Below are 57671 nucleotides of genomic sequence, written 5' to 3' on the forward strand. Positions count from 1 at the left end.
TTTGTGGGGTGGGTATGGCTGAAATCGCCATCGCTGGCCAGCCAGCGCCTGCAGTGGGATCGGGGTGTATTCGCAGCCGGCGCTTTGCCGCAAGAACAATTTCTTGCGGCGAACAAGATCCTACTAACGAAGTTGTTATCCGTTAGAGCAACCGTTGCCCATGACATGGTAATTAAGAATATGGCGCTGGCCGTGCGAATCTTCATATTCCATCTTGACCGGTACAACTTCGCATACTTCTGGGATGTTACTCATGGACACGACTTTGGCGACGTCCAGGTGGGTGCTGTAAGTGTAGTCCTCAACGATCGGTGTGTTCCGGCTAGCTACGTCAGTCGGGGCTTCGTCGGCCAGGGCGGCGGTTGCGCACAAGCTGCTGAGGGCCATAACTACTAAAGCTTTCATTTCTCTATTTACCTTATTTAGGTCGAATGGGGTCACGGGGCCCTTGTGAGGCCGCGTGTGTAACTTAAGAGTTGGGAAGTTCAGATTAACGTTGCCTTCGTGGGGGCGGTTGCGTTGTTAATCACAGTGCCGTGTTGGCGGAGTTGATTTTAGGCCCCCAGGTTATATTCATATACCCGTACTTTTGATAAACACTATTGGCGGTTTTTGTAACAATCCCGTGGTAAAGCTTTTTTCACACAGGCGCAATCCGCCACGGTCCGCGGGCTAGAGCTGCACAGGGGCATATCAGGGTAATTTGTAGGGGCTTGTTACTACCATCGTCGAATGGTTCTATAGGCCCGCCCCGGCTACAACAGGGCATACAAAAACAACTATGTCACCGAGGTAAGAAAGATGAGTGCGGCTTCCCTGTACCCCGTTCGCCCCGAAGTAGCAGCCAACACGCTGACCGACGAGGCGACCTACAAGGCCATGTACCAGCAGTCGGTGGTCAACCCCGATGGCTTCTGGCGCGAGCAAGCCAAGCGCCTCGACTGGATCAAGCCTTTCACCACGGTGAAGCAGACCTCGTTCGACGATCACCATGTCGACATCAAGTGGTTCGCCGATGGCACCCTGAACGTTTCCTACAACTGCCTGGACCGTCATCTCGCCGAGCGCGGCGACCAGGCGGCAATCATCTGGGAGGGCGACGACCCTTCCGAGAGCCGCACCATCACCTACCGCGAGCTGCATGAAGAAGTCTGCAAGTTCGCCAACGCCCTGCGTGGCCAGGATGTGCACCGCGGCGACGTGGTGACTATCTATATGCCGATGATCCCCGAAGCCGTGGTTGCCATGCTGGCCTGTACCCGCATCGGTGCGATCCACTCCGTGGTGTTTGGCGGGTTCTCGCCGGAGGCCCTGGCCGGTCGTATCATCGACTGTAAGTCGAAGGTGGTGATCACTGCCGACGAAGGTATCCGTGCCGGTAAGAAAATTTCACTCAAGGCCAACGTCGACGACGCCCTGACCAACCCGGAAACCAGCAGCATCCAGAAGGTCATCGTGTGCAAGCGCACCAATGGCCAGATCAAGTGGAACCAGCATCGCGACATCTGGTACGAAGACCTGATGAAAGTGGCGGGCACCGTGTGTGCGCCCAAGGAGATGGGCGCCGAAGAAGCGCTGTTCATCCTCTACACCTCCGGTTCCACCGGCAAGCCCAAGGGCGTGCAGCACACCACCGGCGGCTACCTGCTGTACGCAGCCCTGACCCACGAGCGCGTGTTCGACTACCGCCCTGGCGAAATCTACTGGTGCACCGCCGACGTCGGCTGGGTCACTGGCCACACCTATATCGTCTACGGCCCGCTGGCCAATGGCGCGACCACGCTGCTGTTCGAAGGCGTGCCTAACTACCCGGACATCACCCGGGTGGCGAAGATCGTCGACAAGCACAAGGTCAATATCCTCTACACCGCGCCGACCGCGATCCGCGCGATGATGGCTTCCGGCACCGCTGCCGTGGAAGGCGCCGATGGCAGCAGCCTGCGCTTGCTGGGTTCGGTGGGCGAGCCGATCAACCCGGAAGCCTGGGACTGGTACTACAAGAATGTCGGCCAATCCCGTTGCCCGATTGTCGACACCTGGTGGCAGACCGAAACCGGCGGCAACATGATGAGCCCGCTGCCGGGCGCCCATGCGCTCAAGCCGGGCTCGGCGGCACGGCCGTTCTTTGGTGTGGTGCCGGCGCTGGTGGATAACCTCGGCAACCTGATCGAAGGCGCCGCCGAAGGTAACCTGGTGATCCTCGATTCGTGGCCAGGCCAGGCACGTACGTTGTACGGCGATCATGACCGTTTCGTCGATACCTACTTCAAGACCTTCCGCGGCATGTACTTCACCGGTGACGGTGCGCGTCGCGACGAGGACGGTTACTACTGGATCACGGGTCGCGTGGACGACGTGTTGAACGTGTCCGGCCACCGCATGGGCACTGCCGAGATCGAGAGCGCCATGGTCGCCCACCCGAAAGTCGCCGAGGCGGCGGTGGTGGGTGTGCCGCACGACATCAAGGGGCAGGGCATCTATGTGTATGTCACCCTCAAAAATGGCGAAGAGCCGAACGAAGCATTGCGCCTGGAGTTGAAAAACTGGGTGCGCAAGGAGATCGGGCCGATTGCTTCGCCGGACGTGATCCAGTGGGCGCCGGGCTTGCCGAAGACGCGCTCGGGGAAAATCATGCGGCGTATCCTGCGCAAGATTGCCACGGCCGAGTACGACGGGTTGGGCGATATTTCCACCCTGGCGGACCCAGGCGTGGTCGCGCATTTGATTGAGACGCACAAGACCATGAACGTCGCTTAAGCGCCGTTGTGGCAGCAGGAAGCCCCACCCGGTGAATACCGGGTGGGGCTTTTTTGTGGGCGCCAGTCGGGTGTCTCTGACAACACCGGATCAAGGTGGGAGCTGGCTTGCCTGCAATGAGGGTGTGTCAGGCGAAGGTGGGTTGGCTGACAGGCCGCTGTCGCAGGCAAGCCAGTTCCCACAGGTTGAACGCACTTCAAGCTAAGCTTGGTGCTCCTACAGATCTGCATAAACGCCAGGCCAATAAATATCGGCTTCTCTTGTAGGAGGTTTCTGAATGTTACCGGCTGGCACAAATGTGTAACCCGGTGCTCGAACATGAGGCAAAGCGCTACGCCCGCGCCCCGAAAAGCCGCGTTTTAGACACCCCAGGAAATAAGATTAAACGCCAGACTTGCCGTGCTAGAAGGGTTTGCGAATAATAGGCCCGCAATTTGCAGCGTCTACAGGTTTAATGTCTTTTGTCTCTGCATAAAATCCAGAGGCTGTCAATGAGCTGGAACCGCTTTCTCGGTGCTTCTGTAAATTGTTGTCGCATTGAGGAAATATCGGCTTCCGGCCTGTCGTTAGAATGCCGATCACTCGCTCGTCGTCTCCAGTGTGTAACTGGTGTGGGACGCAGCACCGCAATTCGGTTTCCCTTACGCCGCATCGTGGGCCATGGCTCATACTGCTGTTTTGCCCTATACCGATGGAGTCCCAAGATGAAGAAACTCGTGCTGTTGGGCGCCCTGGCGCTGTCCGTGCTGTCCATGCAGGCTTTCGCTGAAGGCAAGCCTCTGAAAATTGGTATCGAAGCGGCTTACCCTCCGTTTGCCTCTAAAGCACCCGATGGCAGCATCGTCGGTTTTGACTATGACATCGGCAACGCCCTGTGCAAGCAGATGGACGTGAAGTGCACCTGGGTCGAGCAGGAGTTCGATGGCCTGATCCCGGCGCTGAAAGTGCGCAAGATCGATGCGATCCTGTCGTCCATGTCGATCACGGAAGACCGCAAGAAGTCCGTGGACTTCACCAACCGCTACTACCTGAGCCCAGCGCGCCTGGTGTTGAAGGAAGGCACCACCGTCAGCGACAGCCTGGATGAATTGAAAGGCAAGAAGATCGGTGTACAGCGCGGTTCGATCCACGACCGTTTTGCCAAGGAAGTATTGGCTCCAAAAGGCGCCACCATCGTTCCTTACGGCACCCAGAACGAAATCTACCTGGATGTTGAAGCCGGTCGCCTGGACGGTACCGTGGCAGACGCCACCCTGCTGCAGGACGGTTTCCTGAAGACCGACGCTGGCAAAGGCTACGCGTTCGTCGGCCCGTCCTTCACCGAGGCCAAATACTTCGGCGACGGCATAGGCATCGCGGTACGCAAGGGCGACAAGGAAAACCTGGACCGCATCAATGCCGCCATTGCCGCGATCCGCGCCAACGGCGAGTACAAGAAGATCCAGGACAAGTACTTCGACTTCGATATTTACGGCGCTGACGCCAAGTAAATCGTCGCAGCTGTCTGTCCTAAATGGCGCAAGCAACAGAATTCCTGAGGTTTGCGCCATTTTTTCATCCCCCTTTTCGAGGACCTGAATCATGTTGAAAGGCTACGGGGCCGTCATCCTCGATGGCGCATGGTTGACGCTTCAGCTCGCCTTGTCGTCCATGGCCTTGGCCATTGTTCTGGGTCTGATCGGGGTCGCGTTACGCCTGTCGCCGGTGCGCTGGCTGGCCTGGCTGGGTGACTTGTACTCCACGGTGATCCGCGGGATCCCCGACCTGGTGCTGATACTGCTGATTTTCTACGGTGGCCAGGACCTGCTCAACCGCGTCGCGCCGATGCTCGGCTATGACGACTATATCGACTTGAACCCCTTGGCCGCCGGTATCGGCACCCTGGGTTTCATCTTTGGCGCCTACCTGTCGGAAACCTTCCGTGGCGCCTTCATGGCCATTCCCAAGGGCCAGGCCGAGGCCGGCCTTGCGTATGGCATGAGCAGTTTCCAGGTGTTTTTCCGGGTGATGGTGCCGCAGATGATTCGGCTGGCGATCCCCGGGTTTACCAACAACTGGCTGGTCCTCACCAAGGCCACGGCACTGATCTCGGTGGTGGGCCTGCAAGACATGATGTTCAAGGCCAAGCAGGCGGCAGACGCCACTCGCGAGCCTTTTACCTTCTTCCTCGCAGTGGCGGCGATGTACCTGGTGATTACCAGCGTGTCGTTGCTGGCCCTGCGTCATCTTGAGAAGCGCTACTCGGTAGGCGTAAGGGCGGCTGATCTATGATCTTCGACTACAACGTCATCTGGGAGGCCATGCCGCTGTACCTTGGCGGCCTGCTGACCACCCTGAAACTGCTCGCCATCTCGCTGTTCTTCGGCTTGCTCGCCGCCTTGCCCCTGGGCCTGATGCGTGTGTCCAAGCAGCCGATCGTCAACGGTGTGGCCTGGCTCTACACCTACGTGATCCGTGGCACGCCGATGCTGGTGCAGCTGTTCTTGATCTACTACGGCCTGGCCCAGTTCGAGGCGGTGCGCGAGAGTTTCCTCTGGCCAATGCTGTCCAGTGCCACCTTCTGTGCGTGCCTGGCGTTTGCGATCAACACCAGTGCCTACACCGCAGAGATCATTGCCGGCAGCCTCAAGGCCACGCCCAATGGCGAGATCGAAGCCGCCAAGGCCATGGGCATGTCGCGCTACAAGCTGTATCGCCGCATCCTGCTGCCCTCGGCCCTGCGCCGTGCGCTGCCGCAGTACAGCAACGAAGTGATCATGATGCTGCAGACCACCAGCTTGGCGTCCATCGTTACCCTGATCGACATCACCGGTGCCGCCCGCACGGTGAACGCGCAGTTCTACCTGCCGTTCGAAGCCTATATCACCGCCGGCGCGTTCTACTTGTGCCTGACCTTCATCCTGGTGCGCCTGTTCAAGTTGGCCGAGCGCCGCTGGCTGAGCTACCTGGCTCCACGGAAGCACTGATATGGAACGTATCGATCACCGGTTGCCCTGGGGTCACCTGGGCTGCGAGCGCCAGCTGAGCGTGTTCCGTTTCGGCAAGGGCGAGCGCAAGGCCTATATCCAGGCCAGCCTGCACGCCGACGAATTGCCGGGCATGCGCGCCGCCTGGGAGCTGAAAAAGCGCCTCACCGAACTGGAACAACAAGGCGCCCTCAACGGCGTGATCGAGCTGGTGCCGGTGGCCAACCCGATGGGCCTGGGCCAGCTGTTGCAAGGCAGCCACCAGGGACGTTTCGAGGTGGGCAGCGGCAAGAACTTCAACCGTGACTTCGTTGAGTTGAGCGAGCCGGTGGCCGAGTTGCTTAAAGGCAAGCTGGGCGATGATCCTCATGCCAACGTGCGCATGATCCGCCAGGCGATGAGCGATGCGCTCAACGCGTTACCCGAGCCGAGCAGCCAGTTGCAAGGCATGCAGCGCATCTTGCTGAGCCACGCCTGCACCGCCGATGTGGTGCTGGACCTGCATTGCGATGCCGAAGCCGCGCTGCACATGTACGCCCTGCCGCAGCACTGGCCGCAGTGGCGCTCGCTGTCGGCGCACCTGAATGTGAAGGTCGGCCTGCTGGCGGAAGACTCCGGCGGCAGTTCGTTCGATGAAGCCTGTTCGTTGCCGTGGTTGCGCTTGTCCCAGGCGTTCCCTGAGGCGCAGATCCCGCTGGCCTGCCTGGCGACGACGCTTGAGCTGGGTGGCCAGGCCGATACCGGCCGCGACGAGGCGGTCTTCCACGCCGAAGGCATCCTCGCGTTCCTCGCCGAGCAGGGCTTGATCAAGGGTGAATGGCCCGCGCCGCAATACGAGCCTTGTGAAGGCGTGCCGTTTGAAGGCACCGAACTGTTGTTCGCGCCCCATGCAGGGGTGATCAGTTACCTGCGTAAAGCCGGTGAATGGGTCGAGAAAGGCGAGCCGATTTTTGAAGTGATTGACCCCCTGGAAGACCGCGTGAGTACGATTTGCGCGGGCACCTCGGGGGTGTTGTTTGCCGTTGAACGGCTACGTTATGCCCAAGCGGGTTTCTGGCTGGCCAAGGTGGCGGGGCGCGAAGCGCTGCGTCACGGGCGCTTGCTCAACGACTGACCACCTGTTTTTGTGAGAACCGACCGCATGTACAAACTTGAAGTCCAAGACCTGCATAAACGCTATGGCAGTCATGAAGTGCTCAAAGGTGTGTCCCTGGCCGCCGCGGCCGGTGATGTGATCAGCATCATCGGTTCCAGTGGCTCGGGCAAAAGTACCTTTTTGCGCTGCATCAACCTGCTGGAGCAACCCCACGCCGGCAAGATCCTGCTCAACAACGAAGAGCTGAAGCTGGTGACCAACAAGGACGGCGCCATGAAGGCCGCCGACCCCAAGCAGCTGCAGCGCATGCGTTCGCGCCTGTCCATGGTGTTCCAGCATTTCAACCTGTGGTCGCACATGACCGCGCTTGAAAACGTGATGGAAGCGCCGGTGCATGTGCTGGGCGTATCGAAGAAAGAAGCCCGCGAAAAGGCTGAGCACTACCTGGCCAAGGTCGGCGTGGGGCATCGCAAGGATGCGTTCCCTGGCCACATGTCTGGCGGCGAGCAGCAACGCGTGGCCATTGCCCGCGCCCTGGCGATGGAACCGGAGGTGATGCTGTTCGACGAACCCACCTCGGCCCTCGACCCGGAACTGGTCGGTGAAGTGCTCAAGGTGATGCAGGACCTGGCCCAGGAAGGCCGCACCATGGTGGTGGTGACCCACGAAATGGGCTTCGCCCGTGAAGTGTCGAACCAGTTGGTGTTTCTGCACAAAGGTATCGTCGAAGAGCGCGGCAACCCGCGTGAAGTGCTGGTGAACCCACAATCGGAGCGCTTGCAGCAGTTCCTGTCGGGCAGCCTGAAATAACCAAGACTGCTTTTGCGCACCGAGTTAGTGCATGCTTGGCAGTCTTGAGGTGGGTCACGTTCCCCCGTGGGCGCTGGCTTGCCTGCGATGGCGGCGTGTCTGCACCACAGATGCAAGCTGGCCCACCTATCGCAGGCAAGCCAGCTCCGACATTGGATCTCCACATGTTTTGAGATTTGTGTTGGTTTCCGGGCTAGCATTGGCCCTTGTCTTCATTACTGTTACAGGCTTCGGATAGCACTCCATGACCGCCCATAAAATTGGTTTCCTGATTTGGCCCAGCACAAAAGCACTGACGCTTGCGCTGGCTGAGGAGGCCTTGCGCGTTGCTCAGCGGGTGCATCCGGACGTGGTCTACGAACTGTCGTTCCTGCAGGCCGAGCCGCACACCGAAGGTGCCTGGCAACTGCCGGGCGAGCCGTGGGCCGGCAAGCTCGAAGGTTTCCAGAAACTGTTCCTGCTGGCGGACGAGCCCCCGACCGTCATCGCCTCGCAACTGAGCTCAGCGCTCAAGCAGCTCGTGCGTGCCGGGTGCGTGATCGGCGGCCTGTCGGCGGGCGTGTACCCGCTGGCGCAGCTTGGTTTGCTCGACGGCTACCGCGCCGCCGTGCACTGGCGCTGGCAGGATGATTTCGCCGAGCGCTTCCCCAAGGTCATCGCCACCAGCCATCTGTTCGACTGGGACCGCGACCGCCTGACCGCCTGCGGTGGCATGTCGGTACTCGACCTGCTGCTGGCCGTACTGGCCCGTGACCACGGTGCCGAACTGGCCGGTGCGGTCTCCGAGGAGCTGGTGGTGGAACGCATCCGCGAAGGCGGCGAGCGCCAGCGCATCCCGCTGCAGAATCGCCTGGGTTCCAGTCATCCCAAGCTGACCCAGGCCGTGCTGTTGATGGAAGCCAACATCGAAGAGCCGCTGACCACCGACGAGATCGCCCAACACGTGTGCGTGTCGCGACGACAACTGGAACGTATCTTCAAGCAATACCTCAACCGCGTCCCCAGCCAGTACTACCTGGAACTGCGCCTGAACAAGGCGCGCCAGATGCTCATGCAAACCAGCAAGTCGATCATCCAGATCGGCCTGTCGTGTGGCTTCTCCTCGGGGCCGCACTTCTCCAGCGCCTACCGCAACTTCTTCGGCGCGACCCCGCGTGAAGACCGCAACCAGCGGCGCAGCAGCAGCCCCTTCGAGTTGTCGTCGGTGCCGTCCGAGCGCGGCTGACTTTTGCGCCGATGGGTTACTCCTCCATGGGCTCCGGCGTGACCGGCCTTATCAGCGGAGTCCCCGTCACATCTCGACGAGCAGCCTCGACCGCCAAGTCGTTACCCGTGTGCAGGTAATACTGCCTGAGGTGGTCGAGGCTTTGCGCCGACCATGGGTTGCCGCTGAAGTCCGATTCGTGGTCGAGCTCCGTGGCCAGCTCCGTCAGGGCGGCGGGCAGCGCCTCGATCCGGTTGTCGCTCAGGTCGAGGGTGCGCAGCTCACGCAGGGTGAACAGTCCCTGCGGCGTTTCGGTGATGGCGGTGTCTTGCAGGTACAGTGATTCCAGTGCGTTCAAGTGGCTGACGTCTGGCGTGAGGCCCAACGGGTTTTCGCTCAAATCCAGGTAGGCCAGGTTATTCATCCCGGTCAAGGCGTTGACGCTAGCGGGCGTCAACCGGACGGCGGACTCGGTCAGGCTCAGGGTGCTCAGCCGTGGGAGGGTGAACACCGTGGGGGGAATCTCGCCCAGATTGAATTTTGAGATGACCAGGCTCCTGAGTCCGGGCAGGCTTTTGAGCAGTCCATCGAGCCCGCCGGTGCCACCGTCACCGTCCAGTTCGAGTGACGACACGTGGTCAAGGCGTGCGCTCAAGTGCGGCAGGTCGCCCAGGATGCCGGTGCCAAAGGTCAGCTTGTGCGTGGGTTCGGGGCTGTCGTGTTCCTCATCCAGATCGGTTTCGCGGCGCCAGGCGTCTTCCAGCAGCGTCTTGAAGCTGTGGCGATTGAGTTGTTCCTGCGCCCGGGTTTGTTCATCCAATGGCACATCGCGGAGTGGGTGCCGTTGCGGAACATTCAGCGCCCATTCCTGAAGGTCGCTGCGCAGTGTTGCGTATTCGGCGTCAAGGCGATCGAGGGCCGGGCCTGTTGCGTCCAGGTCTCCCGGCAACGTGAAGAAAAACTGGTTGGCCTCAGCGGTGACGAACGTCGGGTATAGCGCCTTGATCCGGTTCTGCAGGTCGGTGGGGGCGTCGGCCTGGAAGAATTCGCCGGTGCGCAGGCAATAGTGTTTGATCTGCAGCAACGCTGATCGGGACAGCGGGTTGCGGGAGAGATCATAGGCACCGGCGACGCTCGCCGAGAGCGTGAACGCCGCGTCGGGAATCTCGGTGATCGCGTTACCGCTCAGGTTTACGCTGTCGCGCTGGACGGCGGTCAATAGGCTGTCGGGTATGTCCGCCAGGCCGGTTGCTTCAAGGTTTATGTGGGCAAGCTTGGGCAGTTTGCCAAAGTCCGGCATCCGGCCCAGCGGGTTATGGCTGAGGTCCAGTCGCACCAGGTTGCCCAGGGTGGCCAGCGACGCCGCACGCTCGGCGGACAGCGTGAGGCTGCAATGGGTCACGCGCAATGCCGAGAGTTGTGGCAGATCGAATACCGAGGCGGGAATATCGCCCAGCTTATAACCCTCGATAGACAGGCGGTTGAGCGCCGGAAACCCTTTGAAAAAAGGCGCCGATTGCAGCGGGAATGGGTCTCCCGCGCCCAGCAGCTGCAGTGAAGACACATGGCTGAACTCGGCGTTGAGCGGTGGGAACTCACCGCTGAAGGGCTGTGCATTCTCAAGGGTGTAAGTGGCGGTGGTCCGCGCAGCGTCGTCATCCAGTGGGCTTTCCCGGCGCCAGCACGCCTGGAGTGCGTGCTTGAATGTGTGCCTTCGGGTTTGCTCCTCGGGCGTCGGGGCTTGGCGGGCCCAGGTGTCCAGCCCGTCGGACAGCGCCTCGTATTCAGCTTCCAGTCGTGCCAGTTCGACCTGGCCCATTTCCAGCGTACCGGGCAGGCCAAAAATGAATCGGTTGACTTCATTCTCGCTGAAGTCCGGGAACAGCGCGTTGACGTGGCGGATGTCTACGGCAGCGGCATTGATTTCCCAATACTGGCCCGTTCGCTGGTAATAGGCTTTTACCTGCTCCAGGGTCGGTCGTGACATCGGATTGCCGGAAAGGTCGATGTTTTTCGCGGTGTCGGCGGGCAGCTCGAAGAACGCCGACGGCAATTGCGTGATTTGGTTGTTGGACAGCATTGCCAGTTCCAGTGCCGGTCGGCTGAGCAGGCCGGCGGGGACCTCGCAAATACCGGTGCTGGATAAGTCCAGGAACTGCATGTCGGGCATGCGTTCCAGGTTGGGCGTGAGGCCCAGCGGGTTATTGTCCAGGTCCAGGGTGCGCAGCCTGTTCATGCTCGACAGGGCGCGCAGGCTGTCAGGCGTCAGGCTGATGCCGCAGTCGCTGAGCGCCAGTGTGTTGAGGGTCGGCATGCTGCTGATGAAGGGCGGGAACTGGCCCAGCCGGGCATTGCTGATACTGAGGCAGCGCAGGCGTGGGAAGCTGCGCAAAAACGTATCGACGTTCAGTGCTGTTTGTTGACCCCTGAGCTCCAGGTAAGAGATGTGTTCGAAATTCGCCCGCAGCGTCGGGAGCTCTCCAAGGATGGGGTAGGGCAGGGTGAGCTTCTGGCCGTTGCGGGTGGGCGGTTCGAAGAACCGGTCCGCCTCGCTTTCGCGGCGCCAGCCACGCAATAGCTCAAGCCTGAACAGACGGCGGTTTTGCCGGGCGTCCCGAAAATCCTGGCGGCTCAGGGTCACCTCGGTGCCTGGGTAGGTCCGTGGGGTATTGGCTTCCCAGGTCGCCAGGTCGCGCTCCAGTTGCAGGTACTCCTGGTGCAGGGCGGTCAATATCGGTAAAGCCCCGTCGGGACGGGTTGCCAGGTCTTGGATCAGTTCGTCGATCTGCGCGTCGGTGTGTGCGGGAAACAGCGAGCGCGCCAGTGCGCGTGGGCTGGGGGGCTGTGCTTGCACCGGCGCTGGCGGGTAATTGTCCATGCCCAGCAGGCGCAGGTGGGTACGGGTGTCGGAGGGTGGGCGGGCAGGTTGGGCGGTGATCAGTTTGCGCAGGCTGTTGCGCGCCAGGGCATGGCTGCGCAGGGCCTGCCTGAGTGCCGGGCCTTGGCCAATATGCAGGCCCAGGGCATCGCGTTCGGCATCGGGAAGCGCCTGCAGGATCGCGGTGTACAAGTCGGTTTCGCCAGACAGCGATCCGTTGCGGTCCTGCGGTGTGTATTGCCCCTCGGGTGAGCGGATCAGGGTTCTCTTGATGCGCGCCCTGGGTTTGCCAATGGCATCGATGAGCGTGTCGTCGGGCGCAGGAGTCCTGATTTCCAGGCGCAGCCTGTTGGACCAGCCGGGTAAGCCTTGCAGGGAGTGCAGCGCCAGTCGATGAGTCTCCAGCGTATCAGTGGCCTCCAGGTACAGGCCTTCGTAGGCGTGGTTGAGGCGAGCTTCGTCTCGCAGCGAGTGAGCCAGCTGGCTCAGGCGCGTCGGGACAGAACCCTGGTCGATCTCATTGAGTTCGAGGCTGCTGGCCGTGTCCAGTAAGGCATCGGCGGCGCTGAGTGGCAGGCCAGGCGTGTGGTCGACCAAAGCCTGTTGGCGCGGGGCCGTGGGGCGGTCCACCTGGCGGTAGCGTGAGTCAAAGAGACTGCGTCGATGCGCGAGCGCGAGGCGGGCGAGTTTTCTCCTGAACTGGCGTGCTCGGGTGTGCAGGGAGGTCACCGGGTCGCCGAACGCTTCCCCCAGCAAGGCTTTGCGTTGCGGTTCGTCCAGCGCCTCCAGAAGGGTTTTCAGCAGGTCGCCATTGTTCAACTGGGTTTCGTGCAGTTGCACCACGCTGGCGTTGGGTTCGCCGGTCAGTTCCCATCGCACGTTGCCTCGGGCATCCAGGAACCGCAGGGTCTTGGCCTTTGGCCAAAGGCCCAGGTTGGTCAGCAGGTGCAGTTGAGTCTGTACGTCGGCACGCCCGTAGAGTGCCGGGTCATCGCTGTTCATTTGATCGATGAAGTCCTGCAAGGCCTGGTCGACCCGGAAGCGCTCCAAGGTGTCGGCCAGCAAGGGCGGCGGTGTGTGCTGGTTGAGGTGCATCTTGCGCAACGCGCCGTCATCGGTGGCGCTGATGCGGCGGATATGCGCCAGTTGTTCGTCGCTGAGCCCAAGGGTGCGAGGGCCCAGGCGCCGCATGAGGGTAGTGCTGTCCCAGCTTGAAGGCGTGTCGAGTTCACTCAGCCAGGCACCCTGGCCGTTGGTCGTCAGGCGCGGCCGATAGGCGTGGGGCCGGGTGGGATGTTGCAGGTAGAGCTGTTCAGTCAGTGGGTCGGCTTGAACCACGAACGGTTTTTCCCCGAGCAGCAGCGAGGGTATTCCATCGTGCGGATACAGGCCTTGGACGGGGTACTGGCCGTGTGTGGGCAACTGGATCTCGTGGGCATAAGGCGCCAGGTCCGGTTTCCATAGCCGTGCCTTGCCATCGGGCAGGGTGACGGGTTTGAGTCGATCGAAAAACTGCACGCTCTCGACGGGTAGCAACTGGCGCAGCGCAGCGCTGGCCAGGGGCGCGCCAGCGACGAACATACCCAATTGCAAGCCTTGCTCCACGAACGACAATAGGTGGCCGAAGGCCTCGGTCACCTCGCCCTCTGCCCAATCGATGATCCCTTCAAAGGCCTCGTCGAGCATCTGGTAGGCGCTGTAGCCAAGCATCAGCAAGCCAACGGGAGGAACAAACGGCGCGGCAATGAACGCGGCGATCTGCAGCACCGTGGAGGCGATTCTCTGCACGACGTTCCAGCGTTCCCAGCGCGCTTTCTGGTCGGCGCTGGCGGTGGACACGGCGCGGGCTCGGGCGTCGTTGAACACCTTGTTGTACGTCCTTTGGAACAGATGAGTGAACAGGTCGCCGCTGATCCTGCTCGCGCTGAAGGCCAGGTGCGGCGGGTCGATCGGCGTCTCACGCCAGGACGGCAGTGGATCGCCGCGGGTATGCAGGTGCCAGGTGACTTTGGACAGCCGGCGATTGAGGTCGGCAAAGAACGGGCCGCGCTCTTCATGATTGACGAAGCGGCTGAAAAATTGCTGGTACTCGACACTGCGCAGGTTGTTCGCCAGCGCATTCATGAAGGCGACGGGGTTGGCGTACTGTTTAAGCGGCGCATAGGGATCGCCCGGGAGGTAGGCGGTGACCTCCACCGGGTGAGGGCTGCCAAGGTTTTCGGCAAACAGGACGATGCCGGTCAGCGTGCTCGACATGATCGTCAGGTCATAACACAGCAGCGGATAGCAGGTGTTGCGGCTGTCCGGTTTGTCCAGCATGCGTTGCAACAGCCCATAGGACGCGTGATCGAGCAGGTCGTGCTTCATGTGCGCCATTTGCAGCGCGACGCGCAGGTCCGCCGCCTGGCTGTGTCGCAACCTTGACTGCAGGGTTGCCATGGCGACCGGGTTGTTGGAGTCAAAGAACTGTTCGAGGTAGCGCCGGTAGTGCGCGCCGATGTCCAACTCCCGACACAGGGCGCTGAATTGCGCGACCGTGAGGCGTGCGTCGAGGGTGGGCAAGGTGTCGAATTGACCGCTGGGGCTGGGCTGGGAGATGAAGCCGGAGGCCGCTGCGTAGGCCTCGTCCGCTTCAAAGTTGTGCAGCGCAGCTTCGAGCAGCGAGACGGTCCAGGTGCGTGCGCCGCCGCTGCCGCTGGGCAGCCAGGCGACGGTCTGGGGGATGTACAGACGCAGATACGTGGTCCTGACATCGGGCTCGACGCCGAAACGCTGCTTGAGCAGGGCTTGTAGCAGGGGCGCGCCGAAGTCATCGGCCGATTGCAGGTTGGACAGGGCCTGGTCGACCTGGCTTTGCGCGGTCCAGGCCAGGCCCACCAGGTTTTTCAGGGTGTCATGCTCCTGGGGCGTCGCGGTTTTGTACCAATCGGCGATAGCCGGCTGCGTGTTGCCCAGCGCTGCGCGCCTGGCCGGGGAGGCGCCCGTCAGCCAGCTGGGCACTGCCTGCTTGAGGATGTCCGCGTGCATGTCGCGGTAGGTGGACAGGTCCGGGAGGTGGATCGACGTAGTGGGATGGGTCACAGGAAAGCGCCTTTGCATGATGATCAGGCGTCAGAGCAGAACAATTCCGGGCCGCCGGATGGGGCTAGATAGATAAGCCGGCGCCCGATACGTTGCTGCTATCTGCGCGACCACCTGCCACTGGGGCGCCGCAGCGTTTAAACTGCGCCATTGCGATGCTATTTGTCGCATTGGCGTAAACCCGCGAAAATCGCGGGTTGGCGCTATAAGAAGTTGTCGCTTGGCGGCAAGGCCGCGCTGAAAACTGTCCTTACAATCCCTGCATCGCCCGCCAGTTCCAGGCAGGCGTTCCTCTTCAGGAGACTCCGATGTCCGTTGAGCAAGCCCCGGTGCAACGTGCCGATTTCGACCAGGTCATGGTTCCCAACTATGCACCTGCTGCCTTCATTCCCGTGCGTGGCGCAGGTTCGCGCGTATGGGACCAGGCGGGTCGAGAGCTGATCGACTTTGCCGGCGGCATCGCGGTCAACGTATTGGGTCACGCCCACCCGGCGTTGGTCGGTGCGCTGACCGAACAGGCCAACAAGCTGTGGCACGTGTCGAACGTCTTCACCAATGAGCCGGCCCTGCGCCTGGCCCACAAGCTGATCGACGCCACGTTTGCCGAGCGCGTGTTCTTCTGCAACTCCGGCGCCGAGGCCAACGAGGCCGCGTTCAAGCTGGCCCGTCGCGTCGCGTTCGACCGTTTCGGTACTGAGAAATACGAGATCATCGCCGCGCTGAACAGCTTCCACGGCCGTACCCTGTTCACCGTCAACGTCGGTGGCCAGTCCAAGTACTCCGATGGTTTCGGCCCGAAAATCACTGGCATTACCCACGTCCCTTACAACGACCTGGAGGCACTGAAAGCCGCCGTGTCGGAAAAGACCTGCGCCGTGGTGCTGGAGCCGGTTCAGGGCGAAGGCGGCGTACTGCCGGCCGAACTGGCCTACCTGCAAGGCGCCCGTGAACTGTGCGACGCCAACAACGCACTGCTGGTGTTCGACGAAGTGCAGACCGGCATGGGTCGCAGCGGCCACCTGTTCGCCTACCAGCACTATGGCGTGGTGCCGGACATCCTCACCAGCGCCAAGAGCCTGGGCGGCGGCTTCCCGATTGCCGCGATGCTTACCCGTGAAGACCTGGCCAAGCACTTGGTGGTCGGCACCCACGGCACCACCTACGGCGGCAATCCACTGGCCTGCGCGGTAGCCGAAGCCGTGATCGACGTGATCAACACGCCAGAGGTGCTGGCCGGCGTCAACGCCAAGCACGACCTGTTCAAGGCGCGCCTGGAGCAGATCGGCAAGCAATACGGCATCTTCACCCAGGTGCGTGGTATGGGCCTGCTGCTCGGTTGCGTGCTGAGCGACGCGTTCAAGGGCAAGGCCAAGGACGTGTTCAACGCGGCCGAGAAAGAAAACCTGATGATCCTGCAAGCCGGCCCGGACGTGGTGCGTTTTGCCCCGAGCCTGGTGGTGGAAGAGGCGGATATCAACGAAGGCCTGGACCGTTTTGAACGTGCTGTGAAGACGTTGACGCAAGCGTGATGGACCGTTCGGTGCCTGAGCGATTCCGGCACCGAACACAAATTCTTAAGGCCGGACCGGGTCAAATGTGAGAGTTGGCTTGCCTGCGAAGGCGGTGCCGTAGGCAACATCTGTGTTGACTGATACACCGTCATCGCGGGCAAGCCCGGCTCCCACATGGATGTGCTTACACAGTGAGAGCCGTGTGAGCAGGTCTCGTGTCCGGCATTTTTTCCTGTGAGTTTTCGAGTTAAGGAGTGACACCATGCTGGTGATGCGCCCCGCGCAAATGGCTGATCTGGGCGAGGTACAGCGTCTGGCTGCGGACAGCCCGATTGGTGTCACCTCCTTGCCGGACGATGTGGAACGCCTCAGCGACAAGATCGCCGCCAGTGAAGCGTCTTTCGCGGCCGAGGTCAGTTTCAATGGTGAAGAGAGCTATTTCTTCGTGCTCGAAGACACCGAGACCGGCAAGCTCGCCGGCTGTTCGGCCATCGTCGCGTCGGCGGGTTACTCGGAGCCGTTCTACAGCTTCCGTAACGAAACCTTCGTGCACGCTTCCCGCGAGCTGAAGATCCACAACAAGATCCACGTGCTCTCCCAGTGCCACGACCTCACCGGCAACAGCCTGCTTACCAGTTTCTACGTGGTGCCGGAACTGGTCGGTTCGCCGTGGTCGGAACTCAATTCCCGTGGCCGCCTGCTGTTCGTCGCCAGCCACCCCGAGCGCTTTGCCGACTCTGTGGTAACCGAGATCGTCGGCTACAGCGACGAGAACGGTGATTCGCCGTTCTGGGACGCCATCGGCCGCAACTTCTTCGACCTCAACTACGCCGCCGCCGAGCGCCTGTGCGGGCTGAAAAGCCGTACATTCCTCGCCGAACTGATGCCGCACTACCCGATCTATGTGCCGCTGCTGCCGGACGAAGCCCAGGAAGCCATGGGCCAGGTGCACCCGCGTGCGCAGATCACCTTCGACATCCTCATGCGCGAAGGCTTCGAGACCGACCATTACATCGACATCTTCGACGGTGGCCCGACGCTGCACGCGCGGGTATCGGGCATTCGCTCGATCGCCCAGAGCCGCGTAGTGCCGGTGAAGATCGGTGAGATGGTCAAGGGTGTTGGTCGCCAGTACCTGGTGAGCAATGCACAGTTGCAGGACTACCGCGCGGTGATGCTGGAACTGGACTACGCGCCGGGCAAGCCGGTGACGTTGGACCTCGCAGCGGCCGAAGCCCTGGGTGTTGGCGAAGGCGCCAGCGTGCGCCTGGTAGCGGTTTAAAAAGAGAGTTTCGCGGGTGGCTGACAACAGCGGCCCGTCCGAGGAGATAGCATGATCGTTCGTCCCGTACGCAGCAGCGATTTACCGGCCCTGATTGATCTGGCGCGCAGCACCGGCACCGGCCTTACCACCTTGCCGGCCAACGAAGAGCGCCTGACCCACCGCGTGGGCTGGGCGGAAAAAACCTTTCGCGGCGACGCCGGGCGCGGCGATGCCGACTACCTGTTCGTGCTGGAAAACGACGAAGGCCGCGTGGTGGGCATTTCCGCCATCGCCGGTGCGGTGGGGCTGCGTGAGCCCTGGTACAACTTCCGGGTCGGCCTCACCGTCAGCGCCTCCCAGGAGCTGAATATCTACCGCGAGATTCCGACGCTGTTCCTGGCCAACGACCTGACTGGCAATTCCGAGCTGTGCTCGTTGTTCCTGCATGCCGATTACCGCACCGGCCTCAACGGCCGCATGCTGGCCAAGGCGCGCCTGCTGTTTATCGCCGAGTTCCCGCAGTTGTTCGGCAACAAAATCATCGCCGAGATGCGCGGTGTGTCCAATGACGCAGGGCGTTCGCCGTTCTGGGAGAGCCTGGGCCGGCACTTCTTCAAGATGGAGTTCAGCCAGGCCGACTACCTCACCGGCGTGGGCAACAAGGCGTTCATTGCTGAATTGATGCCGAAGTTTCCGCTGTACAGCTGCTTCCTGTCCGAGGATGCGCGCAATGTGATCGGCAAGGTCCACCCGGACACCGAGCCGGCGCTGAGCATGCTCAAGAGCGAAGGTTTCAGCTACCAGGGCTACGTCGACATCTTCGACGCCGGCCCGGCAGTTGAGTGTGAAACCACCAAGATACGCGCGGTGCGCGACAGCCAGTCACTGGTACTGGCGATCGGCACACCGGGGGACGACGCTACGCCGTTCCTGATCCATAACCGCAAGCGCGAGGATTGCCGCATGACCGCCGCACCGGCCCGACTGGCGGCAGGCACGCTGGTGGTCGATCCACAGACCGCCAAGCGCCTGCAGTTGGTGGTGGGTGATCAAGTGCGCGCTGTACCGTTGTCCGCTGCTCGGGAGTCGAAATAATGAATTCGCTGTATATCGCAGGTAGCTGGCTGGCTGGCCAGGGTGAACTGTTTGAGTCGCGCAACCCCGTGACCCAGCAGGTGCTGTGGGCCGGCAATGGCGCCACTGCCGAGCAGGTCGAATCCGCCGTGCAGGCCGCACGCCAGGCATTCCCGGCCTGGGCCCGGCGCCCACTGGAAGAGCGCATCAGTGTGCTCGAGGCCTTCGCGGCCACGCTCAAACGCCGTGCCGATGACATCGCCCGTTGCATCGGCGAGGAAACCGGCAAGCCGCTATGGGAGTCGGCCACCGAAGTCACCAGCATGGCCAACAAGATCGCGATCTCGGTGCAGAGCTACCGCGAGCGTACCGGCGAGAAGAGCGGCCCGCTGGGCGACGCCACCGCCGTGCTGCGTCACAAGCCACACGGTGTGGTGGCGGTGTTCGGGCCTTACAACTTCCCGGGTCACCTGCCCAATGGGCACATCGTCCCGGCCTTGCTGGCGGGTAACACCGTGCTGTTCAAGCCGAGCGAACTGACCCCACGAGTTGCCGAGCTGACCGTGCAGTGCTGGATCGAAGCCGGCCTGCCGGCGGGTGTCCTGAACCTGCTGCAAGGGGCGCGGGAAACCGGCATCGCCCTGGCGGCCAACCCCGGCATCGACGGGCTGTTCTTCACGGGTTCTAGCCGTACTGGCAACCACCTGCACCAGCAGTTCTCTGGGCGCCCGGACAAGATCCTGGCCCTGGAAATGGGCGGCAACAACCCACTGGTGGTCGACGAAGTGGCGGACATCGATGCGGCGGTGTACACCATTATTCAGTCGGCATTTATCTCTGCCGGCCAGCGTTGCACCTGCGCCCGTCGCCTGTTGGTGCCGGAAGGCGCCTGGGGTGATGCGTTGCTGGCGCGCCTGGTGGCGGTCAGCGCAACGATTGAAGTCGGCGCGTTTGACCAGCAGCCAGCACCGTTCATGGGCTCGGTGATTTCCCTCGCCGCCGCCAAAGCCCTGATGGACGCCCAGGAACTGATGCTGGCCAACGGCGCCGTGGCGCTTTTGGAAATGACCCAGCCTCGGGACCAGGCTGCCTTGCTGACCCCTGGCATCATCGACGTGACGGGCGTGACCGAGCGCGAGGACGAAGAACTGTTCGGCCCGCTGCTGCAGGTGATCCGCTACGCTGATTTTGCAGCGGCGATTGCCGAGGCCAACAACACCCAATACGGCCTGGCCGCGGGCTTGCTGTCGGATTCCGAAGCGCGCTACCAGCAGTTCTGGCTGGAAAGCCGCGCCGGTATCGTCAACTGGAACAAACAACTGACCGGCGCCGCCAGTACTGCGCCGTTCGGTGGGGTAGGGGCGTCGGGCAATCATCGCGCCAGTGCCTATTACGCGGCGGATTATTGCGCGTACCCGGTGGCCTCGCTGGAAACGCCAAGCCTGGTGGTTCCCGCCACGCTGACCCCCGGTATTACGCTGGTCTAAATGTGGGAGCGGGCGAGTGTAGGAGCGGGCTTGCCTGCGATGGCGCCACCTCGGTTTGATTGAGCGACCGAGTCGCCTGGATCGCAGGCAAGCCAGCTCCCACAGTTGATCGGGTTAACAGATACAGACCTGCACCAGATGCCTATAAAAACAGATGTTCGTGGAGCCTCGCCGATGAAATCCTATGAAGTCAATTTTGACGGTCTAGTGGGGCCGACCCATAACTACGGCGGTTTGTCCTTCGGCAACGTCGCGTCCCAGAGCAACAGCCAGCAGTCTTCCAACCCGAAGGAAGCGGCGTTGCAGGGCCTGCAGAAAATGAAAGCCCTGATGGACATGGGCTTTGTGCAAGGTGTGTTGGCGCCCCAGGAACGTCCTGATGTGGCCGCCTTGCGCAACCTCGGTTTCAGTGGCACCGACGCCCAGGTCATCCAGCAAGCGGCCAAGCACGCCATGCCGCTGCTGGTCGCGAGCTGCTCGGCGTCGAGCATGTGGGTGGCCAACGCCGCCACCGTCAGCCCGAGTGCCGACACAGCTGATGGTCGCGTGCATTTCACTGCCGCCAACCTCAACTGCAAGTACCACCGCAGCATCGAACACCCCACCACCAGCCGCGTGCTGGGGGCGATGTTCGCCAATGACAAACACTTCGCCCACCACGCCGCGTTGCCGGCGGTGGCGCAGTTCGGTGATGAAGGCGCGGCCAACCACACACGCTTCTGCCGTGACTATGGCGAGGCGGGTGTAGAGTTTTTCGTGTACGGACGCAGTGCGTTCGACGCCCGCTACCCGGCGCCGCAGAGGTACCCCGCACGCCAGACCCTCGAAGCGTCCCAGGCGGTTGCACGCTTGCACGGCCTCGCGGACGCGGGCGTGGTCTATGCCCAGCAGAACCCGGCGGTGATCGATGCGGGCGTGTTCCACAACGACGTGATTGCGGTGGGCAACGGCGAAGTGCTGTTCTATCACGAGGATGCGTTCCTCAATACCGAACAGATGCTGGGCGAGCTGCATGGCAAGCTGGGCAAGCTGGGCGGCAACTTCCAGTCGGTGTGCGTACCCCGTGCCCAGGTCAGCGTCGAGGACGCCGTGCGTTCCTACCTGTTCAATAGCCAGCTGCTGAGCCGCGCCGATGGTTCGATGCTGCTGATCGTACCGGAAGAGTGCCGCGCCAACGAACGCGTCTGGCAATACCTGCAAGGTCTCACCGCTTCCGGCGGGTTGATCCGCGAAGTTAAAGTCTTCGACCTCAAGCAAAGCATGCAGAACGGCGGTGGCCCGGCCTGCCTGCGCTTGCGCGTAGCCTTGAACGAAACGGAACTGGCGGCGGTGAATCCAGGCGTTATCATGACCGCGCCGCTGTACGACACGCTGACCCAATGGGTCGGCAAGCACTACCGCGACAGCCTGCGCGAAAGCGACCTGGCTGACCCGCAATTGCTGCTTGAATGCCGGACGGCACTGGATGAACTGACGCAAATCCTTAAACTGGGCTCGGTTTATCCTTTCCAGATCAATTAACGCCACCTTCTTTTACGCCCTATGCTGAGAGCTACTTTATGACCACCGATACCCTGAAACTGATTCTTGAAGACACCGACGGCACCCAGCTGGAAACTTCCTGCACCCGCGTCGCCGTGGTCTGGCAGGGCAAGGAGATCTGGATCCAGCACGACGGCCGTGGTCAACTGCTGATCGGTGTGGATGTGGAAGAGGGCGACGCCGAGTACGCCAACCTCCTGATGCGCCCATTGGCCACCAACCTGATGAGTCTGCAACTGGAGATGGAACCGGCCGACGTCGAAGGTGATGACGACGATCACGTCCACGGTCCTGGCTGCAACCACTAAGGAAGCTGCTTATGCTCGCCCTCGGCAAACTGCTTGAACTGACCCTCGCCGGTCGCGAACCGGCGCAAAAAATTCAACTGACTGTCGACGGCGTGCAGATGCGCTGGCTCAGCGAGGGCGCGCTCGAAGTGCGCCCACCTGAAGCGAAGGACAACGGCAGCGACTTGCTGCTGTCGTCCGGCATCCATGGCAACGAAACGGCGCCGATCGAACTGCTCGACCGCCTGTTGCAGGGTATCGCCCGTGGGGAGATCAAGCCCCGTTCCCGTATTCTGTTCCTGTTCGGCAACCCCGAGGCCATGCGCCGCGGCGAGCGTTACCTTGAACTGGACGTCAACCGGCTGTTCAACGGCCGGCATGAAAAAAACATCGGCCCGGAGGCCATGCGCGCCGCCGAGTTGGAGCAACTGGCTCGCAGCTTCTTCAGCCTGCCGGGCCGTTCGCGCCTGCATTACGACCTGCACACCGCCATTCGTGGCTCGAAGATCGAGCAGTTCGCCTTGTACCCGTGGAAGGAAGGTCGCCAGCATTCACGTCATGAACTGGCGCGCCTGAACGCTGCTGGCCTGCAAGCGGTGCTGCTGCAGAACAAGACCTCGATCACCTTCACCGCGTTTACCTATGAACAGCTGGAAGCCGAAGCCTTTACCCTGGAGTTGGGCAAGGCGCGGCCGTTCGGGCATAACCAGGGCGTGGACGTGTCCCGCCTGGAAACGCGCCTGAAGCAGATCATCGAAGGCAACGAGCCACACACCGAGAGCCTCGAAGGCCTGCAACTATTCGCCGTCTCCCGTGAGGTGATCAAGCACAGCGATGCCTTCCTGCTGCACCTGCCGGCGGACGTGGAAAACTTTTCACCCTTGGCCCAGGGCTATCTGCTGGCCGAAGACGTGGCCAAGACGCGTTGGGTGATCGAGGAGGAGGGCGCGCGCATCATCTTCCCCAACCCGAAGGTGAAGAATGGTCTGCGAGCAGGGATATTGATCGTGCCGACCACGGACGCTGGCCTGGCCTGAGTCCCGAGGTTGACCGTGATCCAAATGCAGGGGCTGGCTTGCCTGCGATCGCATCGCCTCGGTCCACCTGGCAGGCCGAGTTGATCCTATCGCAGGCAAGCCAGCTCCCACACACGCCCAGCGTTGAGGCTGGGCCTGGGGGTTGGGTTTAGACCGCTACCGCACGCGGCTCGCTACGACGGATCGCACGCACTTTGTGCAGGGTGTCGGCGCAGGTACGAGCAGCTTCCTGGCCCTTGTGCACGAAGTGTTCGTAGAAGAAGGTGTGGTGCTCGCTGCCAGCGTGGAAGTGGTGCGGGGTCAGGGACACCGAGAACACCGGCACTTCGGTTTCCAGCTGGACCTGCATCAGGCCGCTGACCACCGATTGGGCGACGAATTCGTGGCGGTAGATGCCACCGTCCACCACCAGCGCGGCGGCGACGATACCGGCGTAACGGCCGGTCTTGGCCAGCAGCTTGGCGTGCAGGGGCATTTCAAAGGCACCGCCGACTTCGAAGAAATCGATGTCCGATTCCTGATAGCCCTGGGCGATCATTTCCGCGAGGAAGCCTTTGCGCGATTGGTCGACAATATCCTTGTGCCAGCAGGCCTGGATAAACGCGACGCGCTCGCCGTGGTGGTGTTTGCTTTTGCTGTCGATTGCGGTGGGTTGCATGTTCTGACTCCTGTTTAAGAAAAAAACAGGGCGTTATGAATCGAATGGGATTTAAGGGTACGAACCGCTGCGTCATGCAAGCATGAGGTCAGTGTGCGGCCCTTAGGTGCCAATCCCGTTCTCTCTTCATCCGGACTATGACCGTCGGCCCCGGGATCACACCGGGTCTGCTGACCTTGTCGCCGTCCTGCGTGAGCAGTTCGAGGCGCCAAGCGCTCGCGGGCTATGCACATTGCGTGCAATTACCGCCGGTGGGGAATTGCACCCCGCCCTGAGAACGTTGCCGCCAGAACCCTGGCGGCGGAGAGTTTTTAACATGGTTTTTCAAAAACTGCACGGTTGCCGTATCGATACCCTATATCGGTTTGTTTGGTTGGTATTCGATTGAATACCGATGGGGCTTGATATTCCGCGGCGTTGCCCGCAGTAATCATTCACAAAAAGACTTATCCAATCTGTCAGAGGCCTGTTTCATGACTGTGATCGACCTGCGCAGCGACACCGTGACCCAACCCACCCCCGGCATGCTCGACGCGATGGCCAATGCCGTCAGCGGCGATGACGTCTATGGCGAGGACCCCAGCGTCAATCGCCTGGAGGCCGAACTGGCCAAGCGCCTGGGTTTCGCCGCCGCGTTGTTCGTGCCCACCGGCACCATGAGCAACCTGCTGGCGTTGATGGCCCACTGTGAACGCGGTGAGGAATACATCGTCGGCCAACAGGCCCACACCTACAAATACGAAGGCGGCGGGGCGGCCGTGCTCGGTTCGATCCAGCCCCAGCCACTGGAAGTGCAGGCGGACGGCTCCCTGGACCTGAACCACGTGCGCGAAGCCATCAAGCCCGACGACTTCCACTTCGCCCGCACTCGCCTGCTGGCGCTGGAGAACACCATGCAAGGCAAGGTGTTGCCGCTGGAGTACCTGGCGAACGCCCGCGCGTTCACCCGTGAGCATGGCCTGGCCCTGCACCTGGATGGCGCGCGGCTGTACAACGCGGCGGTCAAGCTGGGTGTGGATGCACGGGAGATTGCCCAGCATTTCGATTCTGTCTCGGTGTGCCTGTCCAAAGGCCTCGGCGCGCCAATCGGCTCGGTGCTGTGCGGCTCCACGGCACTGATCGCCAAGGCGCGGCGCCTACGCAAGATGGTGGGCGGTGGCATGCGCCAGGCCGGTTCGCTGGCGGCGGCGGGGCTGTATGCCCTGGATCACCAGGTACAGCGCCTGGCGGACGACCATGCCAACGCGCAATGGCTGGGGGATGAGCTGCGCAAGGCCGGCTACGCAGTGGAGCCGGTGCAAACCAACATGGTCTATGTGCACATCGGCGACCAGGCCCAGGCCTTGAAAGCCTTCGCGGCTGAGCGCGGGATCAAGTTGAGCGCTGCGGCGCGCCTGCGCATGGTCACGCATCTGGACGTCAACCGCGCGCAGATCGAGCAAGTCGTGCAGACATTCGTCGACTTTTCCCGGAAATGACAGTGCAGACCGTCTAATTGACTGTTTCTATCGCATAAACACGCTGTACCACCGGCAAAGGGCCGATATAATGCGGCCCTTTGCCGTCGCTTCGTCTGATGATGTTGCGCACTGGCCTTTGGCCGCAGACTCCGTGGAAGAACCTAATGAAAAGCGCAGAAATCCGTGAAGCCTTCCTTCGCTTCTTCGAAGAGCAAGGTCACACCCGTGTCGCCTCCAGCTCCTTGATCCCAGGCAATGACCCAACCCTGCTGTTCACTAACGCGGGGATGAACCAGTTCAAGGACTGCTTCCTGGGCCAGGAAAAGCGCGCCTACACCCGTGCTGTCAGCAGTCAGAAGTGCGTGCGCGCCGGTGGCAAGCACAACGACCTGGAAAACGTCGGCTACACCGCCCGTCACCACACCTTTTTCGAAATGCTCGGCAACTTCAGCTTTGGCGATTATTTCAAGCAAGACGCGATCAACTTCGCCTGGACCTTCCTGACCGGCGTACTGAAACTGCCGAAGGAAAAACTCTGGGTCACTGTCTACGCCAGCGATGACGAAGCCTACGACATCTGGACCAAGCAGGTCGGCGTCCCGGCTGAGCGCATGGTGCGTATCGGCGACAACAAAGGCGCGCCGTACGCCTCCGACAACTTCTGGACCATGGGCGATACCGGCCCGTGCGGCCCTTGCACCGAGATCTTCTACGACCACGGCGCCGATATCTGGGGTGGCCCACCGGGCTCGCCAGAGGAAGACGGCGACCGTTACATCGAGATCTGGAACAACGTATTCATGCAGTTCAACCGCACCGCCGATGGCGTGTTGCATCCGTTGCCAGCGCCGTCGGTGGACACCGGCATGGGCCTGGAGCGGATCAGTGCGGTGATGCAGCACGTGCATTCCAACTACGAGATCGACCTGTTCCAGAGCCTGCTGTCGGCGGCCGCCAAGGCTATTGGTTGCGCCAATGAGGACCAGGCGTCGCTCAAAGTGGTGGCTGACCACATCCGTTCCTGTGGTTTCCTGATTGCCGACGGCGTGCTGCCGTCCAACGAAGGCCGTGGCTACGTGCTGCGTCGTATCATCCGTCGTGCGTGCCGTCACGGTAACAAGCTGGGCGCCAACGGTAGCTTCTTCTATCAGATCGTCGCGGCCCTGGTGGCCGAGATGGGCGAAGCCTTCCCGGAACTGAAGCAGAACCAGGCGCACATCGAGCGCGTGCTGAAGGCTGAAGAAGAGCAGTTCGCCAAGACCCTGGAGCAGGGCCTGAAGATCCTCGAGCAAGACCTTGCCAACCTGCAAGGCACCGTGGTGCCGGGCGATGTGGTGTTCAAGCTCTACGATACCTACGGTTTCCCGATGGACCTGACCGGCGACATCGCCCGTGAGCGCAACCTGACCCTCGACGAGGAAGGTTTCGAGCGCGAGATGGAAGCCCAGCGCGTGCGTGCACGTTCTGCCAGCGCCTTCGGCATGGACTACAACAGCCTGGTCAAGGTTGACGTGGCCACCGAGTTCACCGGCTACAAGGCCACCAGCGGTGCGGCCAAAGTGATTGCCCTCTATAAGGAAGGCCAGTCGGTTGACGTATTGAATGAAGGCGATGACGGCGTGGTGGTCCTGGACCAGACGCCGTTCTACGCCGAATCCGGTGGCCAGATTGGCGACTGCGGTTTCCTCAAGGCGGTCTCCGGTCGTTTTGACGTGCGTGATACCACCAAGACCGGCGGCGCATTCCTGCATCACGGTGTGCTGGCATCGGGCAGCCTGACCGTCGGTTCGCCGGTGGACACCCAGGTAGACGCCGATGTGCGCCACGCCACCTCGCTGAACCACTCTGCCACGCACTTGCTGCATGCTGCACTGCGCCAGGTGCTCGGTGAGCACGTCCAGCAGAAGGGGTCGTTGGTGGACAGCCAGCGCCTGCGCTTCGACTTCAGTCACTTCGAAGCGATCAAGCCTGAGCAGATCAAGGCCCTGGAAGACATCGTCAACGCTGAGATTCGCAAGAACACTCCGGTGGAAACCGAAGAGACCGATATCGAGACCGCCAAGGCCAAAGGCGCCATGGCACTGTTCGGCGAGAAGTACGGCGACAGCGTGCGCGTACTGAGCATGGGCGGCGACTTCTCGGTGGAGCTGTGTGGTGGTATCCACGCCAACCGTACCGGCGACATTGCCCTGCTGAAAATCGTCAGCGAAGGCGGCGTGGCGTCCGGTGTGCGCCGTATCGAGGCGGTCACCGGCGCTGCGGCCCTGGCCTACCTGAATGCGGCTGAAGAACAACTCAAGGAAGCGGCCACCCTGGTCAAGGGCAGCCGCGACAACCTGATCGACAAGCTGTCCGCTGTGCTGGAGCGCAACCGCGCCCTGGAGAAGCAGCTGGAGCAGTTGCAGGCCAAGGCGGCCAGCGCTGCAGGCGACGATCTGTCGGCTTCGGCCGTGGACGTCAAGGACGTGAAAGTCCTGGCTGCACGCCTGGATGGTCAGGACGGCAAGGCGTTGTTGGCCCTGGTCGATCAGTTGAAGAACAAGCTCGGCCGCGCAGTGATCCTGCTCGGCAGTGTCCATGAGGATAAGGTCGTTCTGGTTGCCGGTGTAACCAAGGACCTGACTGGCCAACTCAAAGCCGGTGATTTGATGAAGCAAGCCGCCGCGGCAGTGGGCGGGAAGGGCGGCGGTCGTCCGGACATGGCGCAAGGCGGTGGTGTAGACGCCGCAGCCCTGGACGCGGCCCTGGCCCTGACCGTGCCGTTTGTCGAGGCAGGTATTTAAGGCATTGTTAATCGGCCCGTGGTCTAGTCACGGGCTGCTCAATGCTGGTGGATTGGATATTAGGCGCCCCTTTACGGGCTGAGGCGGCTTAGAAATGGCTTTGATCGTACAGAAATTTGGAGGCACCTCGGTCGGCTCTGTCGAAAGAATCGAGCAGGTGGCCGACAAGGTTAAGAAATTCCGCGATGCCGGCGACGACCTGGTGGTGGTGCTGTCGGCCATGAGCGGCGAAACCAATCGCCTGATCGATCTGGCCAAGGCAATCAGTGGTGATCAACAGCCGCTCCCGCGTGAACTGGATGTGATCGTCTCCACCGGCGAGCAGGTGACCATCGCCTTGCTGGCCATGGCGCTGAACAAGCGTGGCGTGCCGGCGGTGTCCTACACTGGCAGCCAGGTGCGCATCCTTACCGACAGCGCGCATACCAAGGCGCGCATCCTGCAGATTGACGATCAGAAAATCCGTACGGATCTGAAAGCCGGTCGCGTGGTAGTTGTAGCAGGCTTCCAGGGTGTGGACGAGCAGGGCAACATCACCACCCTCGGGCGTGGCGGTTCGGACACCACCGGCGTGGCACTGGCAGCAGCGCTCAAGGCCGATGAATGCCAGATCTATACCGATGTGGACGGCGTCTACACCACTGACCCACGTGTGGTGTCCGTGGCCCAGCGCCTGGACAAGATCACCTTTGAAGAGATGCTGGAAATGGCCAGCCTCGGTTCCAAGGTGTTGCAGATCCGTGCGGTGGAGTTCGCCGGCAAGTACAACGTTCCGCTGCGCGTATTGCACAGCTTCAAAGAGGGTCCGGGCACCCTCATTACTATTGATGAAGAGGAATCCATGGAACAGCCAATCATTTCCGGTATCGCTTTCAACCGTGATGAAGCCAAGCTGACTATCCGTGGCGTGCCAGACACCCCGGGCGTGGCGTTCAAGATCCTGGGCCCTATCAGTGGCGCGAACATCGAAGTCGATATGATCGTGCAGAACGTTTCGCACGATAACACCACCGATTTCACCTTCACTGTGCACCGCAACGAGTACGATGCGGCGGAGCGGATCCTGCAGAACACGGCGAAGGAAATCGGCGCCCGTGAAGTGGTCGGCGATACCAAGATCGCCAAGGTGTCGATCGTGGGTGTGGGCATGCGTTCCCATGCCGGCGTTGCCAGCCGCATGTTCGAGGCCCTGGCCAAGGAAAGCATCAACATCCAGATGATCTCCACGTCGGAAATCAAAGTCTCGGTGGTGATCGAAGAGAAGTACCTGGAGCTGGCTGTACGCGCTTTGCATACCGCTTTTGAGTTGGACGCTCCGGCCCGACAGGGCGAGTGATGCAGTGCCTGGAAGGCGCGGTTTACCGCGCCTTTCCTTTTTTTGTAGGGCGCATGTTCTATTGCGCGCGCTCGACAATACTTAGGCGGTAGGGCTATGGCCTTTTTGGCTGTGGGTCGAAGGCCTTTTTTTTGCAGACTGTTGTTCCTGAACTGAAATGCGTGAGGAGAAAGGTATGCTGATTCTGACTCGTCGTTGCGCAGAAAGCCTGATTATCGGTGATGGCGAAATCACCGTGACCGTGCTCGGCGTCAAAGGCAATCAAGTACGTATTGGGGTTAACGCTCCGAAAGAGGTAGCGGTGCACCGCGAGGAAATCTACCTGCGGATCAAGAAAGAGAAGGACGAAGAACCAAGCCTTTAATTTTTATCGTTTTTTATGTTTGCAAACGGGGATGAACGTGGTTAATATACGCCCCGTGTTGCGGAGAGCTGGCCGAGTGGCCGAAGGCGCTCCCCTGCTAAGGGAGTACACCTCAAAAGGGTGTCGGGGGTTCGAATCCCCCGTTCTCCGCCATTATTTGCTTAGTACGTTGCAATCTGGTTTTTTCGGTAAGTTGTTGAAATTACTCGAAAAAATAGCTTTACATAGAGATTGAACGGCCTATAATGCGCGGCAACAAATGCACTCGTAGCTCAGCTGGATAGAGTACTCGGCTACGAACCGAGCGGTCACAGGTTCGAATCCTGTCGAGTGCACCATTTAAGAGTCAGTTGCAGCAATGCAGGTGATTCGGTTACAACCAGTTGTGATCTGGTCTAAAAACACAATCTGCACTCGTAGCTCAGCTGGATAGAGTACTCGGCTACGAACCGAGCGGTCACAGGTTCGAATCCTGTCGAGTGCACCATACAAACAAAAAGCCCGCCTAGTGCGGGCTTTTTGCCGTGTGGGATTTGTGCAGGATTTCATCTTTTTCTCCTGCTCCGATGTGTTTTCCTTTCCCGCTGCGTCGTCGCAGATCATAGATGCAGCCAATGCTCAGCTTTGGCTCGCAAGCGCTTGTTCTTTCCAGTTTTTTAACGTTAAAAGTGGCCGGGCGGTGTATCATTGCGCCCGTCAGCCCCGCCGGGGCTTGTGGAATACCTCCATGGACTTACCCAGTAGTTACTCAGTACCCCGTTTTACCAATCATGAATTGACTGATTGATCCTTCCGGCGTGCCCCGCTGCTGGGAGTGGAGTTCGCCTATGACCGAAGTAGAAGTAAAGAAAACACAAGAAAGCCTGCAGGATCGCCTGGCTCAAGTGATCGAGCTGCTGCAGCGCCAACGCGTGGTCGAAGACCTTACGCACCGCCAGGATGGTCCGAATAACAACCTGGTCGAAAACCTGGTTCACCGGCAAAACCTCGTCGAACTGCAGCGCAAGCTCGACGACCTGCACTCCGCCGACGTCGCCTATATTCTCGAAGCCCTGCCGCTGGATGATCGACTGACCCTCTGGCAGTTGGTCAAGGCCGACCGCGACGGCGATATCCTGCTCGAAGTATCCGACTCGGTCCGTGAAACCCTGATCGCCGACATGGACGATCACGAGCTCCTGGCCGCAGCCAAGGAGATGGACGCCGACGAGCTGGCTGACCTGGCCCCCGAACTGCCCCGTGATGTTGTCCATGAGCTCATGGAAGCGCTGGATACCCAGCAGCGTGAGCGTGTGCGCTCTGCGCTGTCCTACGACGAGGATCAGGTCGGCGCGCTGATGGACTTCGAGATGGTCACCATACGCGAAGACGTCAGCCTGGAAGTGGTGCTGCGCTATCTGCGTCGGCTGAAAGAACTGCCGGGGCATACCGACAAGCTGTTCGTGGTCGATTACGAAGGTATTCTCAAGGGCGTGCTGCCGATCAAGCGCCTGTTGGTGAATGATCCGGAAAAGAAAGTTGCAGACCTGATGGCCAGCGACACCGTGAGCTTTCATCCCGACGAAGATGCTTACGACGCGGCTCAGGCATTCGAGCGTTATGACTTGATCTCGGCGCCGGTGGTCGATAAGAACGGCAAGCTGATCGGTCGTCTGACCATCGATGAAATCGTCGACCTGATCCGTGAGGAGAGTGAAACCGAAGTCCTCAACATGGCGGGTTTGCGTGAAGAGGAAGATATTTTCGCCTCGGTCTGGCGTTCGCTGCACAACCGCTGGGCCTGGCTGGCCGTTAACCTGATTACTGCTTTTATCGCCTCGCGCGTCATTGGGCTGTTCGAAGGCTCCATCGAGAAGCTGGTGGCGCTGGCGGCATTGATGCCGATCGTTGCCGGTATCGGCGGTAACTCGGGCAACCAGACCATTACCATGATCGTACGTGCGATGGCGCTGGATCAGGTCAGTACAGCCAACTCGTCGCGTCTGTTGCGCAAAGAGCTTGCGGTAGGCCTGATAAATGGTCTCGTGTGGGGCGGGGTGATCGGCGTGGTGGCCTACTTCCTGTATGGCAGTTGGTCTCTTGGTGTGGTGATGACTGCCGCCATGACGCTGAACCTGCTGCTCGCTGCCCTGATGGGGGTATTGATCCCCATGACCTTGGCCCGCCTTGGCCGTGACCCTGCGATGGGTGCCAGCGTGATGATCACGGCCATGACCGACAGCGGTGGCTTCTTCATCTTCCTGGGCCTGGCAACCATCTTCCTGCTTTGATCTCTCATGGCTCGCCGGCTCCCCTTGTAGGGGCTGGCCTGCCAGCGATCGCATCACCTCGCCTTTATACTGACTGAATGCGCCGCTCGGCTCGCCAGCAAGCCGGCCTCAGCGCAATTTCCAGGCAAAAAAAAGCCAGCACATGGCTGGCTTCGGCTTTCAGTTGCAAATCAATTGGCTTCTGCGGCCGCCTCAACGTCGTGCGCGATAAGCGAGACGAGAGCATTTTGCTGGCGGTGGGAGAGCTGACGAAAACGCTGCAGCAGTTCGCGTTCGTGCAGCGACAGCTCGGGGCTGTCCAGGCGCATGCTCAACTCGTCGCCCAGCGCACCTTCCTGAATGAGGCTTTGTTCCAGGCGAGCGATGATTTCGGAGTTCATGCTGCGGTGATGATTGCGAGCCACCTCGGCAATGCGTTCCCGCATTCCGTCTGGCAGACGTACGACGAACTTGTCAGCCGTACGGCTGGAATAAATTGCCTGTTTCAATGGGCGCATATATTTAACCGGTTAGTTCAGGGGAGCGGTTTTTGGAATTGGCCGCAAGATGAGTGTTAAGACAAGGCTCACGACCAAAGTTCAACCTGAATTGCAAAGAGGCCGCATCATGCCTCAGATTTGCCAGTTCCTTGGCGTCAATTCTGTGACAAATATTGAACTGCCTAGAGGCTTTATGCCAGCACTCATTTGCATTTTTGCGGACTGGTTGGAAAACTTTTCAACGCGTGAGTCCGCGAGGGAACTTCCCGTAAGTCCAAGCCACCACAGGGTTTGAGGCCGCATATCGTATAGCAAAGTGGCCTTTTGCCCGTATCTTTAAGACTAGTGGCAATTTGCCGATTAGCGAGAACGAGGCGACATAAGGTAGGGGAGGGTGGAGCGAGGGCGTTAACGCAGGACGGGGTCGAATTTGATGCGACGACCCACGATAAGGGTGATCAGCAAGAGGCTGGCGAACACGCCGCTGGCGATGAAAGCAGTGGTTTGGCCGTCTGGCGACTCGGCACTCAGGCCAAGGAGGCCTGTAGCAGTGGTCAGGCACAAAAACAGCCAGGCAAATTTACTCATTAACGACGTCCTCAGAAAACCCAGTGTTCAGATGCGGGTGCGGCCTGGGTGCCTTGGGTCAGGCGTACCGGCGATTGGGCGTTCGGGGTCATCACTGCCAGTTGCGGGCGTTGTTGCAAGTGATGCGGTACGGCCTGGCTGATCTGCGCCGGGTCGTTACTGCCAGTCGATTGAAAATGAAACATGATCAATACAGCCAAGGCGACGGTGTTGAGGGCTAACAGAAGGGCACTGTTCATGATTATGTTCTCCGCTTAACGCCGTGGCTATTGGGTGTGTGGGAGAAGTATTGCAGGTCCCGTGCCAATCTATTAATTCAATAAAATCAACGGCTTGAGTCTACTTGAAAGTGGCGAAAGGTTGCAATTTGCAATGATGGCATTTTAGCGGAGTGCATTTTGCACGATGCCTGCAAGTGCCTGTGTTTACGGGGCCAAACCGCATTCCATCGAATACGGATTGGCCTACATTCAAAAAGCCTACGGACGACATGACAAAATCCACCCTGACCGTTAACATGCACGCCGTCCGTCGCCACCCCTTTGGCTCGACGGCTGTCATTTGTCCCAGTAGCTCAATTGGATAGAGCATCCCCCTCCTAAGGGGAAGGTTGGCCGTTCGAACCGGCCCTGGGACACCAGATCCAAAGCCCTGCACAGACCCTTCTGGCAGGGCTTTTTTGTGCGCGCTCTTCAAACACCGGTCGAACCTTGCCGGTGTTCAGGGTTCACAGCAGGTGCGCGATGTATTTATCGCCAGTTGTGTACCTTCTGAGCGGCCAGGCAGCGTCTGAGCTGTTAAGCAAAATAATCCCCGGAATCAGAGCCTGCCGCCTGTCCGGACCCGGTTACCCCGGACTATCATGCTGATAGCCCTGTCTCTCACTGCAAGGAGCCGCTCGGAACGCCGATGCGCCAAATCTGGAAATCTTTTCGAGCCCTTTATTTCGCCTCCTTGATGATGCTGATCGGCTCCGGCCTGCTCAGTACTTACCTGGCCTTGCGCCTGGCGGCCGACCATGTCGACAGCCTGTGGGTGGGTGCGCTGATGGCGGCCAACTATTTTGGCCTGGTGCTGGGTGGCAAGATCGGGCACCGCCTGATCGCTCGGGTCGGGCATATCCGTGCCTATGCCACTTGCGCCGGCATTGTCGGTGCGGCCGTACTGGGCCATGGTCTGATCGATTGGCTGCCGGCCTGGATCGTGCTGCGGGTGATCGTGGGCCTGGGGATGATGTGCCAGTACATGGTCATTGAAAGCTGGCTCAATGAGCAGGCGGACGCCAAGCAGCGCGGCGTGGTGTTCAGCGGCTACATGATTGCCTCTTACCTGGGCCTGGTCCTCGGCCAACTGATCCTGGTCATGCACCCTCAGCTCGGCCTTGAATTGCTGATGCTGGTCGCACTGTGTTTTGCGCTGTGCCTGGTGCCAGTGGCCATGACCCGCCGTATTCACCCGGCGCCCCTGCACCCGGCGCCGATGGAGCCGCGCTTTTTCATAAAGCGCGTGCCGCAGTCGTTGAGTACGGTGCTTGGCGCAGGGTTGATCGTGGGCTCGTTCTACGGCCTGGCGCCGCTCTACGCTTCTCAGCAGGGCCTGACGACCGAACAGGTCGGTCTGTTCATGGGTAGCTGTATCTTCGCTGGCCTGTTGGTGCAGTGGCCGCTGGGCTGGCTGTCGGACCGCTATGATCGCGCGCTGCTGATCCGTTGCTTTGCCCTTTGCCTGGCGGTGGCGGCGTTGCCGTTGGCGATCCTGAGCAAGGTGCCGCTGGAGGTGCTGTTCGTGGCGGGCTTCGTATGCTCCCTGGTGCAGTTCTGCCTTTATCCGCTGGCGGTCGCATTCTCCAACGACCATGTCGAAGGTGATCGTCGCGTGTCACTCACGGCCATGCTGCTGGTGACCTACGGTGTCGGCGCGAGTATCGGGCCGTTGCTGGCTGGTGTGGTCATGAAGATGTTCGGCAGTCACATGCTGTATGCGTTCTTCAGCCTGTGTGCATTGATCCTGGTATGGCGTATCCGGCCGAAAGCGGTGACTAACCTGCATCAGGTGGACGATGCACCGCTGCACCACGTTGCGATGCCCGACAGCATGTCCAGTTCGCCGCTGGTGGCCGCGCTGGACCCGCGTGTGGATGAACAGGTCGTGCAGGAACAAATGCAAACCGCCGTCCCTGAACCGGAGCCGGAAACGGATCCGAGCCCGCCCGAGGAGGAGCCGCCCTTCGAGGGGCCGCCTGAACCTGTGGGGCCGGACGAGCATCCTCACGACTTGAGCAGGGCGCGCCCCTGAATACAAAAACGGGCAGATCCCCTCAGGATCTGCCCGTTTTTTTTGCCGCGATCTCGAGGTTTAAAAATCGTCGTCTTTGTCGAAGCGTCGCGCTTCGCGCTGCAATTGGTACACAAAGCGTTCGACCTGGCGCTGCACCAGGCCACTCATGTTATGGAAGCGCACGCCGGCAAAGGTGGTGTTGATCTTCTCTTCGAAGTGCAGGTAGCGCAGTTCGACCGAGGTGGTCATGCTGCCGAACGGCAGCGCGGCGATAAAGCGGTCGTAGACCTGGCCCAGTTGCAGGCGCTCGGAAATATCCCCTTCAAAGCGCAATTTGCAGCCGGTAGCGGAGATATCCAGCAGCTTGCCGCTGATCGGGGCCTTGAGCTTCTCGCCACCCAATTCGATATTGACCAACTGCGCCAGCTTCAACGCAGCGCGGAATGCGTTGCGACGCTGGTGGTAGACCACTTCGTCGGGCAGGCTGCCGGTGTAGATGCGGTGGCCGTCCTTTTCGCTGATGCTCAGGCTGCCGTTGCTTTCCCACGCAACGCGCACACCGTCGTGGAAACCTTCGATGCGGAAAGGTTCGCCATTTTCGAGGTGGCGTTCGCCATCGCGAGGGATCATTTCATCCAGGGCCAGTGTGCCGCCGTCCCGGTTGACATCCACCAGGTAGCTCTGGAAGCGCTGGCTGCGTTCGTGGAAGGTGATGATCAGCGGGTCATGGCTTTCTTGCAGCATCCGCAAGGTGCTGGCGATTTCCAGAGGGGTGGTGAGGACCTTGGGTGGCTGCGGGGCATCTTCCGCATTAAGGGCGTTGAACACGGTTCTTCCATCTCCAGACAAAATACGACTACACGCAAGAGCAGGCATTCTGCCAGTATGTGGCGCGCCTTGGATAGGTCGCGCTGCAAACCGGCGTCAGGCCTGGCTGCGGGTGCTTGGCTTGACCAGGCGCGAGGTGGAACCCTGAGCGTTGTAAAGCGCTGGAGGCTCTCCGCCGTGAAGTATACGCAACTGGTTGGCGGTCGTAGCTTGCTGAAGCTGGATCGACTGACCGTTGAGCAGGTTGGCTTCCTGGCACTGGGTGAGCAATTGATTGAGTACTTTGCTCTGGGCCAGTAGTTGATCGCCGACCGAGGAATGGCTGGCCAGCTGTGCCAACCCATCATGGTCGGCGGGCAGGCCCAGGCTCACGAGGATCTGGCTGCGTTTTTTGCCGTGCTGTTCCAGCAGGACAATAAGCGACTGCTTGCGTGCCAGGATTTCTTCCAGCAGAGGCATGTCCCGACCATAGAGGGCCAGGGATTCTTCCCTGAGCAGCTCAAGGAGCTGCTGGGTCGGCGCGAGATCATCGATGATCAGTTGAAGCAGATTTTCGTCGTGATGCATGGCTGGCCTTGGGGTTTAAGCGTCCAAAAGCCCGGCGCAGGCCTTTGCCTAGCGCTCGGCTTCGAAATTAAGCAGCTTGCTGGCTACACGGTTGCTGTCGACTTTATAGCTGCCATCGGCGATTGCCTGTTTCAACTCGGCCACACGGGCTTTATTGACCACCGGTTGATCGCGCAGCGAGTCAGTGACCTTCTGCAACTGTTGAGCCTCATTGCTCAGGTGTACGGATTCCCCGCTCTGGCTGGCACTGGCCTGTTCCGCCTTGGCGGGCAGTGGCTGGGCCTTGGCTTCTACGCTGTCCTTGGTGCCGGTAGCACGCGTAGGCGCCGACGTTGTCGGGGTGTTATTCAAACGACTGAAATCGATGACCATGATAAAAAACCTCTGGGTATTTGGACGCTTGCCATGTTTTCGGCCATACCCGGACAAACTTTAGGCTCGATTGACAATAAACTGCACAGGCCGGCATCCAACCGACAGTGTAGGAAAAGCTGGCGCCTGATACCAGTGGTCTATAAAGCCACCTCCACTTGACCCGGTGCGGTGACCCGCGCCTTGATCACCCGGTTGGAGTTGAGATTCTTTACCCGTATCTGTTCGCTCATGCCGCCGTTGGACAAGGCTTCCCCGGGCATTTTGACCTGCAGCGCACCGCTGCTGGCGGAAATGACCACCTGGTCGCCCTTGCGGATCACCTCCGCCTGCTCCAGATGTATCAGCGTGATGACCTGGTCAGTGACCACTGGTCGGGTCAATTTTTGCCCGACGGCCTGATCGAGGGAGGTCAGGTAGCCTTGACTGATCATGCTGATGTCTCGCTCGCGCAGCACAACGTCTTCGAAACCGATGATGCCGGTGCGTTTGAGCGGGCGGGCAACCACCACCACATCGCGGAACAGCTTGACCTGGGCCGGCACGAACACCGTCCAGGGCGAGGCGCCATCACAGCGTACCTTGACCGTCACGCGGCCGATGGGCTGGGCGGGGCTTTCCAGGGTGGCTGTCAATTCCTTGTCGCACATCGGCATGCGCAGGCGCGGGTCCAACTGGTTGACCTGGATTTCATAACGCCCCGGCGTCTGGGTGGTTGCCAGATAATCTTCTACAGTGAACTCAAGAAAGCCTTGGGTGACGCCGATAAGTAGATCAGGCAAGGTGACGTTGTCTGCACGGGCCGTGGCGCCCAGGCCGAAGGCAAGCAGCGCCAGCGGTGCGCAGAGCAATCTGCACAACCGGGTCAGGTGAAGGCGTCGGGAAACTGTCGTTTTAATATCCATAAATCAATAAATAGCAAAGCTCGTGCCGTTTAGTGTTGGGTGCGCGTCGCACCCTCAAAGGTTTTAGCGTAGGAGTCTGGGCATGGCAGGAGTAATGGATTCAGTAAACCAGCGCACACAGCTGGTAGGGCAGAATCGCCTGGAGTTGTTGCTTTTTCGCCTGGATGGCAAGCAGCTATATGGCATCAACGTGTTCAAGGTGCGGGAAGTGCTGCAATGCCCCAAGCTGACGATCATGCCCAAGTCCAGTCCGGTGGTGTGTGGCGTAGCCAACATCCGTGGCGCGACGATCCCGATTCTTGACCTGGCCCTGGCCACCGGTTCGGCGGGTTTGCAGGACCGCGAGAACCCGTTCGTCATCATTACCGAGTACAACACCAAGACCCAGGGTTTCCTGGTGCGCTCGGTGGAGCGCATCGTCAATATGAACTGGGAAGAGATTCATCCGCCGCCCAAGGGCACCGGTCGCGATCACTACCTCACGGCAGTGACGCGGGTCGATAACCAGTTGGTGGAAATCATCGACGTGGAGAAGATCCTCGCCGAAGTGGCGCCGACCTCGGAATCGATTTCCGTGGGTGTGGTGGACGCCGAGACCGCGCACAAGGCGATTTCCCTGCGGGTATTGACGGTCGATGACTCCTCGGTAGCGCGTAAGCAGGTGACCCGTTGCCTGCAAACCGTTGGCGTGGAAGTCGTGGCCCTCAACGATGGTCGCCAGGCGTTGGACTACCTGCGCAAACTGGTGGACGAGGGCAAGAAGCCGGAAGAAGAATTCTTGATGATGATCTCCGACATCGAGATGCCGGAAATGGATGGCTACACCCTCACGGCCGAGATTCGCAACGACCCACGCATGCAAAAGTTGCATATCATCCTGCATACTTCGTTGTCGGGTGTATTCAATCAGGCGATGGTCAAGAAGGTCGGTGCCGATGACTTCCTGGCCAAATTCCGTCCTGATGACCTCGCATCCCGGGTAGTCGACCGGATCAAGGCAGCAGATCACGGCTAGGGGCATTTCCCCTGGCGGTCACACGATTTAAGAGGCGGTATCATTGTCTACGGGTAATTTGGATTTCGAACAGTTCCGGGTCTTCCTGGAAAAAGCCTGTGGCATATTGCTCGGTGAAAACAAGCAGTACCTGGTATCCAGCCGTCTCAACAAACTGATGGAGCAGCAGGGCATCAAGTCGTTGGGCGAGCTGGTCCAGCGTATGCAGGGACAGCCGCGCAGCGGGCTCAAGGAGATGGTGGTCGATGCCATGACCACCAACGAAACCCTGTGGTTTCGCGACACCTACCCCTTCGAAGTGCTCAAGAACAAAGTGCTGCCGGAAGCCATCAAGGCCAGCCCGGGCCAGCGCCTGCGCATCTGGTCGGCCGCCTGCTCTTCGGGGCAGGAGCCGTACTCGATCTCGATGTCCATCGATGAGTTCGAGCGGACCAACATGGGCCAGTTGAAGGCTGGGGCGCAAATCGTGGCCACCGACCTGTCCGGCACCATGCTCACCAACTGCAAGACCGGCGAGTACGACAGCCTGGCCCTGGGGCGTGGTTTGTCCCAGGAACGCCTGCAACGCTACTTCGACCCGAAAGGGGCGGGGCGTTGGGCGGTCAAGGCGCCGATCAAGAACCGCGTGGAATTCCGCTCGTTCAACCTGCTCGACAGCTACGCCAGCCTGGGCAAGTTCGACATGGTGTTCTGCCGCAACGTGCTGATCTACTTTTCGGCCGAAGTGAAGAAAGACATCCTGTTGCGCATCCACGGCACGCTCAAGCGCGGTGGCTATCTGTTCCTGGGTGCTTCCGAAGCGCTGAACGGCCTGCCTGACCATTACCAGATGGTGCAGTGCAGCCCGGGGATCATCTACCAGGCCAAGTAAAACCTACACGGTCAACAATGTGGGAGCGGGCTTGCTCGCGAATGCCTCCTGTCAGTCAGAGACACGTTGACTGATCCAGCGTATTCGCGAGCAAGTCCGCTCCCACATTTGTTTTGCGGCAATCCTCCTGAAAGCGGCAACTCCCCATTGCCGCTTTACTGGCGCCACGCGGAAACCCCTTGCCGCTTTTCTGGCATTGCCGCCGGTAACTCCCTGCGAAACCCTTGATATACGGGCCTCCGCCAGATTGGCATGCACCTTGCTATAACCCAGTTAACGAAAAGCAGGTCAGCCCTTAAAGGTCACCCCCATGAGCATCAGCTTCGATAAAGCGCTCGGTATCCACGAACAAGCCCTGGGCTTCCGCGCCCAGCGTGCCGAAGTCCTGGCCAACAACATTGCCAACGCCGATACCCCGAACTACAAGGCTCGGGACCTGGACTTCTCCGCCGTGCTCGCCGCGCAGCAGGACAAGACCAAGAACGGCACCTTCGCCTTGAACATGACCAACAGCCGTCATATCGAAGCGCAAGGCCTGAGCAGTGGTGACGAGTCGTTGCTGTATCGCACGCCGATGCAGCCGTCGATCGACCAGAACACTGTCGACGCCCAGCTGGAGCAATCGGCCTACGCCGAGAACTCGGTGAACTTTCAAGCCAGCTTCACCCTGCTTAACAGCAAATTCAAAGGGCTGATGTCAGCCCTGCGTGGAGAGTAAGCCATGTCCCTGTCCAGTGTTTTCAATATTGCCGGCAGTGGCATGAGCGCGCAGACCACGCGCTTGAACACCGTCGCCAGTAACATCGCCAACGCCGAGACCGTGTCTTCGAGCATTGACCAGACCTACCGCGCCCGTCACCCGGTGTTCGCCACCATGTTCCAGGGTGGCCAGAGCGGCGGCAGCGATTCGCTGTTCCAGGACCAAGGCGCAGCCGGCTCCGGCGTGCAGGTGCTCGGTGTGGTTGAAGACCAGAGCAATCTGGAAGCCCGCTACGAGCCTAACCACCCTGCGGCGAACGAAAAAGGCTACGTCTACTACCCGAACGTCAACGTGGTCGAGGAAATGGCTGACATGATCTCTGCCAGCCGCTCGTTCCAGACCAACGCGGAAATGATGAACACCGCCAAAACCATGATGCAAAAGGTCCTGACCCTGGGTCAGTGATAAGGGGCGCCAAATAATGGCCATCGTTGATACGTCAAACAACACGGCAGTCCAGGACCTTTTCAATTCCAAGGTCAAGACCGCGACAGATAACAGCAGCGTCGGCGACGCAGCCAAGTCTGCGACGGGTAACCAGTCGCTGGGCAAGGACGCGTTCCTGCAACTGCTGGTGACCCAGCTGAAGAACCAGAACCCGCTGTCGCCGCAAGACAACGGCGCGTTCGTGGCCCAGCTGGCGCAGTTCAGCAGCCTGGAAGGCATCAACACCCTGAACGACTCGGTGAATGCGATCTCCAGCAACTTCAGCTCGTCGCAGGCACTGCAGGCGTCGTCGCTGGTCGGCCGCTCGATCATCATCCAGACCGACAAGGCCATGGTTGATACCAGCAAGAGCATGACCGGTTCGGTGGATGTCACAGCGGCGACCGGCAACGTCTCCGTCAAGATCACCGACAAAGACGGCAACGTGGTGCGCACCATCGAAATGGGCGCCCAGAGCGCCGGCACCCAGAGTTTTATCTGGGATGGCAAGAACGACAAGGGCGAAGTGGCTCCTGCGGGCACCTACACCTTCAATGCCACCACCAAGAACGACAAGGGCGACTCCGTTGCCCTGGCCACTTCGCTGCCAGCGACGGTAACGAGCGTGACCCTGAGCAAGACCGGCGGCGAAATGCTGCTGAACCTGGCTGGCGGCATGGGCAGCGTCAAGCTGTCGCAAATTCAGACTATCGGTACATAGAGCCGGCTAAACACGGCAGAGGGAGAGAAACATGTCTTTTAACATCGGCCTTAGCGGCCTCTATGCGGCCAACAAACAACTGGACGTGACCGGCAACAACATCGCCAACGTCGCGACCACAGGCTTCAAGTCGTCCCGTGCGGAATTCGCGGACATCTACGCAGCCTCCAAACTGGGCACCGGCCAGAACAGCATCGGCAACGGTGTGAACCTGGCGGCCGTGTCCCAGCAGTTCACCCAAGGTGACGTCAACGGCAGCGGCGGCATCCTGGACATGGCGATCCAGGGCGGCGGCTTCTTCGTCCAGAAGGGCAGCGATGGTTCGCTGGAATACACCCGCAGCGGTGCCTTCCGTGCCGACAAAGACGGCTACATCACCAACAACACCGGCACCTCGCGCCTGCAAGGCTACGCAGCAGACGCTGACGGCAAGATCATCAAGGGCGGCCTGGTCGACCTGCAGCTGAACCTGTCGAACCTGCCGCCCAAGGCCTCCACCAAAGTGGATTCCACCAGTAACCTGAACTCCTCGGAGCCGGTGATCGACCAGACGGCCAAGCCGTTCAACCCGAACGACACCAGCACCTTCACCACCCAGTACAGCACCACCTTGTACGACTCCCAGGGCAACGCGCACCCGATGGTGCAGTACCTGGTGAAAACCGACGGCAACAAGTGGAGCGCCTATACCCTGATTGACGGCCGCAACCCAGATGGTTCGGCGCCAACCGGTACGCCGTCTACTCCGCCTGTGCCGTCGGCCTTGACCTTCGATGGCAACGGCAAGCTGACCAGCGTCGTGACCGGTGGTGTCTCCAACAAGACGCTGACCATCACCGGCTGGGTCCCAGGTACGGTGACAGATGGCGTGTGGAAGGCAAACGGCGCGAATGCCAACCCGACAGGGATCGCCGTCAACATGGCCAACATCACCCAGTACAACTCGGCCACTTACCGCAACCCTCCGGTCACCGATGGCTACGCCACCGGCCAGATCACCGGGCTGAAAATCGATGGCAGCGGCGTACTGTTCGCAACGTTCAGCAACCAGCAGAGCAAGGCCATCGGCCAGATCTCCCTGGCCAGCTTCAACAACGAACAAGGCCTGCAGCCTGCCGGTGGTACTACCTGGAAAGAGACCTTCGCTTCGGGCCAGCCAGGCTATGACACTCCGCAGGCCGGCACCCTGGGTTCGATCGTGGCCAACTCCCTGGAGAACTCCAACGTCAACCTGACCAACGAGCTGGTGGACCTGATCAAGGCCCAGAGCAACTATCAGGCGAACGCCAAGACCATCTCCACCCAGAGCACCATCATGCAGACCATCATCCAGATGACCTGATGCGGTAGCGCTGTACAAGAAGCCCCTCGAAAGAGGGGCTTTTTTGTGGGTGGTCGCGCAAGGTTTTCCGGCTTGAAATACAGCCGACTGCAGCAGCCGGCTTGCCGGCCAACACACGGGCAACTGATACGCCGCTATCGCTGGCAAGCCAGCGCCCACCGCGTGATGTGTGCAGGGGCGTGCGCTGCAGGCTCGGCCCCAAAAGAAAACCCCCGGCACACCCAGGGGGCATGTCGGGGGTTTCGAGTAAGCGCCTTTCAGCGCCTACCGGCTCAGCTTATTGGCAAGCTTCGCAGTCCGGCTCGTCGATCGCGCAGGCTTTTGGCACTGGGGCCGGGCCGGCTGGAGCGGCGAGGACCGAATCATCACCGTGGTTGCCGCCGCTGGAAACAGCGTTGAGCTTGCCGGTGTTGATGGTCGACTTCTCGGTGCTGGTCGCGGCCAGGGCACGGAGGTAGTAAGTGGTTTTCAGGCCACGGTACCAAGCCATGCGGTAGGTCACGTCCAGCTTCTTGCCCGAAGCGCCGGCGATGTACAGGTTCAGGGACTGGGCCTGGTCGATCCACTTCTGACGACGGCTGGCCGCGTCAACGATCCACTTGGTGTCCACTTCGAAGGCGGTCGCGTAGAGCTCTTTGAGTTCTTGCGGGATGCGCTCGATCTGCTGCACGGAACCGTCGTAGTACTTCAGGTCGTTGATCATGACCGAGTCCCACAGGCCGCGGGCTTTCAGGTCGCGAACCAGGTACGGGTTGATCACGGTGAATTCGCCCGACAGGTTCGATTTCACATACAGGTTCTGGTAGGTCGGTTCGATCGACTGCGACACGCCAGTGATGTTGGCGATGGTGGCGGTCGGTGCGATGGCCATGATGTTGGAGTTACGAATGCCTTTTTGCACACGGGCACGTACCGGCGCCCAATCCAGGGATTCGTTCAGGTCAACGTCGATGTACTTCTGGCCACGGGCTTCGATCAGGATCTGTTGCGAATCCAGCGGCAGGATGCCTTTGGACCACAGCGAACCCTGGAACGTCTCGTAGGCACCGCGCTCGTCGGCCAGGTCGCAGGAAGCCTGGATCGCGTAGTAGCTGACCGCTTCCATGGACTTGTCGGCGAACTCGACCGCAGCGTCCGAACCGTAAGGAATGTGCTGCAGGTACAGCGCGTCCTGGAAGCCCATGATGCCCAGGCCGACCGGACGGTGCTTGAAGTTGGAGTTCTGCGCCTGTGGTACCGAGTAGTAGTTGATGTCGATCACGTTATCGAGCATGCGAACGGCGGTGTTGACGGTGCGCTCCAGCTTGGCGGTGTCCAGCTTGCCGTTGACGATGTGGTTCGGCAGGTTGATCGAGCCCAGGTTGCAAACGGCGATCTCGTCCTTGTTGGTGTTCAAGGTGATCTCGGTGCACAGGTTCGAGCTGTGGACCACGCCTACGTGCTGCTGCGGGCTGCGCAGGTTGCACGGGTCCTTGAAGGTCAGCCATGGGTGGCCGGTTTCGAACAGCATGGACAGCATTTTGCGCCACAGGTCTTTGGCCTGGATGGTCTTGAACAGCTTGACCTTGCCTGGGTACTCGGTGAGGGCTTCGTAGTACTCGTAGCGCTCTTCGAAGGCCTTGCCGGTCAGGTCGTGCAGGTCTGGAACTTCGGATGGCGAGAACAGGGTCCACTTGCCGTCATCGAAGACGCGCTTCATGAACAGGTCTGGGATCCAGTTGGCGGTGTTCATGTCGTGGGTACGACGACGATCATCACCGGTGTTCTTGCGCAGCTCGATGAACTCTTCAATGTCCATGTGCCAGGTTTCCAGGTAGGCACACACAGCGCCTTTGCGCTTGCCGCCCTGGTTGACCGCAACGGCGGTGTCGTTCACGACTTTGAGGAACGGTACAACGCCCTGGGACTTGCCGTTGGTGCCCTTGATGTACGAACCCAGCGCACGCACCGGGGTCCAGTCGTTACCCAGGCCGCCGGCGAATTTGGACAGCATGGCGTTGTCGTGGATCGCGTGGTAGATGCCCGACAGGTCGTCCGGCACGGTGGTCAGGTAGCAGCTCGACAGCTGTGGACGCAGGGTGCCGGCGTTGAACAGGGTCGGGGTCGACGACATATAGTCGAAGGACGACAGCAGGTTGTAGAACTCGATGGCACGGTCTTCTTTGTGCTTCTCTTCGATCGCCAGGCCCATGGCGACGCGCATGAAGAACACTTGCGGCAGTTCGAAGCGGATACCGTCCTTGTGGATGAAGTAACGGTCGTACAGGGTTTGCAGGCCCAGGTAAGTGAACTGCTGGTCGCGCTCGTGGTTGATCGCCTTGCCGAGCTTTTCCAGGTCGAAGGTGGCCAGCACCGGGTTCAGCAATTCGTATTCGATACCCTTGGCGATGTAGGCCGGCAGGGCCTTGGCGTACAGGTCGGCCATCTCATGGTGAGTGGCGCTGTCGGCGACTTTCAGGAAGCCCAGGCCTTCGGCACGCAGGGTGTCCATCAGCAGGCGCGCGGTCACGAACGAGTAGTTCGGCTCGCGTTCAACCAGGGTACGGGCGGTCATCACCAGGGCGGTGTTGACGTCGGTCAGGGCTACGCCGTCGTACAGGTTCTTCAGGGTTTCGCGCTGGATCAGGTCACCATCGACTTCTTCCAGGCCTTCGCAGGCCTCGGTGATGATGGTGTTCAGGCGGCCCAGGTCCAGCGGAGCAAAGCTGCCGTCGGCGAGGGTAATACGGATCGACGGGTGAGCTTGCACGGAGGCTTCGTCAGCCGGGGAGCGCACGGCACGTTCCTTGGCGCGCGAATCACGGTAGATCACGTAGTCGCGGGCGACTTTCTGCTCGCCGGCACGCATCAGGGCCAGTTCGACCTGGTCCTGGATTTCTTCGATGTGGATGGTGCCGCCCGAGGGCATGCGACGCTTGAAGGTCGCGGTGACTTGTTCGGTCAGGCGGGCAACGGTGTCATGGATGCGCGACGAAGCGGCAGCGGTACCGCCTTCAACTGCAAGAAACGCTTTGGTGATGGCGACGGTGATTTTGTCATCGGTGTAAGGAACGACAGTGCCGTTACGCTTGATCACGCGCAATTGGCCGGGTGCAGTGGCGGACAGATCCAGGTTCGAATCAGCGGCCTGCGGCACGGAGCCCTGCGGGTTCTCGCGAGTTGTGTCGGTTTGCATGGGGGGTTGTCTCCACATTCTATATTTATTTGGGCACCATCACGGTGCCCACCGTTCCGTCCTGAAGCACTTACAGCAGGCCTGGGGCCTGGCATAACAACTTCGGGACAGGAGGAAGGGAGCTGTTCGCGCCGCTTCCATGCCGAAGTCTTCGGTTCGGGGCTGAATCGCCCTTGGCCGTATTCCTGATGGGTGACAGTTGCCAGGTTCAAGCACTGCAACACCCGTACCGTTTTGCGCTGTTGGAGCGTGAAAACGGCTGCCATCCGCGTGCGCGGTTTGGTCTTTGAAAAAATGCTTTGGTTCAACCAAGCAAGAGCAAGAAAGGGCTTGAGTTTCTTGTCTGATCTGTGTTTGGTTTTTTCGCCCAAAACCCTACATGTAGGGTTTTTTTAGCGCCGAGCTACAAGATAATGCGTTTTGGGGGGCTTAGCAACGCACTACCTGTGGATAACGCTGTGGGTAAAATGTGTATGAAACGTGGAACAGCCGTGTAGGCCGCATTGCTGCTGGATTAGGCCGTTTGTCACCGAATATTCCAAGGTAAAAACAGCAGGTTGGATTTTTGAGGGCGCGAACCCTATCACAAAAAAAGGCGATCACCGAATGGATTTCCCGGCTTGTGTTTGGGGACTGGCTCATGGCTACAATCGGTATGTTATGCCCTCAAAACATTACAAATAAGGTGGCCGGGCAACGATCAAACCTGTGGGAGCGGGCTTGCCCGCGATTGCAGTGCGTCAGTCACCGATGCATTGACTGAAACGCCGCCATCGCGGGTAGGCCCGCTCCCACATTTGACGTCATTGGCTGACGATTCCCTCCCTATATAAAAACGAGGATCACGCATGGAGCATGAAGCCTGGCAGGTATTGATCGTCGAGGATGACGAACGGCTGGCCGAGTTGACCCGCGAGTACCTGGAGAGCAACGGCCTGCGGGTGTCGGTGGAGGGCGATGGTGCCCAGGCGGCGGCGCGCATCATCGCCGAACAGCCAGACCTGGTGATCCTCGACCTGATGCTGCCCGGCGAAGACGGCCTGAGCATCTGCCGCAAGGTGCGCGAGCGCTATGACGGCGTGATCCTGATGCTCACCGCACGCACCGACGACATGGACCAAGTGCTGGGCCTGGACATGGGCGCCGACGACTACGTGTGCAAACCCGTGCGCCCACGCTTGCTGCTGGCGCGTATCCAGGCGTTATTGCGGCGCAGCGAACCGGCGGAGCCAGCTGCCGTGGAGAGCCAGCGCCGCCTGCAATTCGGCCCCTTGGTGGTGGACAATGCCCTGCGCGAGGCCTGGCTGAATAATGACGGTATCGAACTGACCAGCGCCGAATTCGATCTGCTGTGGCTGCTGGTGGCGAACGCCGGGCGCATTCTGTCGCGCGAAGAAATCTTCATCGCCCTGCGCGGCATCGGCTACGACGGCCAGGACCGTTCGATCGATGTGCGCATTTCACGCATTCGCCCGAAAATCGGCGACGACCCGATCCACCCGCGGCTGATCAAGACCATTCGCAGTAAAGGCTACCTGTTCGTCCCCGAAGCCGCCGCCGACATGCCGCTGTGAACTCGATCTTCCTGCGCATCTACGGCGGCATGTGCGCGGCGCTGATCCTGGTCGCGCTGCTTGGGGTACTGGCCCTGCACCTGCTCAACGAGGTGCGCAGCGGCCAGTACCGCGAGCGTCTGGCCCACGGCACCTTCGCGTTGATGGGCGATAACCTGCAACCCATGAGCCCCATCGAGCGCCAGCGTGCCCTGGCGGTGTGGGAGCGTTTGCTGGGAATCCCGCTGGAATTGCGCCCGCTGGCCGATGCGCAACTGGACTTGAGCCAGCGCAATCAACTGCAACGTGGCCAGGTGCTGGTGGAGCAGACCGGGCCGCATGCCGCGCGGGTGCTGCGCCTGGTCAGTAATCAGGAGCAGTGGGTGCTCACCGGCGAAGTGCAGCAGATCAGCGAACAGTTGGCGCGCGCGACTATTTACCTGCTGGCCGACGAATTGGTGCGCTTCCCGGTGGCCGAGCAGCCGCAACGCCTGGCGGCTATAAAAGAAGCCAAGGGGTTCGGCTTTGATATGCACCTGATGACCCTCGACCAGGCCGACATGGACGAAGATCAGCGCCGCCGCGTGTCGGAAGGCGATACGGTGATGGCCTTGGGCAAGGGCGGTGATTCGATCCGCGTGTTCGCCGGCATGGTCGGTACGCCGTGGGTGCTGGAAATCGGTCCGCTGTACCAAATGAACCCTTATCCGGCGCAATGGCTGATCCTGATCGCCTTGATCAGCCTGACCCTGATCGGTTTGATCGTCTACCTATTGGTGCGCCAGCTTGAGCGTCGGCTGCGCGGCCTGGAAGCTGCTGCCACCCGCATCGCCAAGGGCAACCTGGAAGTCCGCGTGCCGGCTCGCGGCGCCGACTCGGTGGGGCGCCTGGCCGCGGCGTTCAATGGCATGGCCGAGCACTTGCAGCAGTTGCTGGCGATCCAGCGCGAACTGGTGCGCGCGGTGTCCCACGAGTTGCGCACGCCGGTGGCGCGCCTGCGTTTCGGCCTGGAGATGGTCGGCGATGCCACCACCGCCGAGGCGCGGCGCAAATACCTGGAAGGCATGGACAGCGATATCCAGGACCTAGACGGCCTGGTGGACGAAATGCTGACTTACGCACGCCTGGAACAGGGATCGCCGGAGCTGAATTTCCAGCGGGTCGACCTCAATGCCCTGCTCGATCAGGTGATCGGCGAATTATCGCCACTGCGTCCGCAGGTCAACGTGGCCCGGGGTATTTGCCTGTCATCCGCGCATTGGGACGACGCCTGGGTCGATGCCGAGCCGCGTTACCTGCACCGTGCGCTGCAGAATCTGGTGAGCAATGCGATGCGCCACGCCCAGGGCCAGGTGTTGATCAGTTATCAGGTGGGCCAGGTGCGCTGCCGCATCGATGTCGAAGATGACGGCCCCGGCGTGCCGGAAAGTGCCTGGGAGCGCATCTTCACGCCGTTCCTGCGCCTGGACGACAGCCGCACTCGCGCCTCCGGTGGCCATGGCCTGGGGTTGTCGATCGTGCGGCGGATTATCTATTGGCACGGCGGGCGGGCGTTGATCAGCAAGAGCAATAACTTGGGTGGGGCCTGTTTCAGCTTGAGTTGGCCCCGGGACCAGGAGAAATCCTGATGCCGCGTTCGCGATGGATCAGGCGCCGATAGCCACCAGGCTCAACAGCTGCTCGTCCTTTACCGCAAACTGTGCGGTCAGTTCCTTGCCATGGCACCACTCGCTGGAAAGGTCCGTGAGCAGCCGCAGCCGCAGTTGGCCTGAATCGGACCACTCCAACATTTCGGCGTGCTCGAAATAAAAGCGTTTCTGCACAATCGGATAGAGCGCCTTGAACAGGCTCTCCTTGGCCGAGAACGTCAGCGTCACCAGCAGGGCATGCTGCTCACGCGGGAAGGCGCCCATGCGCTGTAGCTCATCGGCCGTCAGAATTTCCCCGGCCAAGCGCTCCGCCCGCTCCAGGCTCAGTACGTTCTCCAGGTCCATCCCCAGCCCACGCCATTGCGCCTTGTACGCGACAATCGCCGCGGCATGCCCGGTGCTGTGGGTAATGGAACCGCTGATATGCGCGGGCCACACCGGCGCGCGGTCTTCACCGATCGCGGGGATGCAGTCGAGGTGATCGAGTTGCTGCAGGGCGGCGCGGGCGCACAGCCGTCCAGCCAGGAACTCGGCCTGGCGCTTGGCCACCGAGCGCTGGATGCTGGCCGGGGGCGGCACGGCACTGCGCTGGAAGTCGCCTGCCGTTAACAGGGCCGGGTCAAAACGCGTGCTGAGAAACACTGCGCCCGGCAAGGGTTCAGGCAGGGGCCAATGGGCGTCGAGTGGGGTGCAGCAAGCGGGTAGGGGATTCATGGGCGGTATTTTGCCGAGTTGATGGGCGCGAGGATAGCCCGCTGCGGTTCAGGTGAGGTTCAGAGCCTGTTCAGGAGAAGTTCAGGGGCGCCTGCGTAGCCTTGGACCTACACCAGTGCCTACAGCCAAACGCGTAGAGGTAACCCCATGACTGCGATCAAAAAGCTGATGTTGGCGTTAACCATGCTCAGTGCCACTGCCGGGGCCCAGGCCGCTGACGGTGCCTTTGCCGCATTCGGCAGCGAGAAAACCAAGAAGTCCAGCACCTTGATCCAGCGTGTCAGCTTCGAAGAGGCTGGCAGCCAACCCACGCCCTGGGGCCAGTCCCTGGGCCTGGTCACCCCGCAACCGGGCTACCGCGTTGGCTATGAACACCTGACCGGGCAGTTCAATGGCATTAAACTGCGCCCGCAAGACCTGCAGGGCCGCTATGATATCCCTCTGTCGGACAGTTGATTTGCTTTGGAGAGCCTTATGAAATTGCTGGTGGTGGAAGATGAGGCGCTGCTGCGTCATCACCTGTTTACCCGCCTGACCGACAGCGGGCACGTGGTCGAGGCCGTGGCCAATGCCGAGGAAGCCCTGTACCAGACGGGCCAGTTCAATCATGACCTGGCGATCATCGACCTGGGTTTGCCGGGCATGGGCGGCCTGGACCTGATCCGCCAACTGCGCAGCCAGGCCAAGACCTTCCCGATCCTGATCCTCACCGCCCGCGGCAACTGGCAGGACAAGGTCGAGGGCCTGGCTGCCGGCGCTGACGATTATGTGGTCAAGCCGTTCCAGTTCGAAGAGCTGGAGGCGCGGATGAACGCCTTACTGCGTCGCTCCAGCGGGTTTACCCAGTCGACCATCGTGGCTGGCCCCTTGCTGCTGGACCTCAACCGCAAGCAGGCGTCCCTCGAGGAGCAACCGCTGGCGTTGACGGCGTATGAATACCGCATCCTCGAATACTTGATGCGCCATCATCAACAAGTGGTCGCCAAGGATCGCTTGATGGAACAGCTCTACCCTGACGACGACGAGCGTGATCCGAACGTGATCGAAGTGCTGGTCGGTCGCCTGCGCCGCAAGCTCGAAGGCCCGGGCGGGTTCAAGCCGATCGACACCGTGCGTGGCCTGGGCTACCTGTTCAATGAGCGCTGCCGTTGATTCGCTCGCTACGCGTGCGCTTGATGCTGGCGGCCGCCACCCTGGCCGTGCTGTTCATGCTGGGCTTGTTGCCGGCCATGCAGGGGGCATTCAGCCTGGCGTTGCAGGACTCCATCGAGCAGCGCCTGGCGTCGGATGTCACTACCCTGATCTCCGCCGCGCGGGTCGAAAACAACCGCCTGCAGATGCCGGCGCAGTTGCCGGACGAGCGCTTCAACCTCACCGATAGCCGCCTGCTCGGGTATATCTATGACCGTGAAGGCCATCTGGTGTGGCGTTCGCGGGCGACCAAGGAAGAAAACATCAATTACAAACCGCGCTATGACGGGCGGGGCAACGAGTTTGCGCGGATTCGCGAGGCCAATGGCCAGGAATTCTTCGTGTATGACGTTGAGGTCAAGCTGCTGGGCGGCAAGAGCGCGGCGTTCAGTATCGTCGCCCTGCAGCCGGTGCGCGAATACCAATTGACCCTCGAAGGCTTGCGCGAAAACCTCTACCTGGGCTTTGGCGCAGCGTTGCTGGTGCTGCTGACCCTGCTGTGGCTGGGCCTGACCTGGGGCTTGCAAGCGCTGCGGCGGCTGAGCCAGGAACTCGACCAGATCGAAGGTGGCACCCGCGAGAGCCTCTCCGAACAACACCCGCGAGAATTGTTGCGCCTTACCGGCTCCCTCAACCGCTTGCTGCACAGTGAGCGTGAGCAGCGTGCCCGCTACCGCGATTCCCTTGACGACTTGGCCCACAGCCTGAAAACCCCGCTCGCGGTACTGCAAGGCGTGAGCGAAGACATGGCCCAGCGCCCGGAAGACCGCGACCAGGCCTGGGTGCTGCAATCGCAGATCGAGCGCATGAGCCAGCAGATCAGCTACCAGTTGCAGCGCGCCAGCCTGCGCAAAAGCGGCCTGGTGCGCCACCAGGTGCGCCTGGCGCCGGTGTTGCAAAGCCTGTGCGATACGCTGGACAAGGTGTACCGCGACAAACGCGTCACGGTAACCTTCGAACTGCCAGAGGAGTGCGATGTGCCGATCGAGAAGGGCGCCTTGCTGGAATTGCTCGGCAACCTGCTCGAAAACGCCTACCGCCTGTGCCTGAGCGAGGTGCGCATCAGCCTGGTGGAAAGCCTGGAAGGCACCGAGTTGTGCATCGAAGACGACGGCCCCGGTGTGCCGTCGGATCAGCGTGCGCGAATCCTGCAAAGGGGAGAACGACTGGACCGCCAGCATCCGGGGCAAGGGATTGGCTTGGCCGTGGTCAAGGATATTATTGAAAGCTACGGCGCGCGGCTGACCCTGGGGGATTCGCCGTTAGGCGGGGCTGCCTTCAAGATTCACTTTCCGGCCGTTTGACCTTCATTGGCTGTGCCGGCCTCATCGCAGGCAAGCCAACTCCCACAGTGGGTTGGGTGCACACATCAACTATGCGTGAACCCGGTCAGAATGTTGGGGTGGTACTTTCCGGCCGTTTGACCTTCATTGGCTGTGCCGGCGTCATCGCAGGCAAGCCAGCTCCCACAGTGGGTTTGGGTGCGCACATCAACTATGTGTGAACCCGGTCAAAATGTGGGAGCGGGCTTGCCCGCGAAGAGGCCAGTCCAGACAACATCCCTCTAACTCTCCTGCGCGCGATACGCCCCCGGCGTTAATCCCGTCCACTTCTTGAACGCCCGATGAAACGCCGACGGTTCGGAAAACCCCAACTGCTCGGCAATCTCCTGCAATGACAAATCCGCCCGGCCCAAATGATAGATGGCGATGTCTCGCCGCAGCTCATCCTTGAGTGCCTGAAAACTGGTGCCTTCTTCGCGCAAATGCCTGCGCAGGGTCTGTGGGCTGATATGCAGATGCTGGGCGACGGTCTCCAGGTCAGGCCAGGGGGTGCGGTCGCGGCTCAGCAAGCGCCGCAATTGGCTGCTTAAACTGTCGCCTTCGTCTGGCCGAGAGAGCAAGTCGGCGGGCGAGCGCTCCAGGAAGTGCTTGAGTGTGCGCTCATCCTGCAACAGCGGCATATTCAAATAGCGCGCGGGGAACACCAGGCTGCTGTTCGGAGCACCGAACACCAGGGTGCAGGGAAACAGCAGGTCATATTCGCTGGCGTGAGCCGGCATTGGGTAGCTGAACGTGGCCTGGTGCAGCCGGATGCGTTGGCCGATCAACCAACTGCCCAATCGATGCCAGATCACCAGCAGGCATTCACTGAGGAAATGGTCCGGGTCCCATAACGGCGAGTCGTCCAGGCTCAATCGAGCCATATCGCCTTCGCGTGTCAGCTGCCAGCGCGGGCCCTGGGGGAATAGGCTATAAAATAGTAAGCCGCGTTCCAGCGCCTTTTCCAGGGTGCGGCAGTGGATCAGTGCGTGGCACATCATGGCGAACGTGCCGCGTTTGCTTGGGCCGTCGGCGAACCCCAGGTATTCGTCGTCGAGCGCCCGCCAGAGCATCTGCAGCAGCCGGGTGAATTGTTCCGGCGCAATGCGGGCACGGGGTTCGGTCAGTAATTGCGGGGTGATGCCCACCTGCGCCAGTAGGCCCGAGTAGTCGTAACCGACCCGACGCGCACCGCCGAGGGCCGCCCGGGCGTAATGACTCGCGATGGTACGTTCACGCATGCGAAGACCTCGTCCATTGAAGGGCGGATGGTAGCCATCCCCGGAAGGGGTCACAAGGCGGATATCCGCCAAATTGTAGGACGGGATTGGATGAGTGGGCGGAAATCCGCCACTTGATTCGCTGCTTCGAGGGAAGCCTGGAACCCCCGAGCCCTAATGTCTAAAGGCCTTCAAGGTTTTTCAGCAAAGTGGCACGGCGTTTGCGATAAGGAGTACAGCGCAGGCCAGGATTCCATAGGCCTCGCAAACAACAAATCCCTCCAGTGCAGGAGGGTTCGCAATTCAAGTGTCGTGGGCAATGGCGGATATTTGCCACACGGGACGATTGAGGAACTTTGCAATGACGACTCGTCAGCCAATCTACAAATCCCTGTACTTCCAGGTGATCGTTGCAATCGTTATCGGTATTTTGCTCGGTCACTTCTACCCGCAGACCGGTGTGGCCCTCAAGCCACTGGGTGACGGGTTCATCAAACTGATCAAAATGGTCATCGCCCCGATCATCTTCTGCACCGTTGTCAGCGGCATCGCTGGCATGCAAAGCATGAAATCGGTCGGCAAAACCGGCGGCTATGCGCTGCTGTACTTCGAAATCGTTTCTACCGTCGCGCTGCTGATCGGCCTGATCGTGGTGAACGTCGTGCAACCGGGCGCCGGCATGCACATCGACGTAGCGACCCTGGACGCCTCGAAAGTGGCCGCCTACGTCACTGCCGGTAAAGACCAGAGCATCGTCGGCTTTATCCTCAATGTGATCCCTAACACCATCGTCGGCGCCTTCGCCAACGGCGACATCCTGCAAGTGCTGATGTTCTCGGTGATCTTCGGTTTCGCCTTGCACCGCCTGGGTGCCTACGGCAAGCCTGTCCTGGACTTCATCGATCGCTTCGCCCACGTGATGTTCAACATCATCAACATGATCATGAAGCTCGCGCCAATCGGTGCCCTGGGCGCCATGGCGTTCACCATCGGTGCCTACGGTGTAGGTTCCCTGGTGCAACTGGGCCAGTTGATGATCTGCTTCTACATCACCTGCATCCTGTTCGTGCTGGTGGTGCTGGGTGGTATCTGCCGCGCCCACGGTTTCAGCGTGATCAAACTGATTCGCTACATCCGTGAAGAGCTGCTGATCGTCCTGGGTACTTCCTCCTCCGAATCCGCACTGCCACGCATGCTGATCAAGATGGAGCGCCTGGGTGCCAAGAAGTCTGTGGTAGGCCTGGTTATCCCGACTGGCTACTCGTTCAACCTTGACGGTACGTCGATCTACCTGACCATGGCTGCCGTGTTCATCGCCCAGGCGACGGACACCCACATGGACATCACGCACCAGATCACCCTGCTGCTGGTGTTGTTGCTGTCCTCCAAAGGCGCTGCAGGCGTGACCGGTTCGGGCTTCATCGTACTGGCTGCGACCCTGTCGGCCGTAGGCCACCTGCCGGTTGCCGGCCTGGCGCTGATCCTGGGTATCGACCGCTTCATGTCCGAAGCCCGTGCGCTGACCAACCTCGTTGGTAACGCCGTTGCCACCATCGTTGTGGCCAAGTGGGTCAAGGAACTGGACACCGACAAGCTGCAAAGCGAACTGGCTTCCGGCGGTACCGGTATTTCGGAAACCCGCGAAATCGACGACCTGGGCGTGGCCGAAGGCCCGGCTCCTGTCGTCAAGTAAGCGGCTGATGGCGTGACCTGACGCCAACCGCTACCCACAAACGCCCCGACTGGTTCGGGGCGTTTGCGTTTCTGCAAGGTCATTTTCAGCGGGTTTTGATTTAGATTAAGTGAGCACTTCATCACGCGCCGATGAGGCCTGTTTTTATTTAAAAGCCTATTTGGTCGGATGGGGCTTTGCGGATGAAATTTGCGTCGCGCGGCACGATCTACATGCGATCATCAAGTGAGCATTTGCGCTGGAGCGCGTGCGGGAGGATATGTGGACAGTGTTGATTTGAATGTCCTGCGCAGCGTGCTCGAATGGCGCCGTGCCGGGCAGCAGGTAGTGTTATATAGCGTTGTTCAAACCTGGGGCAGTGCGCCGCGCCCGCCAGGTGCCATGCTGGCGCTGAGAGGCGATGGGGTGGTGATCGGCTCGGTGTCGGGCGGCTGCATCGAGGATGACTTGATTGCGCGCCTGCAGGATGGTCGGTTGCCAGCGGACGGGCCGCCGGTCCAGTTGGTGACCTACGGCGTTACCCGCGATGAGGCGGCGCGTTTTGGCCTGCCGTGTGGTGGCACCTTGCGCCTGACCGAGGAGCGTGTGGGTGAGTGGGCGTGGGTGTCTGAGCTGCTGGCGCGTTGTGAAGATCATCAGATCGTCGCGCGTGAGCTGGACCTGGCCAGCGGCAACGTCACCTTGAGCAGCGCAAGCAAGACCGACGGGGTCACCTTCGACGGCGAGCGCTTGCGGGCCATCTACGGCCCGCGCTGGCGCCTGCTGCTGATCGGCGCCGGGCAGCTGTCGCGCTATGTGGCAGAGATGGCGCGCTTGCTGGATTTCGAGGTGCTGATCTGCGACCCGCGTGATGAATTCGTCTATGGCTGGGAAGCGCAGCACGGTCGCTTCGTGCCGGGCATGCCCGATGAAGCGGTGCTCAATATCCACACGGATGAACGCACGGCCATCGTCTGCCTGACCCACGACCCGCGGCTGGATGACATGGCGTTGCTGACAGCGTTGAACTCCAGCGCGTTCTACATTGGCGCGCTGGGTTCACGGGTCAACAGCCAGAAGCGGCGCGAAAACCTGGCCGCGCTGGGACTGTCTGCCGAGGCGATTGCGCGTCTGCATGGGCCGATTGGTTTGCATATTGGCAGTCACACTCCGTCGGAGATCGCGTTGTCGCTGATGGCGGAAATTGTCGCGATCAAGAACGGTGTGGCGCCACTGCAGAAGAAGCCATTGCCGGTGGTTGCTGAGTGACCGTCACGGCGATTGTGCTCGCGGCGGGGCAGGGCAGTCGCTTTCGCGCCGTGGCGGGGGCTGATCAGGATAAATTGCTGGCCGATTGCGTCGGGCTGGATCGTGTGACGCGGCCGGTGATCGAGCAGGTGCTGGTGAATCTGCCGGATGATGTGGTGGAGCGTTGGGTGGTGACGTCGCCGGACCGCCTTGAAGTGATTCGCCTGGCAGAAACCTACGGTTGCAAGGTATTGCTGCTGCGCTCGGCTGGCATGGGCGACAGTATTGCCGCTGCGGTTGCGGCCAGTGGCTCGGCGAAGGGCTGGCTGGTGGTGCTGGGTGATATGCCGTTTATCCGGTCGTCGAGCATTGAGCAGGTCATCGATGCGCTGGAGGAGGGTGGCATCAGCGTGCCAATGCAGGATGGGCAGTATGGGCATCCTGTGGCGTTTGACCAGGCGTTCGCGCCGGGCCTGATGGCGTTGACCGGTGATCGCGGGGCCAAGCCGCTGTTTGCCCAGGCGACGGTGTGTGAAGTCTCTGTTGATGATCCCGGCGTGCTCTGGGATGTCGACCTGCCAGGTTCTTTGATGTTCACCCCACTCCAACGGTAGGCGCCGCCAAGCCAACGCCTACCGTTGAAGGGTATCCCAAGCCGCAAACCAGTCACCCATAAAAAAGCCCCGCCTGATCACTCAGGCGGGGCTTTTTAGTCACTGCGGGAATCAGGCCAGAGGTTTGCTCTCGTGTTCTGCTTCCTGTGCCGCTGCAGCTGCTGCGGCGGCTTCAGCTTCCTTGCGACGACGACGCACTTCACGTGGGTCGTTCGGCGCACGGCCGTTTTCGGTCAGGGCGCTGACCGGCGCAGCTTCAATCACTGGCGCAGCAACTTCGGCTACCACCGGCGCTTC

General features: G+C 60.7%; 48 protein-coding genes, 4 tRNA genes and 1 riboswitch (1 of these 53 running past the window's edge). Of the genes, 38 read left to right on the forward strand and 14 right to left on the reverse strand.

Annotated elements, in window-relative coordinates:
• Positions 1-135: 135 nt before the first annotated feature.
• Positions 136-405 carry a DUF2790 domain-containing protein gene (locus tag CQ002_RS09365; RefSeq protein WP_080758312.1) on the reverse strand — a complete coding sequence of 90 codons (270 nt, stop codon included), beginning with the start codon at positions 403-405 and terminating at the stop codon, positions 136-138.
• Between the two features lie 396 nt (positions 406-801).
• Between CQ002_RS09365 and acs the strand changes: the two genes are divergently transcribed.
• From acs to CQ002_RS09400, 7 genes are all read left to right on the forward strand, one after another.
• The gene (acs, locus tag CQ002_RS09370) at positions 802-2757 is read left to right on the forward strand and encodes an acetate--CoA ligase (protein ID WP_034108438.1); all 1956 of its coding nucleotides are present in this window, start codon (positions 802-804) and stop codon (positions 2755-2757) included.
• A 704-nt stretch (positions 2758-3461) separates the two neighbouring features.
• Entirely contained in the window at positions 3462-4247 is a 786-nt protein-coding gene (locus tag CQ002_RS09375; RefSeq protein WP_034108435.1) for an ABC transporter substrate-binding protein, read from the forward strand.
• Positions 4248-4338: 91 nt separating this feature from the next.
• Positions 4339-5028: an ABC transporter permease gene (locus CQ002_RS09380; RefSeq protein WP_010208305.1), complete on the forward strand. Its 690-nt coding sequence runs from the start codon at positions 4339-4341 to the stop codon at positions 5026-5028.
• Positions 5025-5723 (forward strand): ABC transporter permease, encoded by a 699-nt coding sequence (locus CQ002_RS09385; protein WP_034108432.1) that lies wholly within the window; start codon positions 5025-5027, stop codon positions 5721-5723. The genes CQ002_RS09380 and CQ002_RS09385 overlap by 4 nt, the downstream gene beginning before the upstream one ends.
• Before the next feature lies 1 nt (position 5724).
• Entirely contained in the window at positions 5725-6837 is a 1113-nt protein-coding gene (locus tag CQ002_RS09390) for a succinylglutamate desuccinylase/aspartoacylase family protein (protein ID WP_034108430.1), read from the forward strand.
• A 27-nt stretch (positions 6838-6864) separates the two neighbouring features.
• Positions 6865-7629 carry an ABC transporter ATP-binding protein gene (locus CQ002_RS09395; protein ID WP_069078093.1) on the forward strand — a complete coding sequence of 255 codons (765 nt, stop codon included), beginning with the start codon at positions 6865-6867 and terminating at the stop codon, positions 7627-7629.
• A gap of 244 nt (positions 7630-7873) precedes the next feature.
• Positions 7874-8854 (forward strand): GlxA family transcriptional regulator, encoded by a 981-nt coding sequence (locus CQ002_RS09400; RefSeq protein ID WP_034108428.1) that lies wholly within the window; start codon positions 7874-7876, stop codon positions 8852-8854.
• A gap of 16 nt (positions 8855-8870) precedes the next feature.
• Here the strand turns inward: CQ002_RS09400 and CQ002_RS09405 are convergent, their stop codons facing one another.
• Positions 8871-14792, reverse strand: a complete 5922-nt coding sequence (locus CQ002_RS09405; protein ID WP_234010355.1) for a dermonecrotic toxin domain-containing protein — start codon at positions 14790-14792, stop codon at positions 8871-8873.
• 308 nt (positions 14793-15100) lie between these two features.
• Here CQ002_RS09405 and CQ002_RS09410 point away from each other — a divergent pair, with 308 nt between their 5' ends.
• The 7 genes from CQ002_RS09410 (at position 15101) to astE (ending at position 22994) form a co-directional block, all read left to right on the forward strand.
• Positions 15101-16321, forward strand: coding sequence for an aspartate aminotransferase family protein (locus tag CQ002_RS09410; protein WP_034108424.1), 1221 nt, complete (start codon positions 15101-15103; stop codon positions 16319-16321).
• A gap of 244 nt (positions 16322-16565) precedes the next feature.
• Complete coding sequence (gene aruF, locus CQ002_RS09415; protein ID WP_003175655.1) at positions 16566-17585, forward strand: arginine/ornithine succinyltransferase subunit alpha; 1020 nt, start codon at positions 16566-16568, stop codon at positions 17583-17585.
• Between the two features lie 51 nt (positions 17586-17636).
• On the forward strand, positions 17637-18662 hold the full coding sequence (gene astA, locus CQ002_RS09420; RefSeq protein WP_034108422.1) for an arginine N-succinyltransferase: 1026 nt from the start codon (positions 17637-17639) through the stop codon (positions 18660-18662).
• Entirely contained in the window at positions 18659-20128 is a 1470-nt protein-coding gene (astD, locus tag CQ002_RS09425) for a succinylglutamate-semialdehyde dehydrogenase (RefSeq protein ID WP_177431166.1), read from the forward strand. The genes astA and astD overlap by 4 nt, the downstream gene beginning before the upstream one ends.
• A gap of 174 nt (positions 20129-20302) precedes the next feature.
• Positions 20303-21649, forward strand: coding sequence for an N-succinylarginine dihydrolase (astB, locus tag CQ002_RS09430; RefSeq protein WP_034108420.1), 1347 nt, complete (start codon positions 20303-20305; stop codon positions 21647-21649).
• A 38-nt stretch (positions 21650-21687) separates the two neighbouring features.
• Positions 21688-21978 (forward strand): hypothetical protein, encoded by a 291-nt coding sequence (locus CQ002_RS09435; protein WP_003214319.1) that lies wholly within the window; start codon positions 21688-21690, stop codon positions 21976-21978.
• 11 nt (positions 21979-21989) lie between these two features.
• Positions 21990-22994, forward strand: coding sequence for a succinylglutamate desuccinylase (gene astE / locus CQ002_RS09440; RefSeq protein ID WP_034108417.1), 1005 nt, complete (start codon positions 21990-21992; stop codon positions 22992-22994).
• A gap of 148 nt (positions 22995-23142) precedes the next feature.
• Here astE and CQ002_RS09450 read toward each other — a convergent pair whose 3' ends face one another.
• Positions 23143-23652, reverse strand: coding sequence for a 6,7-dimethyl-8-ribityllumazine synthase (locus CQ002_RS09450; RefSeq protein WP_034108415.1), 510 nt, complete (start codon positions 23650-23652; stop codon positions 23143-23145).
• Between the two features lie 113 nt (positions 23653-23765).
• A riboswitch (FMN riboswitch) is annotated at positions 23766-23935 on the reverse strand.
• Between the two features lie 190 nt (positions 23936-24125).
• On the opposite strand from CQ002_RS09450, the gene ltaE reads away from it, so the two are divergent.
• From ltaE to mgtE, 8 genes are all read left to right on the forward strand, one after another.
• The gene (gene ltaE / locus CQ002_RS09455) at positions 24126-25130 is read left to right on the forward strand and encodes a low-specificity L-threonine aldolase (RefSeq protein WP_105162755.1); all 1005 of its coding nucleotides are present in this window, start codon (positions 24126-24128) and stop codon (positions 25128-25130) included.
• A gap of 146 nt (positions 25131-25276) precedes the next feature.
• Positions 25277-27895 carry an alanine--tRNA ligase gene (gene alaS, locus CQ002_RS09460; protein WP_105162754.1) on the forward strand — a complete coding sequence of 873 codons (2619 nt, stop codon included), beginning with the start codon at positions 25277-25279 and terminating at the stop codon, positions 27893-27895.
• Positions 27896-27989: 94 nt separating this feature from the next.
• Positions 27990-29231 (forward strand): aspartate kinase, encoded by a 1242-nt coding sequence (locus CQ002_RS09465; RefSeq protein ID WP_010208327.1) that lies wholly within the window; start codon positions 27990-27992, stop codon positions 29229-29231.
• 175 nt (positions 29232-29406) lie between these two features.
• On the forward strand, positions 29407-29595 hold the full coding sequence (csrA, locus tag CQ002_RS09470; RefSeq protein WP_003175645.1) for a carbon storage regulator CsrA: 189 nt from the start codon (positions 29407-29409) through the stop codon (positions 29593-29595).
• Between the two features lie 62 nt (positions 29596-29657).
• Positions 29658-29748: transfer RNA gene (locus CQ002_RS09475), tRNA-Ser, on the forward strand.
• A 108-nt stretch (positions 29749-29856) separates the two neighbouring features.
• A tRNA-Arg gene (locus CQ002_RS09480) sits at positions 29857-29933 on the forward strand.
• Between the two features lie 72 nt (positions 29934-30005).
• Positions 30006-30082, forward strand: a tRNA-Arg gene (locus CQ002_RS09485).
• 340 nt (positions 30083-30422) lie between these two features.
• Positions 30423-31865, forward strand: coding sequence for a magnesium transporter (gene mgtE, locus CQ002_RS09490; protein ID WP_069078086.1), 1443 nt, complete (start codon positions 30423-30425; stop codon positions 31863-31865).
• 170 nt (positions 31866-32035) lie between these two features.
• Here the strand turns inward: mgtE and CQ002_RS09495 are convergent, their stop codons facing one another.
• The 3 genes from CQ002_RS09495 to CQ002_RS09505 all read right to left on the reverse strand — a co-directional run bounded on the left by CQ002_RS09495 (position 32036) and on the right by CQ002_RS09505 (position 33171).
• On the reverse strand, positions 32036-32362 hold the full coding sequence (locus CQ002_RS09495; RefSeq protein WP_003175643.1) for an Arc family DNA-binding protein: 327 nt from the start codon (positions 32360-32362) through the stop codon (positions 32036-32038).
• A gap of 390 nt (positions 32363-32752) precedes the next feature.
• Positions 32753-32932, reverse strand: coding sequence for a PA3371 family protein (locus CQ002_RS09500; protein ID WP_105162753.1), 180 nt, complete (start codon positions 32930-32932; stop codon positions 32753-32755).
• An 11-nt stretch (positions 32933-32943) separates the two neighbouring features.
• Positions 32944-33171, reverse strand: coding sequence for a hypothetical protein (locus CQ002_RS09505; protein WP_034108403.1), 228 nt, complete (start codon positions 33169-33171; stop codon positions 32944-32946).
• A gap of 324 nt (positions 33172-33495) precedes the next feature.
• Between CQ002_RS09505 and CQ002_RS09510 the strand changes: the two genes are divergently transcribed.
• Both CQ002_RS09510 and CQ002_RS09515 read left to right on the forward strand, forming a co-directional pair.
• Positions 33496-33572 (forward strand) — tRNA-Arg (locus CQ002_RS09510).
• A 269-nt stretch (positions 33573-33841) separates the two neighbouring features.
• Complete coding sequence (locus CQ002_RS09515; protein ID WP_034108401.1) at positions 33842-35227, forward strand: MFS transporter; 1386 nt, start codon at positions 33842-33844, stop codon at positions 35225-35227.
• Between the two features lie 60 nt (positions 35228-35287).
• Here CQ002_RS09515 and CQ002_RS09520 read toward each other — a convergent pair whose 3' ends face one another.
• The 4 genes from CQ002_RS09520 to flgA form a co-directional block, all read right to left on the reverse strand.
• Positions 35288-36037 (reverse strand): flagellar brake protein, encoded by a 750-nt coding sequence (locus tag CQ002_RS09520; protein WP_034108400.1) that lies wholly within the window; start codon positions 36035-36037, stop codon positions 35288-35290.
• Between the two features lie 96 nt (positions 36038-36133).
• Entirely contained in the window at positions 36134-36604 is a 471-nt protein-coding gene (locus tag CQ002_RS09525; RefSeq protein ID WP_034108399.1) for a flagella synthesis protein FlgN, read from the reverse strand.
• A gap of 48 nt (positions 36605-36652) precedes the next feature.
• Positions 36653-36976, reverse strand: coding sequence for a flagellar biosynthesis anti-sigma factor FlgM (flgM, locus tag CQ002_RS09530; RefSeq protein ID WP_038846372.1), 324 nt, complete (start codon positions 36974-36976; stop codon positions 36653-36655).
• A 140-nt stretch (positions 36977-37116) separates the two neighbouring features.
• Complete coding sequence (flgA, locus tag CQ002_RS09535; RefSeq protein ID WP_034108395.1) at positions 37117-37881, reverse strand: flagellar basal body P-ring formation chaperone FlgA; 765 nt, start codon at positions 37879-37881, stop codon at positions 37117-37119.
• Between the two features lie 82 nt (positions 37882-37963).
• Between flgA and CQ002_RS09540 the strand changes: the two genes are divergently transcribed.
• The 6 genes from CQ002_RS09540 (at position 37964) to flgE (ending at position 43016) form a co-directional block, all read left to right on the forward strand.
• Complete coding sequence (locus CQ002_RS09540) at positions 37964-38896, forward strand: chemotaxis protein CheV (RefSeq protein ID WP_034108393.1); 933 nt, start codon at positions 37964-37966, stop codon at positions 38894-38896.
• 43 nt (positions 38897-38939) lie between these two features.
• Positions 38940-39767, forward strand: a complete 828-nt coding sequence (gene cheR / locus CQ002_RS09545; RefSeq protein WP_034108391.1) for a protein-glutamate O-methyltransferase CheR — start codon at positions 38940-38942, stop codon at positions 39765-39767.
• Positions 39768-40077: 310 nt separating this feature from the next.
• Positions 40078-40485: a flagellar basal body rod protein FlgB gene (flgB, locus tag CQ002_RS09550; RefSeq protein WP_003175633.1), complete on the forward strand. Its 408-nt coding sequence runs from the start codon at positions 40078-40080 to the stop codon at positions 40483-40485.
• A gap of 3 nt (positions 40486-40488) precedes the next feature.
• Positions 40489-40932, forward strand: a complete 444-nt coding sequence (gene flgC, locus CQ002_RS09555) for a flagellar basal body rod protein FlgC (RefSeq protein ID WP_015885456.1) — start codon at positions 40489-40491, stop codon at positions 40930-40932.
• 16 nt (positions 40933-40948) lie between these two features.
• Entirely contained in the window at positions 40949-41674 is a 726-nt protein-coding gene (gene flgD, locus CQ002_RS09560) for a flagellar hook assembly protein FlgD (protein ID WP_034108388.1), read from the forward strand.
• 31 nt (positions 41675-41705) lie between these two features.
• Entirely contained in the window at positions 41706-43016 is a 1311-nt protein-coding gene (flgE, locus tag CQ002_RS09565) for a flagellar hook protein FlgE (RefSeq protein WP_034108387.1), read from the forward strand.
• A 277-nt stretch (positions 43017-43293) separates the two neighbouring features.
• On the opposite strand, the gene CQ002_RS09570 is transcribed toward flgE, so the two are convergent.
• Complete coding sequence (locus CQ002_RS09570) at positions 43294-46191, reverse strand: ribonucleoside-diphosphate reductase subunit alpha (RefSeq protein ID WP_098467243.1); 2898 nt, start codon at positions 46189-46191, stop codon at positions 43294-43296.
• 848 nt (positions 46192-47039) lie between these two features.
• On the opposite strand from CQ002_RS09570, the gene CQ002_RS09575 reads away from it, so the two are divergent.
• Complete coding sequence (locus CQ002_RS09575) at positions 47040-47765, forward strand: response regulator (protein ID WP_034108385.1); 726 nt, start codon at positions 47040-47042, stop codon at positions 47763-47765.
• Positions 47762-49372, forward strand: coding sequence for an ATP-binding protein (locus tag CQ002_RS09580; RefSeq protein ID WP_034108384.1), 1611 nt, complete (start codon positions 47762-47764; stop codon positions 49370-49372). Before CQ002_RS09575 ends, CQ002_RS09580 begins: the two co-directional genes overlap by 4 nt.
• A gap of 18 nt (positions 49373-49390) precedes the next feature.
• Here the strand turns inward: CQ002_RS09580 and CQ002_RS09585 are convergent, their stop codons facing one another.
• Positions 49391-50107 carry a 4'-phosphopantetheinyl transferase gene (locus tag CQ002_RS09585; protein WP_105162752.1) on the reverse strand — a complete coding sequence of 239 codons (717 nt, stop codon included), beginning with the start codon at positions 50105-50107 and terminating at the stop codon, positions 49391-49393.
• A 147-nt stretch (positions 50108-50254) separates the two neighbouring features.
• Here CQ002_RS09585 and CQ002_RS09590 point away from each other — a divergent pair, with 147 nt between their 5' ends.
• The 3 genes from CQ002_RS09590 to CQ002_RS09600 are packed head-to-tail and all read left to right on the forward strand — an operon-like array spanning position 50255 to position 52602.
• A complete protein-coding gene (locus tag CQ002_RS09590) occupies positions 50255-50563 on the forward strand; it encodes a hypothetical protein (protein WP_034108380.1) in 309 nt (102 codons plus the stop codon).
• An 18-nt stretch (positions 50564-50581) separates the two neighbouring features.
• Positions 50582-51259 carry a response regulator gene (locus CQ002_RS09595; RefSeq protein ID WP_034108378.1) on the forward strand — a complete coding sequence of 226 codons (678 nt, stop codon included), beginning with the start codon at positions 50582-50584 and terminating at the stop codon, positions 51257-51259.
• Positions 51256-52602: an ATP-binding protein gene (locus CQ002_RS09600; RefSeq protein WP_105162751.1), complete on the forward strand. Its 1347-nt coding sequence runs from the start codon at positions 51256-51258 to the stop codon at positions 52600-52602. Before CQ002_RS09595 ends, CQ002_RS09600 begins: the two co-directional genes overlap by 4 nt.
• Before the next feature lie 260 nt (positions 52603-52862).
• On the opposite strand, the gene CQ002_RS09605 is transcribed toward CQ002_RS09600, so the two are convergent.
• Positions 52863-53861, reverse strand: a complete 999-nt coding sequence (locus CQ002_RS09605) for an AraC family transcriptional regulator (RefSeq protein WP_034108374.1) — start codon at positions 53859-53861, stop codon at positions 52863-52865.
• A 340-nt stretch (positions 53862-54201) separates the two neighbouring features.
• On the opposite strand from CQ002_RS09605, the gene CQ002_RS09610 reads away from it, so the two are divergent.
• From CQ002_RS09610 to CQ002_RS09620, 3 genes are all read left to right on the forward strand, one after another.
• A complete protein-coding gene (locus tag CQ002_RS09610; protein WP_034108373.1) occupies positions 54202-55533 on the forward strand; it encodes a dicarboxylate/amino acid:cation symporter in 1332 nt (443 codons plus the stop codon).
• Positions 55534-55794: 261 nt separating this feature from the next.
• Positions 55795-56781, forward strand: coding sequence for an XdhC family protein (locus tag CQ002_RS09615; protein ID WP_034108372.1), 987 nt, complete (start codon positions 55795-55797; stop codon positions 56779-56781).
• The gene (locus CQ002_RS09620; protein WP_034108371.1) at positions 56778-57374 is read left to right on the forward strand and encodes an NTP transferase domain-containing protein; all 597 of its coding nucleotides are present in this window, start codon (positions 56778-56780) and stop codon (positions 57372-57374) included. The genes CQ002_RS09615 and CQ002_RS09620 overlap by 4 nt, the downstream gene beginning before the upstream one ends.
• Positions 57375-57485: 111 nt before the next feature.
• Here the strand turns inward: CQ002_RS09620 and rne are convergent, their stop codons facing one another.
• Positions 57486-57671, reverse strand: partial view of a ribonuclease E gene (gene rne / locus CQ002_RS09625; protein WP_177431160.1) — the final stretch only. It continues 2970 nt past the right edge of the window; only the last 186 of its 3156 coding nucleotides appear in the window; the start codon falls outside the window, past its right edge; its stop codon occupies positions 57486-57488.

This window comes from Pseudomonas sp. MYb13 (assembly GCF_002980075.1).
In the GTDB taxonomy this organism is placed as follows: Bacteria; Pseudomonadota; Gammaproteobacteria; order Pseudomonadales; family Pseudomonadaceae; genus Aquipseudomonas; species Aquipseudomonas lurida.

Bases quoted from the DNA above. Each gene is read 5' to 3' on its own strand.
- CQ002_RS09365 (WP_080758312.1), bottom strand. From the start codon at position 405: ATGAAAGCTTTAGTAGTTATGGCCCTCAGCAGCTTGTGCGCAACCGCC.
- acs (WP_034108438.1), top strand. From the start codon at position 802: ATGAGTGCGGCTTCCCTGTACCCCGTTCGCCCCGAAGTAGCAGCCAAC.
- CQ002_RS09375 (WP_034108435.1), top strand. From the start codon at position 3,462: ATGAAGAAACTCGTGCTGTTGGGCGCCCTGGCGCTGTCCGTGCTGTCC.
- CQ002_RS09380 (WP_010208305.1), top strand. From the start codon at position 4,339: ATGTTGAAAGGCTACGGGGCCGTCATCCTCGATGGCGCATGGTTGACG.
- CQ002_RS09385 (WP_034108432.1), top strand. From the start codon at position 5,025: ATGATCTTCGACTACAACGTCATCTGGGAGGCCATGCCGCTGTACCTT.
- CQ002_RS09390 (WP_034108430.1), top strand. From the start codon at position 5,725: ATGGAACGTATCGATCACCGGTTGCCCTGGGGTCACCTGGGCTGCGAG.
- CQ002_RS09395 (WP_069078093.1), top strand. From the start codon at position 6,865: ATGTACAAACTTGAAGTCCAAGACCTGCATAAACGCTATGGCAGTCAT.
- CQ002_RS09400 (WP_034108428.1), top strand. From the start codon at position 7,874: ATGACCGCCCATAAAATTGGTTTCCTGATTTGGCCCAGCACAAAAGCA.
- CQ002_RS09410 (WP_034108424.1), top strand. From the start codon at position 15,101: ATGTCCGTTGAGCAAGCCCCGGTGCAACGTGCCGATTTCGACCAGGTC.
- aruF (WP_003175655.1), top strand. From the start codon at position 16,566: ATGCTGGTGATGCGCCCCGCGCAAATGGCTGATCTGGGCGAGGTACAG.
- astA (WP_034108422.1), top strand. From the start codon at position 17,637: ATGATCGTTCGTCCCGTACGCAGCAGCGATTTACCGGCCCTGATTGAT.
- astB (WP_034108420.1), top strand. From the start codon at position 20,303: ATGAAATCCTATGAAGTCAATTTTGACGGTCTAGTGGGGCCGACCCAT.
- CQ002_RS09435 (WP_003214319.1), top strand. From the start codon at position 21,688: ATGACCACCGATACCCTGAAACTGATTCTTGAAGACACCGACGGCACC.
- astE (WP_034108417.1), top strand. From the start codon at position 21,990: ATGCTCGCCCTCGGCAAACTGCTTGAACTGACCCTCGCCGGTCGCGAA.
- CQ002_RS09450 (WP_034108415.1), bottom strand. From the start codon at position 23,652: ATGCAACCCACCGCAATCGACAGCAAAAGCAAACACCACCACGGCGAG.
- ltaE (WP_105162755.1), top strand. From the start codon at position 24,126: ATGACTGTGATCGACCTGCGCAGCGACACCGTGACCCAACCCACCCCC.
- alaS (WP_105162754.1), top strand. From the start codon at position 25,277: ATGAAAAGCGCAGAAATCCGTGAAGCCTTCCTTCGCTTCTTCGAAGAG.
- CQ002_RS09465 (WP_010208327.1), top strand. From the start codon at position 27,990: ATGGCTTTGATCGTACAGAAATTTGGAGGCACCTCGGTCGGCTCTGTC.
- csrA (WP_003175645.1), top strand. From the start codon at position 29,407: ATGCTGATTCTGACTCGTCGTTGCGCAGAAAGCCTGATTATCGGTGAT.
- mgtE (WP_069078086.1), top strand. From the start codon at position 30,423: ATGACCGAAGTAGAAGTAAAGAAAACACAAGAAAGCCTGCAGGATCGC.
- CQ002_RS09495 (WP_003175643.1), bottom strand. From the start codon at position 32,362: ATGCGCCCATTGAAACAGGCAATTTATTCCAGCCGTACGGCTGACAAG.
- CQ002_RS09500 (WP_105162753.1), bottom strand. From the start codon at position 32,932: ATGAGTAAATTTGCCTGGCTGTTTTTGTGCCTGACCACTGCTACAGGC.
- CQ002_RS09505 (WP_034108403.1), bottom strand. From the start codon at position 33,171: ATGAACAGTGCCCTTCTGTTAGCCCTCAACACCGTCGCCTTGGCTGTA.
- CQ002_RS09515 (WP_034108401.1), top strand. From the start codon at position 33,842: ATGCGCCAAATCTGGAAATCTTTTCGAGCCCTTTATTTCGCCTCCTTG.
- CQ002_RS09525 (WP_034108399.1), bottom strand. From the start codon at position 36,604: ATGCATCACGACGAAAATCTGCTTCAACTGATCATCGATGATCTCGCG.
- flgM (WP_038846372.1), bottom strand. From the start codon at position 36,976: ATGGTCATCGATTTCAGTCGTTTGAATAACACCCCGACAACGTCGGCG.
- flgA (WP_034108395.1), bottom strand. From the start codon at position 37,881: ATGGATATTAAAACGACAGTTTCCCGACGCCTTCACCTGACCCGGTTG.
- CQ002_RS09540 (WP_034108393.1), top strand. From the start codon at position 37,964: ATGGCAGGAGTAATGGATTCAGTAAACCAGCGCACACAGCTGGTAGGG.
- flgB (WP_003175633.1), top strand. From the start codon at position 40,078: ATGAGCATCAGCTTCGATAAAGCGCTCGGTATCCACGAACAAGCCCTG.
- flgC (WP_015885456.1), top strand. From the start codon at position 40,489: ATGTCCCTGTCCAGTGTTTTCAATATTGCCGGCAGTGGCATGAGCGCG.
- flgD (WP_034108388.1), top strand. From the start codon at position 40,949: ATGGCCATCGTTGATACGTCAAACAACACGGCAGTCCAGGACCTTTTC.
- flgE (WP_034108387.1), top strand. From the start codon at position 41,706: ATGTCTTTTAACATCGGCCTTAGCGGCCTCTATGCGGCCAACAAACAA.
- CQ002_RS09570 (WP_098467243.1), bottom strand. From the start codon at position 46,191: ATGCAAACCGACACAACTCGCGAGAACCCGCAGGGCTCCGTGCCGCAG.
- CQ002_RS09575 (WP_034108385.1), top strand. From the start codon at position 47,040: ATGGAGCATGAAGCCTGGCAGGTATTGATCGTCGAGGATGACGAACGG.
- CQ002_RS09585 (WP_105162752.1), bottom strand. From the start codon at position 50,107: ATGAATCCCCTACCCGCTTGCTGCACCCCACTCGACGCCCATTGGCCC.
- CQ002_RS09590 (WP_034108380.1), top strand. From the start codon at position 50,255: ATGACTGCGATCAAAAAGCTGATGTTGGCGTTAACCATGCTCAGTGCC.
- CQ002_RS09595 (WP_034108378.1), top strand. From the start codon at position 50,582: ATGAAATTGCTGGTGGTGGAAGATGAGGCGCTGCTGCGTCATCACCTG.
- CQ002_RS09605 (WP_034108374.1), bottom strand. From the start codon at position 53,861: ATGCGTGAACGTACCATCGCGAGTCATTACGCCCGGGCGGCCCTCGGC.
- CQ002_RS09610 (WP_034108373.1), top strand. From the start codon at position 54,202: ATGACGACTCGTCAGCCAATCTACAAATCCCTGTACTTCCAGGTGATC.